We start from the raw sequence: 56255 nt of genomic DNA on the forward strand, positions 1-56255 counted from the left end.
ACCCACCCCCATGAGGCGATCGCCAACCCGCCCAGAACCGCTGCCGCAGCGACGGGCACGCCGAACGCCACGAACAGGACGATCGCGACCCAGGACTCTGCACTGTCGCCGCCGATGGCGGCCAAGACGATAGCGACGACGACGAGCAGCACCACGGAGGCGATGAGCGCGCCAGTCCACGTCGTGATGCGCCGTCGACTCATCCGGTACGGGTTGGCGGTGGACGATTCCCGGTTCGGCATGGCTCCATCCTCGACCATCGGAGACCCCGCCGCCCGCCGGACGACGAGCGCGGCGTCGCGATAGCCTCCCTGCATGGGGGAATCACGAGGCGCCCGCGCGCGCCGGAACGCACAACGGGCGATCGCCGTCGGACTCGGCGCGATCACAACCGCCGTTCTGCTCACCGGATGCGGTTCGAGCGCCGGCGCCGACGCGGCACGAGCGTCGATCATCGAGGCCGTCGAGGGCCTGCCCGATGTGGCGGACGTCACCGGAACGGTCGAAGCGTCGAACGGCGGCGGGCTGGAGACGTATTACAACGCCAGGATCACCGTCGAAATGGACGACGGCGCTCCGCCCGAGTCCTACACCGACGTCGCGACGGCGGCTGCCCGGTCGACCGATGGCAAGGAATCCGGCGAGGTGATCGTGGAGGATGCCGTGGGTGGTTCGGTCACATTCGACACCGGTGCACCGCGGAAGACGATCGACGCGACCGTGACGGCCTGGCGCGACTGGGCGGCCGACCCCGATCCGGTCGCGGTCGATGCGGTCCGGGTCGCATCAGTCGAGGTCGAGCTCATCGCGATCTCCGCCCGCGAGAACCGGCCGGCATCGTCCGAGCTCAAGGTCTTGTTCCTGTACGCCGACCCGCTGACGCCGACGGATGCCGCGCGACTGGTGGGCGGGTTCCAGGCAGAGCTCCCGAAGCCGCTGGCGTCCGCGGACATTTCGCTCGTGTTGACCAACCCCGACCCCGGATCCGCAGGCGTGCACGTCCTGGCATGGGGCCTGCCGGTGCCGACATCCGTGCTGGAGACCATCGCGGCGATCGAGGGGACGACCGCCGCCCTCGGACCCGTCGGGGGCTCGGTGACAGCCATCGATTGGTACGGGCAGCAGCATGATCGCGGCCGCGACCGGCCCGATGAGCTCCGCATCGCGGTCGCGTTCCTCGAGGACGCGCGACTCGGAGGAGCGCCCCTCGCGGAGCTGCAGGCGAGTCCGCAGTGGGCGGCCTACCAGCAGGTGACGACGCTCGCGAACACCTCGGAGACGACCATCTCGTTCACGATGAGCGCTGACAATCCGCGGATCGCCGGCTTCACGGCCCAGCCGTGCGGGAGTGCCGACGACGAGCTGGACGCACCACGCGACCCCAGCGAGGCTGACCGGGCGATCGCAGCCTGGTGGCTGGCCCAGGCGCCAGCCTGCCCGGGTGTCGGTCGGCACGAGTGAGCAGGGCCGGGTCGGCGTGAACCGGGCCGGGGCGCGCCGAACCTCGCTCGATCGACGCCCGGGTGATCAGCGCCCCGCGAGGTCACCGAGGCGGACGCGCATCGCGCGGAGCACGTCGACGAGGAGCGCGTCGTCGGGTCCGGCGAGCCACTGCTCGAGGGAGGCGTCGAAGAGTGCCGAACCGATGGACGCGGCGAGCGCCGCGTCGGCTGACGTGACACCACTCTCCACGAGGGCGTCGCGCATCGCGTCGGTGAGGACCGCCGACTTCAGCCGTTCCCGCTCGCGCAGCTGCGGTTCCGACCGGACGACGGCGCGGCGGGCGGCGATGTCGTCCCGCCAGCGCTGCAGCTCGCCGGCAGCCACGGTCTCGAGGCCGGACATCACCAGCGCGAGCGGGTCGAGTCCTGGTGGCGCAGCAGAGACCAGCCGCCCGACCACGGTCGGGAGCTCGCGCTCGCGGAGGAAGAGCACGTCACGCTTGTCGGCGAAGTGACGGAAGAACGTTCGGGTGGTGAGCCCGGCGGCTTCGGCGACCTCCGGGACCGTCGTCGCCGTGAAGCCCCGCTCGGCGAACAGCGCCATCGCAGCACTCTCGAGTCGGAGAGCCGCGTCGGGTGCCCAGCGTGCCATGCGATCAGGATAGCCGATGACACGTCGTGTCGTCAGGTGTAGAGTGATGGCACATCATGTCGTCATCACGACATCCACCCGCATGCTTCCTGGAGACCCCATGCCGACGAACACCGCAGCCTGGCTGCCAGCACCTCGCGCCGACCTCGTCGTCGGCACCGCCGCGATGCATGAACCCGGCCCGGGCGAACTCCTCATCCGGAACCGTGCGGTCGCGGTGAACCCGCTCGACGACGTCAAGCAGCGGACCGGGAACCTCATGTACCGGTGGCTGCCGGTGCCCGCCGTGCTCGGTGAGGACGTCGCAGGCGAGGTCGTGGCCGTCGGGTCGGACGTCTGTCGCTTCGCCGTGGGCGACCGCGTCGTGGCCTACGCGGTCGGCATGGAGCGCGGTCGGCGCCATGACGCCGAGGGCGGGTTCCAGCAGTTCACCGTCGTGCGGGCGGACCTTGCTGCCCCGATCCCGGACGGTCTGCGAGACGAAGACGCCGTCGTCCTACCGCTCGGGATCTCCACGGCCGCGACCGCCCTCTTCCAGCGCGACCACCTCGCACTCCCCCACCCCTCGGAGCACCCCACACCCACCGGGACGACCGTCGTCATCTGGGGCGGCGCAACAAGCGTCGGGAGCAACGCCATCCAGCTCGCGGTCGCCTCCGGCCACCGGGTCGCGACCACCGCCTCGCCGCACAACCACGACCGGATGCGCGAGCTCGGTGCAGACCTCGTGTTCGACTACCGCAGCCCGACCGTCGTGGCGGATCTGGTCAGCGCCCTCCGCGGCTCCTCCGTCGTCGGCATCCTCGCCGTCGGGACCGGCTCCGCAGAGCCCGCCGTCGCCGTCGCCGCCGCCACCGGCGCGCGCCGCGTCGCACTCGCGAGCCCATCGGTGTCGTTCGGGTCCCTGCCTCGTCGGGCCGGCCCGAGTCTGACGTTCATCCGCACCATGACCCGGCTCGTGGCGGCCAACGTCGCACTCCAGGTGCGTGCCCGTCGGGCGGGGATCTCGGCACGGTACGTGTGGGGCAGCTCGCTCATGACCAACGAGGTCGGGCCGATGCTGTGGGAGGACTACCTGCCGGTCGCGCTCGCCGGCGGACGACACCTCTGCGCGCCCGCTCCCGAGGTGGTCGGCGAAGGCCTCGAGGCGATCCAGCCGGCCCTCGATCGCCTCCACGGCGGCGTCTCAGCCCGCAAGCTCGTCGTGCGGTTGTGAGGCGCGGGACCGTGACGCTCGGCCCTCACACCTCCCAGACCGAGCGGTAGCTCCGCTCGGCGAGGAGCCCCGACAGCTCCGCGTGCACCGTCATCGTCTTGGCGAGCCGCCCGGCACGATCCGTTTTCAGCACGCCGGCCGCCTCCCAGTCCCGCTCCGACAGGTAGGCCGTGTACGGGTTGATGACGCACTTGAAGTCCAGCATGAGCGACTGCCCGAGCGTGGCGGTCGCCATGTAGCTGTGCGGCAGGCCGGCGGCGCAGACGAAAGTCACGACCTTGTCGAACCAGGCGGCGACCCTGCCGTCCTCGCCGGTCGCGCCGGTCGCCTCGATGAGCGATTTCACCGTCGCGGCCGGTGCCCAGTTGTAGACCGGGAAGGCGAGGACGACGCCGTCGGCAGCCGTGATCAATGCATGCAGTCGACGGAACGCAGGGCTCTCGAAGACCCGGTCGTTGTCGAACGGCGGCAGTTCCATCTCGGCCAGATCGATGACGGACGAGTCATGACCTTGCTCGCGCAGGAGCTCGCTGCTCGCCGAAGCGAGGGTCCGGCTCCGACTCGACGGATCGAGGCTGCAGGAGATCACGGGCAGGTTCAGAGAGGCCATCCCTCTACGCTAGCCCGGCAGCCCACACGGCGAGCGTGGCGGGTGTGCGAGGGTGGAACATGCTCTCGCCGCAGTCACTCAGTGAAGCCGACCGCCGTCTCGTCGCCTCGTGGGCCGCCGATTGCGCCGAGCGGGTCCTGCCGCTGTTCGAAGCGGAGGCGGCGGATGACGACCGTCCGCGCGACGCGATCGCCCGCGCCCGGGCGTACGCGAGTGGCGAGCTCGACACCGCCGGTGAGATCCGACGACGCTTCGTCGCCAATCGGGCCGCCCAGGTGGTGTCCTCACCCGCCGCCAAGGCCGCCGCGTGGTCGGCCGGACAGGCAGCGGGTGTCGCGCACATGGGAGCCCATGCGCTCGGCGCCGCCGCCTATGCGGTGAAGGCCGCCGAGCTGCATCAGGCCGGAGCAGGCGCGGCCGAGATCGCCTGGCAGCTCGACCACCTGAGCGACGCGGTCCGGTCGGCGCTCCGCCTCCTGCCGGCACTCGGCACGGACTCCTCAGGTCCGCTCGGCACCGGGCTGCTGGCCTCGGGAGTGCTCGGCGACAACATCCGTGCCATCCAGAGCGGCTTGCGCCGACGCTCCCGCCGCCCGGACGTCACGACGCTCGAGCTGGTCGGAGGCCCCGAGCCGGTCCGGGTCGAGCTGCACGACGCCGACCCGGAGTGGCCCGAACGGTACCGTGAGCACCGGCAGCGGATCATCGAGGCCCTTGGAACGAGCGCGGGCGGGACCGGTGCCGTCGTGATCGAGCACATCGGCTCGACCTCGGTGCCCGGACTCGCGGCGAAGCCGATCGTGGACATCGTGGTCGCCGTGGAGGACATCACGGCGGAGGAGGACTACCTCGACCTTCTGCTGGCCGCAGGCTACGTGCTGCGCGTCCGTGAGCCCCGCCATCGGATGGTGCGGACGCCGGAGCGCGACGTCCACGTGCACCTCTACGAGCAGGGCGCGCCGGAGATCGACGAGTACCTCCTCCTCCGCGACCACCTGCGGTCCGACGCCGACGATCGCGCGCTGTACGAGCGCACCAAGCGGGAGCTGCTCGGGAGGCCCTGGGACGACATGAACGACTACGCCGACGCGAAGACCGAGGTCATCGTCGCGATCAAGGCGCGGGCGAGGGCAGCGCGGAGCCGCTGAGTCGCCCGAATCTGTACGAATTCGGCACCGTTTCGGACCATTCCGGGCGACTCAGGGACGGGCGGTCGCACGCACCGGCGGGATGACGACCCCCGTCAGGACCGCCGCCGTCTTGACGCCGACGCAGAGGCTGATGAAGACCGTCAGCGCCGCCGTGACCGCTGAGCCCTCGAGCGTCGCGAGCGACACGAGTCCCACGGTGCCCGGCACGAGCATGAGGAGGGCCGGCTGGAATGTGACGTTGGACGGCACCGCCGCCGAGTACCGCTCGACGATGCGAGCGACGACGAACACGAGCCCGGCGGTCAGCCCCGTCGCGACCGCGTTCCCCACGAGCGGGGCGAACAGGACGATGCCCGCGTAGGTCAGCGCCATCACGCAGATGGTCAGCAGCGTCAGGGAGCGGCCCGAGCCGAACGCGATCCCGATCCCGGCCGCGAGCATCACGACGCCGATCCACGTGAACCACAGCGGCGGGACCGACTCCCACCCGACCAGGTCCGAGCTCCCACGGACGACCTGACCGACGAGCGCCGTCGATTCGGGGTCGATCGACAGGCCGGTGAGCAGCGCCCCGGCCGAGATCCCGGCCGCCATGAAGGCGAGCACGATGAGCCCGTACATCAGGCGTGCCGAGCCCGTCACGATGTCGGTCGCCGTCAACTCCAGCAGGGCGTTGGTGATGAGCGCACCGGGTACGAGGATCGCGATCGGCGCGCAGACGGCGAACAGCGGCACGGGGCCGAGATCCATCGCCGATGCGAGCGTCCCGACGAGCGTCGTCGACACGAACGCCGTCACGAACGGGGCGATCGCGACCGCTCCCCGCCACCGTGCCAGCAGGGTGATGACCAGGCCGACGAAGGCGCCGACGAGCATCGATGCGACGATCGCCCACCATGGGCAGCGGAACAGCAGCGCGAGCCCTCCCGCGAGCAGCAGGTTCCCGACCACCCAGTGCATCGACGCATGCGGGCGCGGCGTCTCCCGAATCGACTGGATGCGGGCCGGCAGGTCACCGACCGGCCAGTGTCCGAGCTCGAGCTCGCGCATGAGCCGGTTCGCCCGCGCCGCGCCGCGGAACGACAGCTCGCCGTGGGTGTTGCCGGCCGCGAGCACCGCACCGGTGCGCACGTCGTTCACGATGATGAGCTGCGGCAGCACCGAGAAGGCCAGACCCTCGTCGCCCGATGCGACCGTGGCGCGCTCCAGGGAGTCCCGGACGTCGGTGACGGAGGTGCCGGCGTCGAGGAGGAGGCAGCCGAGCGCGCTGTAGGCGTGCGCAGCCGTCCTGCGGTGCTCATCGGTCGCGGCGGCGTCACTCATCCCGCCAACGGTACGCGAGATTCCAGGGACGCCTGGGGCCGCCGCGGACCTCAGCGGCGGTTGCGGAGCGCGACGGCTCCGGCCACACCGAAGTACAGGCCGGCGAGGATCGGGACGACGACGATCCACCAGAAATGGAAGCCGAAGTCGCCGTGGGCGTTCGCGACGGCGACCGGGATGAGTGCCACCCCGAGTACGACTCCGACGATGCCGATGCCGAGCGCGAGTCGGGGTCTTCCCGGGGTGAACGAGGCCATGGGGACACGCTAGACCTGCGGGGCTCGCGGAGCCCGGGGGATATCCCCTTTCCCTCGCGCGACGCAAGCGCTTGTGCGGCCGCCGTCACGCTGGCATCCTCGCTCACACGTCGCTCGCTCGCGGCGTGTGAGCGCCGAGGAGGCAGCATGGCAGACGTACGAGTGGGCGACCGCGTGTCGTGGGGCACCTCGCAGGGGCGGACGCAGGGGAAGGTCGTCGAGCGGAAGACCGCGGACTTCCAGTTCGACGGCCAGCACTTCACGGCGTCGAAGGACGAGCCCGCGTTCATCGTGGAGTCCGAGAAGACCGGCGCGAAGGCCGCCCACAAGGGCTCCGCGCTGCGCGTCCTGAAGTCCTGAGGCCCTGACCGCGGTCGTCCGGATGTCCGGGCGTACGCGGCGCACCCCGGCTGGGCGTAGCGTTGGCGCATGACCGTCGTGATCGCCTTCCTGGCCAACGTCATCGTCGCCATCGCCAAGTCCATCGTCGCCGCGCTCACCGGGTCGGCGTCGATGCTGGCCGAGGCCGCGCACTCGTGGGCCGACGCGGGGAACGAGATCTTCCTCCTCATCGCCGACAAACGGGCCGACAAGCGACGCGACGCCGCACATCCGCTCGGCTATGGCCGTGACGCGTACATCTTCTCGCTGTTCGCCGCCTTCGGGATCTTCACCGTCGGTGCGGTCGTCTCGATCCAGCACGGCATCCAGAGCCTCACTGCACCGGAGGCAATGGAGGACTACGCCCTCAGCTACCTCGTGCTCGGTGTCGCCTTCCTCCTGGAGGGTTTCTCCTTCACCCAGTCGATCCTCGAGGGCCGGCGCACGGCGAGGAAGTACGGCCGCGGCTTCTTCGACTACATCGTGAACGGCTCCAACACGACGCTCCGCTCGGTGTTCTTCGAGGACTCCGCAGCACTGCTCGGCCTCATCATCGCCGGTGCCGGCATCGGCCTCCACCAGGTGACCGGCGACCCGGTGTGGGACGCGATCGGCTCGATCGCGATCGGTGTCCTGCTCGGCGGGGTCGCGCTGCTGCTCATCAACCGCAACCGGCGCTATCTTCTCGGAGCCTCACCGAGCCCCGCGTACCGCGCACAGACCGTCACCGCGCTCCTGTCGCACCCGGAGATCGAGCGGGTCACGGCGCTGTACCTCGAGTTCAGCGGGCCGGAACGCCTCTTCCTCGTCGCGTCGGTCGACCTCGTCGGTGACGACCGCGAGAACGACGTCGCGCGCCAGCTCCGCCGACTCGAGGGCGACCTCGAGCAGGACGACCTCATCGGCAAGGCCGTGCTCACGCTCTCGGTGAGCGACGAGCCGTCGATCACCGTCTGAGCGCGACGCCGAGCCGAGGACTCAGGCGCCGAACAGCCGCTTCGACGCGATCGCAGCGCCCTCGACGAGCGCACCGAGCTTCGCCCACGCGACATCGGTCGCGACGAACTCGTAACTCGCGAAGGTGGAGAGCCCGCAGTCGGTGCCCGCGATGACGCGCGTCGGGTCACCGACCGCTTCGGCGACCTCCACGATGCGGTTCGCGATGACCTGCGGGTGCTCCAGGTAGTTGGTGGTCACGTCGACGACCCCCGGGATGAGGAGCGCGCCCTCGGGGAGCGGATGCTCGCGGAACGCCGGCGCCTCGTGCTGGTGCCGCGGGTTGCCGAGCGGGATGCTGAACGCACCGACCCGTGCCCGGTAGAGGTGCGGGAGGAGCACGTCGACCGGGACGTCGTCCTGGTGTGGGCCCTGCCAGTTGCCCCAGCAGACGTGGAGCCGGACCTGCTCGCGGGGGATGTTCCGGATGGCGTGGTTGAGCGCGTCGACGTGCAGGTCCACGGCCGCGAGGAACTCCTCGAGCGTCGCGTCACCGAACTGGATGACCCGCTCCATGGCGAGGTCCGGGGCGTCGAGCTGCAGGACGTGACCCCGGGCGACGATCGCCTCGTACTCGATCCGCAGTTGCTCGGCGAGCGCGAACACGTACGCCCGGTCGTCGCCGTAGAAGGGGTTCGCGGCGTCGAGCAGCAGCGTCGTCGACACGATCCCCGGCGTCGCCGCGGAGAAGAAGGTGCCGGCAGGTGTGCGCCCTTGGTCCGCCTGCACGGCGAGCTCCCGCTCGAAGCCGTCCAGATCGGCGGTGATGCCGGCCAGCGTGGGGTCGTACACGAGCTGCCCCTGGGCCATCGGCGGATCCCACACCCGTGCGACGTCCGCACCCTCGACGATCTGCTTCGCCTGGAAGGCCGCGTAGTCCGGGAATCGCACGGAGTCGAGCGTCGGCTTGCGGTGCCCTGCCCCGCCGAAGCCCTCGATGCGTTCGAGGACGTAGGTCGAGAACCCGACGCGCGGGACCTCGCCGTCGTTGATGAGATCGAGACCGGTGGCGAGCTGTGCGGCGACCGTCGAGGCCACCGCATCCGCCGTGACCTCCTCCAGCTCGGCCACGTCGAACGGCCGCCGCTGGTCGCGGGCCACGAGCAGCCGGGTCAACTCGGGCGTGCGCGGCAAGCTCCCGGCGTGCGTGGTCAGGATGCGGTCGGTCATGCGTGAGCTCCTCGGTGCGTGGCGCAGGTCGATGTGGACGGCACGCTCACGCCATGCAGGGAGCCCACTCCTGGTTGGAGAGTTCCCGCTGCTCGTTCTCGGTCTGGAGGAGCCAACCGGTCTTCGTCGCGCCTCGGTACTGTCCGCTCACGAGGTCGGCGCACCAGGACCGACCGTCGAAGGCCCACCGGACGAAACTCGCCTCACTCCCCTTGCGCAGGAGCGGGCGTTCGCGTTCTACCTGACTCATGTGTTCCATCTCGACGGTGGCTGACATATCTTCCAACCGTATCGAGGAATGCAGTCGGTGAACAGACTGCGCACGCTCCTTGCGTTTCACGGCCACTTGCCCGAAAATACCCGGTCGCGCCCGGAAGTGGCGTCCTTCGAGATGCTCGGAGAGCGAGCGCAACGATCGTTCAGCCCACGAACACGCGGAGCGCCTCGTTGCTGAGCGCCCGGTCGGCGAACACGAGGCGCACGGCATCGGGATCCGGGTTGCCCGCGTCGGGGCCACGCCAGACGACCTCCAACCCCGCGCGTTCGGCAGCCCGTCGTGATCCCTCGTTGTGCTCCAGGAGGAACGCCACCACGGGCAGATCCGGTGCCGACGCCGATGCCGCGGCTCGCGCGGCCGCGATGAGCTCCTGCGCGTATCCGCGCCCCCAGGCCGCGGGCGCCAGGCGGTAGTACAGGTTCCAGGCGAGCCCTCCCCGCAGACTCGGGCCACCGATGCCGACCAAGGCACCCGTCGTGGTGTCGCGCGCGACCCACACGTCGAGGCCGTTCGCTTCCCAGCCGGCCTGATACCGCTCGATCAGGTCACGGGTCTCGGCGAGCGCCGTGTGTCGGGCGGACGGCAGGTGCGTCCAGACCGCGGGGTCGGCATGGAGCTCGTGGAGCTCCGGCAAGTCGCGCTCGGTGGGGCGGGCGAGCGTCAGTCGCTCCGTCAGGGTCGGCGGCGTCGCGTCGGTCATGCCTTCCATTCTGCTCTCTGGAGCGACACGCTTCGCAGCGCGGCGTCGCCGCGTAGAGTCGTCCCCAGCGCCGACAGAGGAGGGCCATGCGACTGCACGTCGAGGAACACGGTCACGGACCGGTCCGGATCGCCCTCATCCACGGGTTCCTGGCCGACGGGGCCGCCTGGACCGACGTCGTCGCAGCGTCCGACCCGGAGCGGTACACGTTCCTGCTCGTCGACCTGCGCGGTCACGGCTCCAGCCCACGCGCCGATCGCACCCGGGGTGAGCGGTACGACATCGCCTCGCTCGCGGCCGACCTCGTCGAGACGTTGCCGACCGGCCTCGACGCGATCGTCGGCCACTCCCTCGGCGGGCGGCTCCTCATCGACATCGTCGGCCCCCTCCGTCCGGCGCGCGCGATCTACCTCGATCCCGGGTTCGGCCTGAAACTGCCGGGCCGAGGCCTCGGCGCACGACTGTTCTGGAGCATCCCCGGGCTGCCGCGGCTCTTGGCCTGGCTGTACGACCGCACGGATCCCGCGACGGGTCCCGCGAACGTCGCGCTCGCCGAGGCCGCCCATGCCGCGTGGGACCGCTCGATGGTCGCGGAGGTGCTGCAGGACGTCGCAGCGAATCCGGTGACCCCGGCGGCGCCGGCCGTCCCCTCGACGCTGGTGCTGTCGGACGACGCGAAGCTCGTCCTTCCGAGCAGCCACGTCCCTCGCTACGAACAGCTGGGCTGGACCGTCACGCGGTTCCCGGGGATCCGCCACGACATGGCGGCGCTCGACGGGGCACGGACCTTCGAGGTGATCCAGGCCTCGCTCTGAGCGCCAGCGGACAGGAGCACTTGTGCAGAGTGCCGGTTCGAGGATCGAATTCCTGCATCATGCACATTCTGCTGCGGGCGGGCCGTCAGTAACGTTGCCGCCACCCGCACCGCTCCCTCCCCCACTTCTGGAGACCAGCATGGCTCGCATGGCACACGCAGACGACTTCGCCCTGTCCCGCGTCCGTCCCGACGCACAGAAGCCCTGGTTCGGCATCGCCGTCCAGCGCTTCGGACAGGTGTCGGCCCTGTCCCAGTTCCTCCTCGGCGCCACCCTCGGCTACAGCATGACCTTCGGTGAGGCGTTCCTCGCGCTGCTCCTCGGCTCGATCATCCTCGAGGTGATCATGTGCATCGTCGGCATCATCGGCCAGAAGGAGGGCCTCAACACCGCGCTCCTCGCCCGCTGGACCGGCTTCGGAGAGGTCGGCGCCTCCCTCGTCGGACTCGCGATCGGCATCAGCCTCATCGGGTGGTTCGGCATTCAGAGCGCGATCTCCGCCGAATCGCTCGACGCCCTCCTGCCCGGCTTCATGCCGGTCTGGGCCTGGAGCCTCATCTTCGGCCTCGCCGTCACCGCCATCGTCGCCTACGGGTTCAAGGGCATGCAGTGGCTCGCGAACATCACCGTCCCGCTGTTCCTCATCCTCGTCGGCTGGTCGATCATCAGCGAACTCACCCAGCACGACTTCATGGAACTCGTCACCGGCCCGGCACCCGGCCCCACCATGAGCGTCTGGGCCGGCACCGGCATCGTCGCGGGCGGCCTCATCGTCGGCGCCATCATCACCGCCGACATGACCCGCTTCAACCGGTCCCGCGCCGACGTCATCAAGCAGACCGTCGTCGGCGTCTCGCTCGGTGAATTCGTCATCGGCCTCTCGGGCGTCCTGCTCGCCCACGCCGCCGCCTCTGGCAACGTCGTCGCGATCGTGACGTCCTCGGTCGGCCTCATCGGCCTCATCATCGTCATCACCGGGACGCTCAAGATCAACGACTGGAACCTGTACTCGTCGACGCTCGGCCTGGTCAACTTCATCTCGACCGCGTTCGGCAAGAACCTCAACCGCGTGACCACCACCATCGTGCTCGGTGTGGTCGGCTCCATCCTCGCGGCGGTCGGCATCCTCGGGCAGTTCTCCGGCTTCCTCATCATCCTCGGCGTCGCCTTCCCGCCCATCGCCGGCATCATGGTCGCCGAGTACTTCATCGTGAAGCGCTGGCGCGGCGAGCTCGACGAGACGCGCGCCTCCGGCCGCCTCCCCACGACCGCCCCGCGCATCGTCCCGGCGACCATCATCATCTGGGCCATGTCCGCGATCACCGGCTACTTCGTCACCTGGGGCATCCCCGCCGTCCTGTCGCTCATCCTCTCGATGGTGCTGTACATCGCCGCCGGCAAGCTCGGCCTGGTCCGCGGGGTCGGCGTCGCCCACACCTCGCAGATCGAGGCGGATGTGACGACGGACAGCCCCGCCACCGCCTCGAGCTGACCCGGGGGACGTCCGTTCCACCCCGTCAGACCGTTCCACCGCACACCGCTCCACCGCACCAACAGAAAGCGAACCCCTCATATGCACATCGGTATCGATGTCGGCGGCACCAACACCGACGCCGTGCTCATGGACGGCACCACCACCCTGGCGGCCGTCAAGCACGCGACCACCCCGGACGTGACCGACGGGATCGTCCAGGCGATCGGCGAACTGCGGAGCGGCCACCACTTCGACGGTGATCAGATCACCGCGGTGATGATCGGCACGACGCACTTCATCAACGCCCTCGTGCAGGCCAAGCGGCTCGCACCCACCGCGGCACTGCGGCTCGGGCTCCCGGCGACCCGCGCGTTGCCGCCCCTCGTGGACTGGCCGGCCGAGCTCGTCGAGGCGATCAGTGCACGCAGCTACCTCGCGCACGGCGGCTACGAGTTCGACGGACGCCCCATCTCGCCGATCGACCCCGACGAGCTGCGGGCACACGCCGAGGACATGCGTGCGAACGGCATCCGCTCCGTCGCGATCTCCTCCGTCTTCAGCCCCGTCAACCACGACCTCGAGGTCGAGGCGGCGCGGATCGTCGGCGAGGTCCTCGGCCCGGACGTCGCCATCTCGCTCTCGCACGAGATCGGGCGCATCGGCCTCCTGGAACGCGAGAACGCGACGATCATCAACGCAGCCCTGCGCGAGCTCGCCTCGGAGATCGTCGATGGGCTCACCGCCGCCGTCCGGAAGCAGGGCATCGAGGCGCCCATCTTCCTCAGCCAGAACGACGGCACACTCATGGACGAGGACTACGTGCGCCTCTACCCGGTCGCGACCTTCGCCTCAGGCCCCACCAACTCGATGCGCGGGGCGGCACTGACGAGCGGACTCGCGACCTGCGCGGTCGTCGACATCGGCGGCACCACGGCGGACATCGGGCTGCTCATCAACGGCTTCCCCCGCGAGACGGCGAACGAGGTCAAGGTCGCCGGCATCCGCACCAACTTCCGCATGCCCGACGTCCTGTCCATCGGGATCGGCGGCGGCAGCATCGTCGATGAGGAGACCGCCGAGGTCGGGCCGGCGTCCGTCGGGTACAAGCTCATGACCGAGGCCCTCGTCTTCGGCGGCAGCACCCTCACGGCGACGGACATCGCCGTGGCCGCCGGTCGCGCGTCGATCGGTGACGCGTCGAAGGTCGCGCACCTCGACCCGGCCTTCGTGGAGCGCGTCCTCGAGCGGATCGGCGAACGCATCGCCGAGGCCGTCGACCGCATGCGCACGTCCCCAGAGCCGATCCCCGTGGTGGCGGTCGGCGGTGGGTCGATCCTGCTCTCCGACGAACTCCCCATCTTCGGCGCCGTCCACCGGCCCGACAACTACGCCGTGGCGAATGCCATCGGTGCTTCCATCGCGCAGGTCGGGGGCGAGATCGACAAGGTCTACGCCATCGAACCCGGCCGGCGTGAGGAGGCGATCGCCGAGGTCCGTGCCGAGGCGATCGACAAGGCGATCGCGGCCGGCGCCTCCCCCGCGTCGGTCGCGATCGTCGACTTCGACGAGGTCCCGATCCCCTATCTCCCGGGGAACGCCACGCGCATCCGGGTGAAGGCCGTCGGCGACCTCGACATGGGAGGCCTCCGATGAGCTGGACCATCTCGGCCGAGCTCATCCCCGGCCTCGCCCGTGGCGCGGCCGTCCTCGGGACCGGCGGCGGCGGCGACCCGTACATCGGCGCGCTCCTCGCCGCGCAGGCGCTCCGCGAGCACGGCGACGTCACCGTCGTCACCCTCGACGAGGTCCCCGGGGACGCGCTCGTCCTCACCGTCGCGATGATGGGCGCCCCGACCGTCATGGTCGAGAAGCTGCCGAGCCTCACCGAGGTCGTCGCACCGGTCCACGCCCTCAGCGCGTCCCTCGGTCGCCCGGTCACGCACATCGCGTGCGCCGAGGTCGGCGGCGTGAACTCGACCATCCCGATCGCCGCGGCCGCAGCGCTCGGACTCCCCCTCATCGACGCCGACGGGATGGGGCGGGCCTTCCCCGAGCTGCAGATGGTGCTCCCGACCCTGTACGGGATCGACGCCTCCCCGCTCGCGTTCAGCGACGAGAAGGGGAACACGGGCGTCCTCACGACCGTCGACAACAGCTGGACGGAACGCATCGCCCGCGTCGCCTGTGTCGAGATGGGCTGCTCGGTCATGATCTCCGGCTTCCCGATGTCCGGTGCGCAGGCGCGCGAGGCGCTCGTCGCCGATTCGCTGTCGCTGTGCCGCGAAATCGGCGACGGCATCGAAGCGGCCCGAGCCGAGAAGGCCGACCCTGTGGAGCGGACCGTGCGGCTGCTCGGCGGTCGCGAGCTGTTCTCCGGCAAGGTCGTCGACGTCGAGCGCGCGACCACCACCGGGTTCGCCCGCGGTCGAGCCCGCATCGACGGCGTCGACGCGAGCCTGGAACTGTCGTTCCAGAACGAGCACCTCATGGCGGCACTCGACGGCGTCACCCTCGTGACGACGCCCGACCTCATCATGGTGCTCGAGCACGATTCCGGCGAGCCCATCACCACCGAGGGGCTCCGGTACGGGCAGCGCGTCCGCGTGATCTCGGCACCGAGCGACGACCGCTGGCACAGCCCCGAGGCGCTCGCGATGGTCGGGCCGGGGTACTTCGGGTACGAGGTGCCGTCGCACCGCTTCGACGGCACGGCCGAGACGCCTGCGCCTGACTCGCCGGAGGTCGCCGCATGAGCTGGACGCTGACCGCGGACGACCTGCCCGACCTCGCCCGAGGCGCCACGCTCCTCGGGACCGGTGGCGGCGGCGACCCGTACATCGGCATGATGCTCGTGAAACAGGTGCTCGGCGACCGCTCCATCACGATCCTCGACCCCGACGAGCTCGCCGACGACCTCTTCGTCATCCCCACCGCGCAGATGGGCGCTCCGACGGTCATGGTCGAGAAGATCCCGGCCGGCTTCGAACCGACCCTCGCCCTACGGACGCTCGAGGAGCACCTCGGGCGTACCGCCGACGCGACCATGCCGATCGAGTGCGGAGGCATCAACTCGATGATCCCGCTCATCGTGGCCGCCGAGACCGGGCTGCCGGTCGTCGACGCCGATGGCATGGGCCGGGCCTTCCCGGAGCTCTCCATGGAGACCTTCGCGGTCTACGGCGTGCACGGTTCGCCGCTCGCCATCGCCGGGGAACGCGGCGAGCGCGTGATCATCGACACCGGCGACGACGACCGGCAGATGGAGTGGTTGGCGCGCGGTATCGCGATCCGCCTCGGCGGCGTCGCCCACATCGCCGAGTACGCGATGAGCGGGGCGGACGTGCGTCGCACCGCGGTACCGCGGACGATCTCGATGGCGCTGGCCCTCGGCCGGGCGATCCGGATCGCCCGCGAGGAACACCGTTCGCCGTTCGCCGCCATCGCCGACACCCTGTCCACGACGCTCTACTCCCACGTCCGGGAGCTGTTCGTCGGGAAAGTGGCCGACGTCGAGCGCCGCACCACCGAGGGCTTCGCCAAGGGCACGGCCGTCATCTGGTCGGCCGATCCGTCGAGCTCCGAACGCCTCGAGATCTCGTTCCAGAACGAGAACCTCATCGCCCGGTGGAACGGCGAGGTCGTCGCGATCGTGCCGGACCTCATCTGCATCGTCGACCACGAGACCGCCGAGCCGATCACCACAGAGGGCCTCCGCTACGGCCAACGCGTGCGGGTCCTCGGGATCTCGACGCCGGCACTCATGCGCACGCCGGACGCGCTGCGCGCCTTCGGGCCGAGCGCGTTCGGGCTGACGGAGCCGTTCGTCCCGGTCGAGGGCGAGGCGGCGGCTGCGGAAGCCGCGGATGCGTTCGCCGCTGGTCAGGCGGTCCGAGCCTAGGCTGAGGGCATGCCGACCCTCCTCGAGCGCGATCGCCTCCCCGCCCTGGCGACGGGGTTCGCGATCCTGGGCTCGGGAGGTGGCGGCGCGACGACGATGCTCGAGCTGGCGCTCCGCGACGAGCGCGCCTGGCCGTTCGACCTCCACAGCGTCGACGACCTCGATCCGGAGACCCCGTGTCTCGCCGTCGGCTTCGTCGGTTCCACGATGCTGCTCAGCGAGCGCCTCCCCGGCACGGATCCGTTCGGGCGGCTGATCGGAGCTGCGGAACGCTGGCTCGGACACCGCATCCCGGCCATCTGTTCGTTGGAGGGTGGCGGGGTCAACGGGCTCACCCCCTTCGCGTTCGCCGCAGGGCGGACCATCGTCGACGCTGATCTGACCGGACGCGCCGTCCCCTCGCTCGACCAGATGTCGATCCTCGTGGACGAGGTCCCGGGCATCGTCGTCACCTGCGACACCGGTGCCGGCGGGGTCGCCCTCGTCGAGACCGAGCGGGCCCTCGACATCGAACGCGTCGTCCGCGCGGCGATCGTACAGGCCGGTGGGAGCGGCGGCATGGTGTTCGCGGGCTTCACGGTGGGCGACCTCCAAGCGCACGCCATCGTCGGGAACGCCGCCCGGGCGCTCGAGCTGGGCGGAGCGTTCCTCGCGCGGATCGACGGCCCGCTGACCGCCCTGGCCGAGTCGCTGGGTGGACGGCTCCTCGCGGAGGGTCGGGTCAGCAGCATCGAGCCGGACTCCCGGGACCCGCACGTCCTCACCTTCGGGATCGACGGGAGCAGTGGCGCGCTGCACCGTCTCGTCGCCCGTTCCGAGACGCTCGCGTTCATGACGGACGGACGACTCGAAGCCGCCGCGCCGGACCTCATCGTCGTGGTCGACGCGGTCTCCCGGGACATCCTCGAGGTCACGGCGATCTCGATGGCGAGGCACGTCGCCGTCATCCGGGTCGACGGTCCGGAATGGTGGTCCGGCTCCCCGGAGCGACTCCGCCATGTACTCCCGTCCGCCTACGGCCTGAACGAGCTCGACGAGGTCCCGGCATGAGCGATCGCCTGCAGCTGGGCGCACTCCTCGCCCACCCCGACAATGGTGGCGTGCGGCTCGTCGCCGGCCCGGCCGACGCCAATTGGGCCGGCGTGGTGGTCGAGACGAACGAGGCGGCCCTCCCCGAGGACGGCGCCGGTCGACTCGCCGTGGTGACCGGCGTCCCACCCACGAGGCCGTGGCAGCAGGATGCGCTCGTCCGTCGCACCCGGGATCGTGGCTTCCTCGCCCTGGCGATCCCGGAGGCCGACGGCTTCGGCGCGGGGACGCGCGCGCTCGCCGACCGACTCGGCTTCTCGCTCCTGCACGTCGACCGACCGATGCTGCTCGCGAAGGCGTGTTGGCAGCTCGTCGAGGCCCGCGACTCCCTGACCCTCGGGTACGTCCGCAAGGTCGCGCAGTCCATCGAGTACCACGCCGAGGGCCTGGCCGACCTCCTCCGCCACCTTTCGACGAGTATCGGCCACGGGATCGCCCTCATCGACAGCGAGGGGGTCTTGCTCGAGGCCGGCGGGCGGTTGCCGTCCGAGGTGCACGCGGCGATCGACTTCGGCCCCTGGGTCGACCTGACGAAGGCCGGGCGCGGCGCTGCGGCATCGGTCCGGGTGGACAGCCCGAGTCGGGAGGGCCTCCGGGTCGCGTTCTTCGGGGACGGACTCGACGACCGACAACTGAGCGCGCTCGCGGTCGCCGCCGAGGTCGCCATGCCCGCCGTCGCGGCGCGGATCCTCATCGACGAGGTGGCCGAGGTCAGTGACGCGTCCGTGTCGTCCGGCGTCCTGCGGGACTTCGTGGACCTCCGAGGCCGCCCCGATCCCGACGTCGAACGTCGCATGCTCGAGCGGGGCTGGCGGACGACCGGCTACCACCTCGCGTTCCGCATCGTCGGCCGGAGCCGGGTGGACGCCCTGCAACTCCTCCGCTTCGTCACCGGCGCGCTCGGTCGGATCGCCGTGGACTCCCACGCGACGACGAGCGGGCGCGGGGTGAGCGGTTGGCTGACCTTCGCCGAACCGCCGGAGCCGCCGCAGGTCGAGCGGTACATCGCCGCCCTCCGCGACCTGCACGTTGAGGCGCGGCGATCGTTCAACGTCGCGACGGCCGTCGGGTCGCTGGCGAGCGGATCGGCGGGTCTCACCTCATCACTCGGGGAGGCGTCCGACGCGGTGCGCATCGCCGCGAACCGGTCGACGACGGGCTGGTTCGTGCGGGTGGACGGCCTCGGCCTGGAACAGCTGCTGCTCGCGTGGACCGGCAACGACACCTTCGTCCCGGCTGCACGGTCGCTCCTCGCCCCGTTGCAGACCGGCAACGGCGAGCTGCTGACGACGCTGTCCGCCTACCTCGACCACGAGTCCGCGGTCGCGCCGACCGCCGCCGCACTCGGGCTGCACCGCAACACCGTCGCGACGCGGATCACCCGCGCGCAGGAGCTCCTCGGCGTCGACATGGCGGACCCGGAGGTGCGCCTCGCGCTCCACCTCGCCTGCCGCGCCGTGCGGTGAGCGTGGGTCGCTGAGTCGCCCAGAACTGCACAGAGATCGCCCGGCTCCGAACAGATCCAGGCGACTCAGCGGCTCAGACCGCCGTCGCGGTGAACTGCATCCGTGGATTCGCGTAGAACTCCTGCGCCTCCACCAGCTGCAGCTCGCGCTGGCCGGAGCGGTACGTGAGCTCGACGAGGTCGAACACACTCGACGCCGTGCGCTCGAGGGCGAGCTTCGCGTCGCGGGTCTCGCCGTAGTGCGCGGCGAACAGGGCGGCCGTGACGTCGCCGGACCCGTTCGCCTTGAACGGCAGCAGCGGCGTCTGGACGATCCACCGGCCGGCGTCGTCCACGACGAGCATCTCGATCGTCTCCCGGTCGCGGTCGGGACGCTCGACGCTCGTCACCAGGACGACCGACGGGCCCATCGCGCGGGCCAACTCGACCGACGCCAGCGTGGACTCGAGCGAAGCGGGCTCGGTGCCCGTGAGGAAGCCCAGCTCGAACTGGTTCGGCGTGATGATGTCGGCGTTCGGCACGACGCGGTCGCGCAGCAGGTCGGGGATCTCCGGGGCGACGAAGCAGCCGGACTTCGCGTTGCCCATGACCGGATCGCACGCGTACAGCGCGTCGGGGTTCGCCGCCTTGACCCGCTGCACCGCGTCCACGATGACGTCGCCGATGCCGACGCCGCCCTGGTAGCCCGAGAGCACGACGTCGATCTGCGGGAACGCTCCGCGCTCCTCGACACCCGTGATGACCTCGCCGACCTGCTCGGGCGAGATGAGCGGGCCGCGCCACGCGCCGTACCCGGTGTGGTTCGAGAAGTTCACCGTGTTGACCGGGATCACCTCGACGCCGATGCGCTGGAGGGGGAACACGGCCGCGGAGTTGCCGACGTGCCCGTAGGCCACGGCTGACTGGATGGAGAGGATCTTCACGATGTCGCAATCACGATGGGGAGGCCGCCGCGGACACTGCGTTCGTGGCGGGCATGGACGGTGCCTGCAAGGACTCAACGATACTCTTCCGCCGCCTGCAGAACCCACGTGCCACGTCAACCCACGGACCGGATCCCCCTCGCCCCTGCCTCCGCTCCTATGCTGATCGGATGACGACACCTGAGAGCACGACCGCGCCGAGCGACACGACGGCGACCAAGATCGCCGCCGTCATCTACAACCCCGTGAAGGTCGACCTCGACGTGCTCCGCGAATCGGTCGAACGGTCCGCCGCCGATGCGGGCTGGGGCGAGTCGCTCTGGTTCGAGACGTCGGTGGAGGATGTGGGCCAAGGCGTCACCGCCGAGGCGATCGCCGCGAAGGTCGACCTCGTCATCGCGGCCGGCGGCGACGGCACGGTCCGCGCGGTCTCGGAGGCCCTGCGCGGGAGCGACATCCCCCTCGCGTTGCTGCCGTCCGGCACCGGCAACCTGCTCGCGCGCAACCTCGACCTCACCCTCAACGACCTGCCCGGCTCCGTCATCGCGGCGTTCACCGGCGAGGACAAGGCGATCGACCTCGGTGTCATCGACATCGAGCGCGCCGACCACTCACGCGACCGCCACGTGTTCGTCGTCATGGCCGGCATGGGCATCGACGCGAAGATGATCAAGAACACCGACGACGACCTCAAGGCGAAGGCCGGCTGGGCCGCCTACGTCGACGCGATCGTGAAGTCGCTGCGCGATCCGGACGAGCTGCACCTCCGGTTCCGGATCGACGACGAGCCGCAGGTGCGCGCCACCGTGCACACCGTCATCATCGGCAACTGCGGCTCGCTGCCCGCCAACATCCTGCTGCTGCCGGACGCGGTCGTCGACGACGGACTGTTCGACCTCATGTTCATGCGCCCCGGTGGGATCCTCGGCTGGATCCGCATCTGGGCGAAAGTCGCGTGGGTGAACGGTGTCCTGCGACGGACGAAGACCGGCCGGGCGTTGGCCGGCAAGAAGAAGGACGACGACGACCTCCAGTACGGCACGGCGAAGCGGTTCGTCGCCCGCATGTCGAAGCCGGAGGAGATCGAACTCGACGGCGACGGCTTCGGTAAGGCCATTGCGATCAACACCTGGATCGAGCCGGGTGCCCTCACCGTCCGCGTTCCGGCCGCGGCGGAGTAGCTCGCGCGCCCTCAGCTCACCGCTGTGCGTGGGGTGACCCGCCGGGCCCAGAGCAGCACGGGGATGAGCAGCAGGGCGAGCACGCCACCCGCGATCGACAGCGCGCCGTAGCCGACACCCGCCATCACGACGCCGGACATGACGCCGGCTCCGGCACCGGCGAGCGCGATGAGGACGTCGAGCGTGCCCTGGGTGCGTGCCCGGTTGGCGGGCACGGTGTGGTCGACGACGAGCGCGGTGCCCGCGATGAGCCCGAAGTTCCAGCCGAGTCCGAGGAGGGCGAGCGCCAGGATGAGGAGGCCGAGCGAGTCCGCCGGCGCGAGTGCTCCCGTGACACCGGCGAGCAAGAGGGTCACGCCGGCGGCGATCGCCATCGGGGTGCGGCCGATCCTGTCGACCAGGACGCCGGTCACGAGCGAGGGGAGGTACATCGCGGCGATGTGGATCCCGATCACGAGCCCGACCTCGCCGAGGCCGTGGTGGTGGGCCCGCATGTGCACCGGGGTCATGGTCATCACCGCGACCATGGCGATCTGCGTGACCACCATGACCGCGGCGCCGACGTAGGCACCGACGCCGGGACGCGGGCGTGCGGCGGTCGTCGGAGATGCCAGCTTCGACCCCGCCTGCTCCGCGGCGGTCTGCTCCACCTCCAGCTGCGCGAGCTCGGCATCGAGACGGCGGGCGAGGAGGAACGGGTCCGGTCTGAGCAGTTTGAGCAACGCCGTCCCCGCCGCGAGGTAGGCGACCGCAGCGAGCAGGAACGGCCCGGCGAGCGACGGCAGTCCGAGGCCGGTCGCGAACGCCCCCAACGGCTCGACGAGGTTGGGCCCGGCAACGGCGCCGAGTGTCGTCGACACCATCGCGACGCTGACCGCCGAACCACGTCGGGCCGGGGTCGCGAGGTCGGTGCCGGCGTAGCGCGCCTGGAGGTTGGTGGCCGTGCCAGCGCCGTAGACGAAGAGCGACAGGAAGAGCAGCGGCACCAGTGCGGTGGTGGCGGCCACGACCACTCCGATCGCACCGACGCCGCCCGCCGCGAATCCGAGTCCGAGCCCGATGCGCCGGCCGAGCCGCTGGGTGACGCGCCCGACGAGGAAGGCGGTGAGCGCGGAGCCGAGGGTGAGGAGCGCGGCTGCGACGCCCGCGAGGCTCATGCTGCCGAGGACGTCCTGCACGAGGAGCGCCCCGACCGTCACCCCGGCGGCGAGACCGGCGCCGCCGAGGACCTGGCTGATGACGACGACCGTGAGTGTCCGCCGCTGGACGCGGGCTCGCTCGGCGGCGATGGCAGCTCTGGCGTCGGAATCCCGGGAATCGCTCTCTCCGCGCTCGCCCATGCTCCGACCGTCAGCGTCGCGTGGAAATGCGACCGTAGGCGTCGACCGTCACGATGAGCGACTCGACCTTGCGGTTCACGACGCGGATGATCACGACGATGAGCCAGAGCCCGCCGGTGAGGAGCGTCAGGATCAGGTTCCAGAACCAACCGATGCGCTTCTGTCGCTGCAGCACGGCCTGCTGGCCCTGCACCGACGACACCGTCCAACCGCGCGCGGCGTAGCGGGCGACTTCGGCGTTCAGGACGGCGGTGAGCTGCTCCATCGGGAGCGGTGTGGAGGAGGACATACCTCGAATCTACCCGTCGCGGGCGCCAGGCCCGCGAGCCCGACACCGCCGGTGCCTGAGCTCGTCGAAGGGCACCCCGGCTCCCCACGGCCGACCCCCTGAACCCGACATCACCGGTCCCTGAGCCCAACACCACCGGTCCCTGAGCTTGTCGAAGGGCGCTCTACGATCGATGTATGCGCATCCGTCTCGCCGAACCCGCCGACCTGCCTGGCGTCCTCGCCATCCACACCGATGCCGTCGCGAACGGTGTCGCGATCTGGACCGAGGTCACACCCGACCTCGCCGAGCGCGAGGCATGGCTCGCCCGCCACCAGGAGCCGGGCCGGGTCGCGCTCGTCGCCGTCGCCGACGGCCCCGATGACACCCTCCCCGAGGGTGACGTCCTCGCCTACGGAAGTTACGGTCCGTACGCCGCGAAGGACGGGTACCGCCACACCGTCGAGAACTCCGTGTACGTGCACCCGGACGCACAGGGGCGCGGCCTCGGCAAGGCGCTCATGGTCGAGTTGCTGGAACGCGCCACGGCCGACGGCCACCACGTCATGCTCGCCCTCATCGAGGCGGAGAACACCGCATCGATCGCCCTGCACACGAAGCTCGGGTTCGAGCAGGTCGGCCTGCTGCCGGAGGTCGGGACGAAGTTCGGCCGCTGGCTCGACCTCGCCATCCTGCGCCGCACGCTCGCCTGAGCGGGATCTACGAACCCGAACGGGCGATCACGACCCGGGCGACCGCACCCGCAGCAAGGTCCACGGTGTGCGGCTCAGACGCGCCGGTCAGGACGACCCGGACCGGTGCCTCGCAGAGGTTGCCGAGGATGACGACGGTGTCGCCTGCGGCATCGACGGCGGCGATCGCGGTCACACCTGCCGGCGAGACGGGCGACCCGGCACCGAGCGACACCCCGCCGATCTCGACCGCGACGCGCCGTCGGCCGCTGAGCTCGGTGATCCACCCGAGCGCCCGGCCCGCGGCCGTGAGCGTCCCGTCGGCCGCGACGAGCCCACGAGGTCCGGTCGCCTCGAAGTACGACAGCGACTCGACACCGGAGACGGCCAGGGCCGTGACACTGCCGACGACCCAGGCGCCGAGCGCCTCCGCCGACTGCCGCTCGTCCGTGGCGCCGGGCACGTGCTCCGCGCCGAAGCCCGCGCGGAGTTCCGGGTCGCGGGGGTCACCGGCGCTCGCCCGGGTGGTAGCGACCGCGTTGTAGCGGGCGCCGAGCGTGACCGGCCCGACGTGCAGCGGGCGGCCGTCGGCGATCCTGACCGCGTCCGCCACGACGACGGCCTGCATCCCGAGCGACTCGACGAGCTGGTGCCCGCCGCGGTCGTGCATGAACGGCGTGATGCTGAACGCCACGGGGCCCGTCCAGCGCTCGAAGCGCGCGTGGTTGCGGTTGAGCTCCGTGAAGTGCGCGCGCGTGCCGCCGACGAGCTCGGGCTGCGGCGTCGGGACCTCGGCCCACAGGGTTCGCAGGACCTCGCCGAGCGCGGTCAACAGCGTGACCTCCGAGAGGTGGGTCCGGCGATGGAACGCCCCGACGCGCACGACGGGCACGGCCGCGTCGCGGAGCCGCCGCAGCATCGGCTCGGCCTCCTCGCCCGTCCCGAGCACGAGTCGGAGGTCGAGGGGCCCGCCGCCGGCCTGGCGCACGGCGCGATCGAGGATGGCCGGCCAGTCCTGGTTCGTCGGGTCGATCTCCACGAGGATCCCGCTGATCGTGTCCGGGATCTCGGCGCCCGCGCGGCCGCCGTCGGCGTCACTCGACACCGAGGTCCAGATCGTGGGGATGGTGCCGTCGAGTGGTGCGCCGATCCGCCCTTCGACAGGCTCAGGGATCGGGTCCTCTCGTTGCCCCGCGAGCCCTGTCTCGGGCACGACGGTCACGGCGAGCGGCGTCGCCAGTGGGGCGTCGGCTGGCTCGGCAGCGCCGACCCGTGCACAGCTGACCTCGACGGACTGCTCCACGACGTCACCGACCGCCAGTGCGACGGGGAACGGCAGCGAGAGGGGCGTCGAATAGGTCTTGAACGAGGCGTCGGTCCAGTTGCGCTGGTCCTCCATCTCGAAGACGTCACCGCTGAAGCGGACCGTGGTCGCGACGCGGTCGCCGGTCCATGCGAGGGACCCGATGCGGATCGCCGGCTGATGCGGAGCGACGTGCTCCGGGAGGCGCACGGTCGTCGTGGACCCCTCCGGGTGGCCGACGACGAGCTCGGTGCCGGCGAGCGCCGGTGACTGCAGCACGATGAGACCGATGCGCGCGCGCCGGAACGCGGCGGTCACCTCGGCCCGGACGGCGACCCGCAGTGTCGACGCTCCGAGGTCGACCGACAGGGACCAGGCGACGGTCTCGCCATCGTCGCCGACCCGGCCGCGCAGGGCCAGGCCGCTCGTCGTGCGGTCGACCGCGTCGACGATGACGGGCAGTGTCTTCCAGTCCTGGTCGCGGACGACGAAGCGGATGCTGCGCAGCACGGGCTCGCCGTCGAAGGTGATGTCGTCGACCTCCGAGCCGCGGAGCGAGGCAGACCAGGGCCCTCGGCCGACGGTGAGGGCGTCGCGCTCGCGGTCGAGCAGGAGGTCGGATGCGACGCGGAAGGTGGTTCCCGAACGCGAGGTCATGATCGTCGGCTCAGAGGCTCGTCATGCCGCCGTCGACCCGGAAGGTCGCTCCGGTGGCGAAGCTCGACTCGTCGCTGGCGAGGTACACCATGATGCCCTCGACGTCCGAGGCCTGGCCGGGACGACCGAGCGGGATGCGCCCGACGATGGCGGCACGCGACTCCGGGTCGCCAGAGATCGCGGTGACGAGCGGGGTCTCCGTGTAGCCGGGGACGACGGTGTTCACGCGGATGCCCTGATCGGCGTAGGCCGCTGCGACGGTCCGGCCGAGGCCGTGGATCCCGGCCTTCGTGGAGCTGTACGCCGTGAAGTCGGCACCCTCGCCGTTGAGACCGGTCGGGCTGCCCGTGAGGATGATCGAGCCGCCGCGGCCGAGCATGGCGCGGACGGCGTGCTTGGTCGTGAGGAAGGTGCCGGTGAGGTTGATGTCGACCGTGCGCTGCCAGACCTCGAGGTCGAGGTCGGCGATCTTCGCGTCCTGGCCGAAGAGCTGTACGCCGGCGTTCGCGACGACGACGTCCGGGGTCTTGCCGGCGGCGTCCATGACCGCGAAGGCGGCCTCGACGCTCGCTTCGTCGGCGATGTCGAGTCGCACGGCGATGGCGGTCGGGAAGGGTGCCGCCGCATCGCGGGCGGCCTGGATGTCGCGGTCGGAGAAGACGACGGCGGCATCCTCACGAGCGAACCGCTCGGCGACCGAACGTCCGATCCCCGATCCGGCACCCGTCACGAGCGCGGTCTTTCCTGCAAGTCGTCCAGTCATCGTCGCCTGTCTCTCGTGCGGTGTTGCGAGGGTGGTGTCGCGGGTGTCGCAGCGGCTGTCGTGGGTGCGACATCGGGTCGTCTGCAGCCTATCCGGCACAACCGGTTGACCGCATGTGACGTTCGCAATTCAGGACGGCCGCGGCGCGCCGACCCGGATCGGGGGAGGGAGCGGGCCGACGCGCCGGGCACGTCCTGAATTGCGAACAGTTGGGGAAGCGGGTTACCGCTCGATCTTGTCGAGGTGGAGCATGGCGGCGAGGTTCTTGTCGAGCTCGTCGTCCTGGAAGACCTTCTTCCAGTCGTCCTTGATGATCGCGCTGCGGCCGTAGTCCATCGCGATGAGGCACGCGTCGGAGAACGGGTTGTCGCCCTTGAGCGAGTTCGCGAGGGCGACCTGCGTGTGGCCGAGGAGGATCGCACGAGCGGCCGGCTCCGGCACACCCATGGTGTTGACGGCCTCGTCGAGCGACTCCTTGAGGAGCGCACCGATCATGCAGGCGATCGTCTCCACGAGGGTCGGCTCGAGCTGCGCGAGCTGCTTGACCGTGACCCAGTGGACCTCACCGACGGGGGCGAAGATCGCCCGGACGACGGCCTCGACCTGCGCCTGCTTCTCAGCGTCGTCGGACTCGATCGCCGCGATGGCGTCCTGGAGGGCGGCGATGCCACCGAAGGTGTCCGCGTACTCCTCGGGCGTGTGGCGCTCGACGAAGACGGAGGGGTGGCAGGGGTGCGTGACGGCCTGGATGACGTCGTCGCGACGGGTCAGCAGACCCGCGTACGCGGCGGCCGGGTCGAGCGTGAGGAGCACGGCGCCCGACTTCATGAGCGGGACGACGCCGGCGGACACGGCCTTCAGGGCGAGGTCCGGGACGGCGAGGATGACGACGTCGGCGTCGGTGACGGCCGCGTCGGTCTCGGTGAGCTCGCGACCGGCCTCGGTCACACGCTCCTGGCCGGCGGGCGAGACCTCGCTGTAGAAGACCGTGTGGCTGGTCTTCACGAGGTTGTTGGAGACGCGCATGCCCATCTTGCCGCCCGCGCCGATGACGGCGATGGTGGGCTGGTCCGCGACGGTGGTGGTGTCGGTCATGATCTTCCTTCTCTCAGGTACTGCAGGTTGTGTGCGGTCCACGTGCGCTCGAGCTCGATCGTCTCCGTGATGGAGTCGCCGAGCGGGAGCCAGTGTTCGATGATCTGGTTGACGCCGCGCTCGTCCGGTCGGACGACGGCGGTGAGGGCTGGGTAGTCGAGCAGGCCGGTGCCGAGCGGGGCACCCTCGAGGGTGAAGCCGACCCAGCCGCCCCGGCGGGTGAACGCGAAGTCCTTGACGTGGATGTTGCGGACGTGCGGAGCGGTGCGCTCGATGACGTCACTCGGGTGCTCGAGCCGGGCGACGGTGTTGGCGGGGTCGAGGCAGATGCCGAGGTTCGGGTGGTCGACGGCGGTCACGAGGTCGACGAGCTCCTGCGACGACAGCTGCTCGTAGGTCTCGAGTGCGATCGTCACGCCGGCCGCCTCGAACGCCGGGAGCACCGCGCGGAGACGATCGACGGCGTCGGTGTGTGACGGCCGGTCGTCGCCGGAGGTGACCATGCTGCGCAGGAGCTTCGCACCCAGCACGGTGGCGATGTGGAGGAAGCGTTCGAGGTGCGCGACCGCGATCCCCTTCGTCCCGAGTTCGAGGGCGACCCCGCGCTCGCGGGCGACCTCGGCGATCCAGCGCAGCTCATCGTCGGACATCGACTCGATGCGGGCGTCGTCGCAGATCTGGAAGAGCTCGACGCCGGCGTCGGCCGTGCGCTCGATCATGCCGATGACGCTCAAGCGCTCGGGTGCGAGCTCGGAGCCCTCCCAGAAGAAGGTGTAGGTGCCGAAGCCGATCATGCTGTCCTCGGTCCCTGAGCCTGCCGAAGGGTGCCATCCTGAGCCTGTCGAAGGGCCTCGTCGAGCACGGCCTCGAGCGCCGCGACGTCGTGGGCGAAGCGTCCGAGGAACACACCGTCGACGTCGTCTCCGAGCGCGGTCAGCAGACCGGGGCCCGCACTGCCGCCGTAGATGACGGAGCTGCCGACCCGGTCGGCGCGCTCGGCGATCGATCGCTTCAGGATCGCGCCGACGGCTCGCACGTACTCGGCAGACGCGGGTTCAGCCGCACCGATCGCCCACACGGGCTCGTAGGCGACGATCACCGGGCCCGCCACAGCACCGGCGAGCGCGGAGTCCAGCTGACGCATGCACTCCGTCGCAGCCGCCTCGGGCGTCGTGCGCTCGACCTCGCCGATGCAGAGGACCGGTGAGAGTCCGTTGCGGAGGGCCGCGGCGGTCTTCTCGGCGACGACCTCGTCGGTCTCGCCGAAGAGCGAGCGGCGCTCCGCGTGGCCGACCTCGACCACGGCGACGCCGACCTCGGCGAGCTCGGGGCCGCCGACCTCACCGGTGAACGCGCCACGGTCCGCGCTCGCGAGGTCCTGCGCTCCGACCAGCACGCCCGTCCCGGCGAGGGCCGCCACCGACGGCGCGACCGCGAGGTAGCCGGGGATGACGAACAGTCGCACGCGACCATCGACCACGGCCTCGTGCCGACGGGCCAAGGCGCCGACCTGCTCGATCCACTCGAGGGTCTGCGCGTGGCCGAAGTACATCTTCAGGCTCACGCCGACCACGCGGGGCGCGGTCGTCATGGGCACGGCCGACGGGGACGGGGTGGTCATCAGCAGGAGCCCGTCGCCTCGTACTCACCGATGACGGCGACCTTCTCGGCGCTCGCGCTGGTCTCGTCGAAGCGGTAGGTGAGCCACTCGCGGACGAGGCGGCGGGCGAGCTCGATGCCGATGACGCGCTGGCCCATCGTGAGCACCTGCGCGTTGTTGCTGAGGACACCGCGCTCGACGGAGAAGCTGTCGTGTGCCGTGACGGCGCGGATGCCGGCGACCTTGTTGGCGGCGATCGCGACGCCCAGGCCGGTGCCGCAGAAGAGGAGCGCGCGGTCGGCCTGGCCGGACGCGACGAGTTCCGCGGCGGCGATCGCGACGCGCGGGTAGGCGGTGTGGCCATCGGCGTCCACGCCCACGTCGACGAGCGAGGCGACGCCGTCGTGCTGCTCGAGGTCGCGCTTGACGATCTCCTTGTAATCGAACCCGGCGTCATCCGAGCCGATGACGATGCGCAGCTGATCGGTCATGCGTGTACTCCTTCGTTGGTGGTGGTGCTGGTGGAGCCGTCCGGTGCGGTGGTGCCGGCGGCGCGCTCGAGGACGGGGACGATCGCCGTGACGATCAGGCCGAACGAGTAGGCACCGGCGTCGACGGTACCGAGACTCTTCTCGGCGTGCGGACGGGCGCGGCCCATCTTCGGCAGGAGGTCCGCCGTCTCAGCGGCAGCGGTGGAGGCAGCCGCAGCGGCGGTCGTCCAAGCGGCGACGAGGTCGGAACCGTCGGCGACGGCTGCACGCAACGTGGTGGTGAACGGCACGAGCGCGTCGACCATCGTCTTCTGTCCGACTTCGGCCTTGCCGAACGACATGATGCCGTCGACCGCGGCCTGCACGCCGGTCGCGACGTCGGTGCGCCCTGGTGCGGCCTCGTCACCGAGGGCGGTTCCGACCGAGCGGAGCGCGAGGCCCCACAGGGCGCCGGACGTGCCGCCGGCGCGGTCCGCCCAGGCGTCGCCGGCCAGGTGCAGGACGGTGTGGGCACCGGCCCCGGCATCGGCGGCGGCGTGTGCGGCGGTGACGGCGGCACGAGCACCGCGCTGCATGCCGATGCCGTGGTCACCGTCGCCCGCGACGGCGTCGATCCGACCGAGCTCCTCGACGTTCGTGTCGATGACCTGGACGAGCGCATCGAGGGCCTCGACCACGACCGCGGCGGCGGCCCGGGACGCGTCGGAGGCGGCGGGGATCTCGGCAGCCGTCTCGGCGACGAGCTCCGAGGGGTCGAGCTGCTCGGCCGCTGCGACGACGCCCTTGCGGTAGGCGGGGGTGTCGGCACCGGCAGCCCAGAAGCCCTCGAGCTCCTCGTCCAACCAGAAGAGCGTGAGCGAGACGCCGGCCATGTCGAAGCTCGTGACGAGCTCGCCGACCTCGGGGTCGACGATCTCCACCCCTGCGGCCTCGAGCTGCGCGGCGACCGCACGGTAGACGACGAACAGTTCCTCGTACTTCACCGAGCCGAGCCCGTTGAGGATGACGCCGACGCGAGCGCCCGTGGCCTCGGAGACACCCTCGGGCAGTTCCGCGAGCAGCGAGGAGACGAGCAGGGTGGCCAGTTCATCGGCCGTCGGCACGTCGGTCTCGTCGATGCCGGGCTCGCCGTGGATGCCCATGCCGACCGCCATGCGCCCCTCGGGCACGGTGAACAGCGGCTCGATCGCGCCCGGCAGGGTGCAGCCGCTGAACGCGACGCCGAAGGACCGGGTGCGCTCGTTCGCGTGGGTGGCGACGCGGACGACCTCGTCGAGGTCGTAGCCCGCCTCGGCCGCGGCGGCGGCCGACTTGAAGACGGTGAGGTCGCCCGCGATACCGCGACGCTTGTGTTTCTCGGCGAGGGGCGCGCTCGAGATGTCGTCGGTGACGGCGACGCTGCGGGTGGGGATGCCCGCCGCGTTCAGCGCGTCCTGCGCCTGGGTGAAGTGGAGCACGTCGCCCGCGTAGTTGCCGTAGCTGAGGAGGACGCCGCCCCCGCGCTGCGCCGCCTTCGCGACCGACTCGACCTGATGGGCGGACGGCGACGCGAACAGGTTGCCCATCGCCGCACCGTGCGCGAGGCCCTGGCCGACGATGCCGCCGAACGCCGGATAGTGGCCGGAGCCACCGCCGATGACGAGCGCGACCGTGCCCTCGGGCGTCCGGGTGCTCCGGACGACACCACCGGTCACGCGCCGGACCTGGTCACGGTTCGCGGCGACGAAGCCGTCGATCATCTCGTCGGCGAAGTCCGCCGGGTCGTTGAAGAGGCGCGTCATCGGGTCTTGCCCGTGAGGTCGTCGTGCGAGACGCGCAGCTCGCGAGAGCTCCGCTGCTTCGAGAGGATCACCATGAGCGTGGCGGAGATCATCATGAAGCCACCGACGATGAACATCGGGACGACGTACTGCGGGGTGTCGCCGACCTTAGTGAGGTCCGCGACGGCGCCGGTGATGTACGGCGCCGAGAACCCGGCGAGGTTGCCGACCGTGTTGATGAGCGCGATACCAGCGGCCGCTGCCGCACCGGTGAGGAACTGCGTGGGCAGCGTCCAGAAGTTGGGCAGCGCGGCGAAGATCGCCATGGCGGTGACCGCGATGATCGCGATGGTGAGGGCGGGCGAGTTGGCGAAGAGCGCGAGCGGGATGCTCACGGCACCGACGATCGCGGGGATCACGATGTGCCAGGTCTTCAGGCCACGGCGCGTCGCGTCACGGGACCAGAAGTACAGGGCGATGGCGGCCGGCACGTACGGGATCGCCGTGATGAGGCCCTTCTGCATGACGTTGAACTCGGTTCCGAACGTCTCCTGGAAGCCCTCGATGATCGTGGGGAGGAAGAAGCCGAGCGCGTAGAGGCCGTAGATGAAGCCGAAGTAGATGAACGCGAGCATCCAGACGCGACCGCTCGTGAACGCGTGCTTGAGGCTGACGTGGCCCTGCTTCTGCTCGGTGGTGGCCTTCTCGTGTGCGAGCGCCGCGGTGAGCCAGGTCTGCTCCTCGGGGGTGAGCCACTTGGCCTCGGACGGACGGTCCTTCAGGTAGAACCAGGCGATGACACCGATGAGGATGGCCGGGAGTCCGACGCCGAGGAACATGAAGCGCCAGCCCTCGAGACCGAAGAACACGCCGTGCTGACCGATGAGCCACCCGGCGAGGGGTGCGCCGATGACGGTGGTGAGCGGCTGCGCCAAGTAGAAGAGGGCGAGGATCTTGCTGCGGTGCTTGGCCGGGACCCAGAGGCTCAGGAAGAGGATCGCTCCGGGGAAGAAGCCGGCTTCGGCGACACCGAGCACGAAGCGGAGGATCGCGAGCTGCTCGAAGTTGGCGACCCAGGTGAACAGGACCGCGACGATACCCCAGGTGACCATGATGCGGGCGAGCCAGCGGCGGGCACCGAATTTGTTGAGCGCGAGGTTGCTGGGCACCTCGAGCAGGATGTATCCGATGAAGAAGACGCCGGACGCGAAGCCGAATTGGGCGGCGGAGAGCGCGAGGTCCTCGTTCATGCCGTTGGGGGCGGCGAAGCCGATCGCGGTGCGGTCCAGGTAGTTGATGAAGAACATCAGCGCCACGAACGGCACGAGACGGATCGAGACCTTCCGGATGGCTGATCGCTCGACAGCCGGGTTGGCCGCGGGGGCGGTGGTGTCCACTATGACTCCTCGGGTGGGCGGCATCGATGCCGCGGGCAGGGCGTGGTCCGGGCCGGACCGGAATGAACGATACATCAACCGGTTGACCAATTCAAGCGTCGCTGGCCCCCGAGCACCCCTGCCGGTCCCTGAGCTTGTCGAAGGGCCGCGATACAGTGAACCCATGCCTGCGTTCCCGGATCGGCCGACCGACGACATCTCGTCCAGCCTCGGACCGGTCGCCGTGGGATCCGCCGTCTCCGCCGTCGCGAAGCGCCTGCTCGACCACTTCACGAGCGGTGAGATCGCCCCGGGCACCCGCCTCCCACCGGAGCGTCAGCTCGCCGCGTCCCTCGGTATCGGGCGGTCCGCCGTCCGCGAGGCTCTCGCGGCACTCGAGATCCTGGGCGTCGTCGACGTCCGCCCGGGCAGCGGCACCTACCTCCGCGGCAGCGTCTCCGAACTCCTCCCCGAGACGCTCAGCTGGGGCCTCATGCTCGGCGAACCACGGACCCGCGAACTCATCGAGGTGCGCGGGCAGCTCGAGGTCTTCGCCGCCGGCCTCGCCGCGACGCGCATGGACGACATGGCGCGCAACCGACTGCGCAACCATCTCACCGCCATGAGCGAGGCGGGTGCCAACCGCACCAAGTTCATCGAGGCCGACCTCAAGTTCCACCTGGAGCTCGCCTCGGCCACCGGGAACCGCGTGCTGTCCGACCTCCTGCAGAGCATCCGCTCGCTCCTCCGCATCTGGGTGGAGCGCGGCATCCACGAGGACGTCGACGCCCAGCGCGCCTTCGAGGAGCACGAGGCCGTCTACGAGGCGATCATGTCGGGCGACCCCGCGGCGGCCACGGCCGCGATGCAGCACCACATGGACACCGCGACCGAGCGCCTCAACCGCACCCTCACGGCGTAGCACTTCGACAGGCTCAGTGACCGGGCCTGGTCCCTGAGCCGTCGAAGGGCGGTCAGGCGCGGATCGCCTCGACGACCGCGTCCACCGCGGTCTCGACCGCGCGCGTCCGCGCGTCGGCGTCCTCGCCCTCCGAGTCATGGAGGAAGGTCGTCGCGCCGCGGCGAGCGCCGCAGAAGTCGACGATGCCGTGCTCGAGCTGCGTCCGCATCGCCTGCTCGTAGCCGTGGCGGTCGTAGACCCCGGCATCGTCACCAGCGATCGGTACGAGGTGCACGCGCAGGCGGTCGAGCTTCCGGACGATCCCGCCGTCCGCGTCGAGGCCGAACGCCCAGCCATTGACGAACACGCGGTCGAACCAGCCCTTGAGGAGTGCGGGCGCCGACCACCAGTACACCGGGAAGACGAGCACGAGGTCGGTGGCCCGGTCGAGCCGCTCCTGCTCGGCGGCCACGTCCGGGGTGAAGTCCCCGCCGACGCGGTAGGTGTGGCGGTCGGCGAGCGTGTACCGCGGGTCGAAGCCCTCCGCAGCCAGGTCCGCGACCTCGACGCCGGCCGGGTCCGAGGTCGATCGCAGCTCCTGCGCGAGCCGCTGGGCGAGGTGGTGGGTGAGGGAGTCGGGGTCGGGATGAGTGGTCACGATGAGCGTCGGCACACTCCATCATCGCCTGCATCGGACGCGGGATCCGCCGTTCGGCACCCTCTGCAGGATGACCGGGGTCCGTCCGCCGACTGATGCCGACGGCGCGGCGAGCGCCCTACAGTTGTCGGAATGAGCGGATGGACATGGCAGGCGTGGGTCGGACTCGTCGGCGGCACGGTGATCTTCTTCGCCGTCCTCGGTCCGATCCTGCTCGTGCAGCTCCGTCGCTACGGCCAGATGTCGCTCCCCCGGGTGATCGGTGCTGCGGCGGTCAGCGTCTACGCGGTGGCCCTCGTGGCGTACACCCTGCTGCCGCTGCCGGACGAGCGCGCCAACTGCAGCACGGCCCACGGCGCGCTCGAGCTGATCCCCGGGCACTCGATCGGGGACATCGCACGGGAGACCGCCGGGCTCTCGGTGCTGAGCACCCTGACGAGCCACGCGTTCCTCCAGGTCGTCCTGAACGTGATCCTCTTCATCCCGTTCGGCGCCATCGCGCGGCGGTACTGGAACCGCGGACTCGGTGTCTCCATCCTGCTCGGGGCGCTCGTCTCCCTGCTGATCGAGTCGACGCAGTACACGGGCATCTGGGGTTTGTACGAATGCGCCTACCGGGTGGCCGACGTCGACGACGTGATCACGAACACGGCCGGGGCCGCGATCGGAGCACTCATCGCCCCGATCGTCCTCGGGTGGATGCCGAGCGCGCGAGCCCTGCGCGCCACCCGCGACCGGGCGCGACCCATCACCGTCTGGCGACGCTGGTTCGGCATGGTGCTCGACGCGTTCGCCGTGAACCTGTCGATCATGGTGCTGTCGCTCGTGTTCGTCGTCCCACGCGTCCTGCTCACGGGTGCGACCGGGACCGCCAACGACCCGACGCTGCCCGAGGTGCTCAGCATCGGTGCGGGCACGGTCGTCCTCGTGATCGTGCTGCCGGCGCTCATCGGGAGCGGCGCGTCGCTCGGGCAACGCCTCGTCTGGCTCGCTCCGCAGTGGCCGGACGGACGCGGATCGGCGGCGCGGCGCCTCTACCGCGGGTCCGTCGTGGCCCTGCCGTACATCGCCACGACGACCGCCGCGCAGATACCCGACGCCACGAGCGGCCTCACGCAGACGATCGTCGGGATCATCGGGATCCTCAGCTTCGTCATCGTCGCCACGGCCGTCGTCTCCGTACCGTTCACCCGGCACCGCCGCGGCGTCTCGTACGTCTCCGTCGGCGCGGACCTGCGCGACGCACGGGCGACGACGCCGTAGCGCGACAGCAGGAGATCAGCGCCGCAGCAGGACGCACTCGCTCGAAGGCTCCTGCCCAGGGGCGGACCTCCTGGTGCCGCGCCGGCCGCTCGGCGCCTAGAGCTCGGTACCGAGGAGCCCCGACAGGAAGGCGTGGAGCTCGTCCGCCATATCGACCGATTCCGGTGCGAGCAGCCACTGCACCTGCAGGCCGTCCATGAGCGCGAGGGTCATGAAGGCCGCGCTGGTGGTGGGGAAGCCGGCCCGCACGCGTCCTGCGGAGACGAGCAACCCGAAGGTGCGCTCGAGCCGCGCGCGCGTGCCCTCGTAGCGCTCGACGAAGTAGTCGTGCGCCGGGTGGTCGGGCGAGGTCGCCTCCGCCGAGAGCGTGCAGTAGAGCGCGACCACGCCGGGCACGGAAGCGTTGTACCGGGCGAGTGCGACCAGCCCCCGGAGCGTCTCGATCGGGTCGTCGCCGTCCATCGGGACGAGCGTCGCCGAGAGGTCGTCGCGGTGGGACAGCACGGCGGCGAGCAGCGCGCTCTTGTTCGGGAAGTGGTGCAGGAGTCCTGCCTCGCTCATCCCCACCTGCGCGGCCACCTCCCGAAGCGAACCCGCGCGATATCCCCCGTTGGCGAAGACGGCGAGCGCGGCGTCGAGGATCGCGACGCGCTTCATACCGGTTTTCGCATATGCACCGCGGGGCTTCCCCTGCGGCTTGTTCCCGGTCTTGACCGATGTCATCGGACGACCTCCCCCTTCGGACGGCTTCACGATAGCGCGTTCCCCGTCGAACGCCGCGGCCTGGTCGTGATCCAACTGTGACATGGTCGAAAACAAAAAGCTAGTGACCACTCGGCTTTCGTGCTAGCGTCCTCAATCACCAGCGATCCGATGAGGGATTGCTCACAGCGAATGGACAAAGATGTTCCGATGGAAGACGACCGCAGCCGTCGCGGTCACCGCTGCTGCACTCGTGCTCACCGGATGCTCCGGTAGCACCTCCGGCTCTGACAGCGGCTCCGGTGGCACCCTGATCCTGGGTGCGATCACTCCCCCCACCACGTTCGACCCGGCCGGCTCCGAATGGGGCAACCGCTCGCCCTTCTACCAGGCCGTCTTCGACACCCTGCTCGTCGCCACCGCCGACGGCGAGATCGTCCCGTCGCTCGCGACCTCCTACGAGTACAACGACGACAACACCGTCCTGACGCTCAAGATCCGCGACGACGTCACCTTCACCGACAAGTCGAAGCTCACCGCCGACGTCGTCAAGCAGAACCTCGAGCGCTTCAAGACCGGCACGTCCCCCGACGCCGGCTACTTCGCGGGTGTCGCCTCCGTCGAGGCGCCCGACGACACCACCGTGGTCATCACCCTGAGTGCACCCGACCCGGCCATGCTCAACTACCTCACCCGCGACCCCGGCCTGATCGCCAGCGCGGAGTCGTTCGACAGCCCCGACCTCGCCACCAACCCGGTCGGCTCCGGACCGTACGTGCTCGACACGGCCGCGACCGTCACCGGCACGAGCTACAGCTACACCGCGAACCCCGACTACTGGAACAAGGACTGGCAGCACTACGACAAGCTGACCATCAACGTCCTCCAAGACGCGACCGCCGGCCTGAACGCCGTCAAGTCGGGCGAGGTCAACGGCATCAAGCTCGCGAACAACGACAACCTCGCCGAGGTCGAGGGTGCCGGCTGGACCGTCAACGCCAACGAGCTCGACTTCCAGGGCATGCTGCTCCTCGACCGCGCCGGCACCATGAACCCGGCGATCGCCGACGTCCGCGTCCGCCAGGCCATCAACTACGCGTTCGACCGCCCGGCCCTGCTCAAGGCGCTGCAGAACGACAACGGCACGGTCACGGGTCAGGTCTTCCCGGAGAACTCCCCCGCCTTCGACAAGTCGCTCGACGACCGCTACGGCTACGACCCCGAGAAGGCCAAGGAGCTGCTCGCCGAGGCGGGTTACGCCGACGGTCTGACGCTCTCGATGCCGTCCTCCACGGTGCTCGGCGCCACCACCTACACGCTGATCTCGCAGCAGCTGGCCGACGTCGGGATCACCGCCGAGTACACGGACCCGGGCAACAACTTCATCGCCGACCTCCTGGCCCCGAAGTTCCCCGTCTCCTTCATGGCGCTGGAGCAGAACCCGGACTGGCAGCTCATCCAGTTCATGATCGCCCCGAACGCCGTCTTCAACCCCTTCAAGTACGACGACCCGAAGGTCGACGAGTACATCAAGCAGATCCAGTACGGCGATGAGGCGACGCAGGGCAAGGTCGCCAAGGAACTCAACGCCTACATCGTCGAGCAGGCCTGGTTCGCCCCGTTCTACCGGGTGCAGGGCAGCTTCGCGACGGACGCCAACACGACCGTCAAGATGATCCCGACGAACGCGTACCCGTCCATCTACGACATCCAGCCGAAGTAGTCCGCTGGTCCTGAGCCTGTCGAGGGTCCGCCCTTCGACAGGCTCAGGGACCGGAACCGGAACCCGTCACAGGCCCGCCCGTCGACAGGCTCCGGGACCGGGACCGACCGGTCGCACGTGTCGTATCGACCCCGGCCCGCCAGAGTGTCCAGCGCTCGGGCGGGCCGGCCCCAACACCCCTCACTCACCCACTTCCTGGAGTGACCCATGCTCGGATTCATCCTCAGACGCCTGGTGTCCGGCGTCGTCCTCATCTTCGTGATCTCCGTGATCGCGTACTCCCTCCTCTACCTCGGCGGCGGCGACATCGCCCGCCGGATCCTCGGCCAGAGCGCCACCACCGAGACCGTCGCGAAGAAGGCCGCCGAACTCGGCCTCGACCGCCCGTTGCCGGTGCAGTACCTCGACTGGATCGCCTCCGCCTTCCAGGGCGACCTCGGCCGCTCGTGGTTCACCGGCCAGCTCGTGTCCTCGGGCGTCACCGGCCGCCTCGCCGTCACCCTCTCGATCGTGCTCGGCGCGACCATCATCGCCGCGATCGTGTCCGTCATCCTCGGTGTCCTCGCCGCCCGTCGCGGTGGATGGATCGACAACGTCGTCCAGTTCATCTCCGTCATCGGCTTCGCGATCCCCAGCTTCCTCATCGCGCTCGTGCTCGTCATCACCTTCGCGATCAACCTCCGCCTGTTCAAAGCCACCGGGTACATCCCGATCACCACGTCCTTCTCCGGCTGGGTCGCCTCGGTGACATTGCCGATCATCGCCCTCGCGATCGGCGCCATCGCGACGGTCTCGCAGCAGGTGCGCGGTTCCGTCGTCGACGCGATGTCGAAGGACTACGTCCGGACGCTCCGCAGCCGCGGGCTCGGTACGGGCCGCGTCATCTACAAGCACGTGCTGCGGAACGCCGGCGGCCCCGCCCTCGCCGTCCTCGCCGTGCAGTTCATCGGCCTCCTCGGCGGCGCCGTCATCATCGAGCAGATCTTCGCCCTCCCGGGCATCGGTCAACTCGCCGTGCAGGCCACGACCCAGGGCGACATCCCCATCGTCATGGGGGTCGTCATCGCGACGGCCATCATCGTCGTCGTCGTCAACCTGCTCATCGACCTCGCGCAGGCTGCGCTCAACCCGAAGGTGCGACTGTCATGACCGCCATCGAAACCCCGCTCACCGTCCCGACCCCGCAGGTCCGCGTCAACCTCCTGCGCCGGCTCCTCAAGCGCCCGATCGGCGCCGCGTCCCTCGTGTTCCTCGTACTCATCGGGGTCGTCGCGATCTTCGGACCGCTCATCGCCCCGCAGGATCCGAACCTCGCGTCCCTGCAGCAGGTCCTGGCGCCACCGAGTGCCGACCACCTCCTCGGAGCGGACAGCGCCGGGCGCGACGTGTTCTCCCGCCTGCTCGCCGCCACCCAGATCAGCGTCGCCGCAGCACTCCTCGCCCTCGTCGTCGCGATCGTCATCGGGGTCGTCGCCGGGCTGATCGCCGGGTACTACCAGGGGTGGTTCGACTCCGTGTCCTCGTGGTTCACGGGCCTCATCATGGCGCTGCCCGGCATCGTCGTCCTGCTGGCCGCCCGCGCCGTCCTCGGCCCGTCGGTCTGGATCTCGATGGCGATCTTCGGCATCCTGCTCTCGCCCTCCTACTTCCGCCTCGTCTACGCGGCCGTCACGGCCGTCCGCTCGGAGCTCTACGTGGACGCCGCCCGGGTCTCGGGACTCAGCGACCCGCGCATCATCGGCAGGCACATCCTCTCGGTCGTCCGCGCACCGATCATCATCCAGTCGGCGATCATCGCGGGCATCGCCATCGCGATCCAGTCCGGCCTCGAGTTCCTCGGTCTCGGCGACCTGTCGGTGCCGACCTGGGGCTCGATGCTCAACGACGGCTTCACGAACATCTACAAGGCACCGATCCTCATGGTGTGGCCGTCGCTCGCGATCGCGCTCACCTGCATCGCGCTCACCCTGCTCGCCAACGCGATGCGTGACGAGCTCGAGCGCACCGTGTCCGTCCGCCGGCGCCGTCGCAAGATCGTGACGACGTCGAAGACGGGCTCGAACACGATCGTCACCCAGTCGATCAGCACTTCCGGGATCAGCGAGGACGAGATCGTCGGTGTCCCGCCCATCCGCCACGACGACGACGCCCGCGCCGCCGTCCGTGCCGAGGAGCTCGTCCTCAGCGTCCGCGACCTCCGCGTCGGCTACGACCAGGAGGGCGGCCGAGTCACCGAGGTCGTCCACGGCGTCGACCTCGACATCCGCAAGGGCGAGGTCCACGGCCTCATCGGCGAGTCCGGCTCGGGCAAGACCCAGACCGCATGGGGTGTCCTCGGGCTCCTGCCGCGCGGCGGTCGGGTCACCGACGGGACGATCCGATACGAGGGCACCCGGCTCGACACCCTCGGGGAGCGCGAGTACACGGCCATACGCGGCAAGCGCATCGGCTACATCCCGCAGGAGCCGATGTCGAACCTCGACCCGGCGTTCACGATCGGCAGCCAGCTCGTCGAACCCCTGCGCGTCACCCTCGGCCTCAGCAAGAAGGAGGCGACGGACAAGGCACTCGCCCTGCTCGAGCGGGTCGGCATCCCGAACCCCAAGCGCACCTTCGCCGCATTCCCGCACGAGGTCTCGGGCGGTATGGCGCAGCGTGTGCTCATCGCCGGCGCCGTCTCGACGGACCCGGACATCATCATCGCCGACGAGCCCACCACCGCGCTCGATGTGACCGTGCAAGCCGAGGTCCTCGACCTGCTGCGCGACCTCCAGGCGGAACGCCACATGGCGATGCTCCTCGTGACGCACAACTTCGGTGTGGTCGCCGACCTCTGCGACCGCGTCTCGGTCATGCAGAACGGCCTCATCGTGGAGACCGGGCCGGTGCGCTCGATCTTCAACCACGCGCAGCACCCGTACACGCAGTCGCTGCTCGGCGCGATCCTCGACGAGGGTCCCGCCCGACCGGCACTCGCGACGAACCTGACAGGAGAGACCCGATGACGTCGTCACTGCTCGAGGTGAAGGACCTCGAAGTCGAGTACCCGGGCAAGGGGTTCCGCGCCCAGTCGTTCAAGGCGCTCAAGGGCGTGTCGATCGACATCAAGCCCGGTGAGACCGTCGGCCTCGTCGGCGAGTCCGGCTCCGGCAAGACCACGCTCGGTCGCGCCGTGCTGGGCCTCGCCCCGGTCACCGGCGGCAGCATCCGCTACCGCGACCAGGAGATCGGGCACCTGAAGCGCAAGGAGCGCCGGGCGCTGAGCTCGGAGATCCAGGTCGTGTTCCAGGACCCGTACTCCTCGCTCAACCCCTCGCTCACGATCGAGCAGATCCTCACCGAGCCGCTCACCGTCCGCGGCGTCTCCGGTGCTGACGCCCGCAAGCGCGTCGGATCCCTGCTCGACCAGGTGCAGCTGCCGACCGGCGCGGCCTCACGGCTCCCCCGCGAGTTCTCGGGCGGGCAGCGGCAGCGCATCGCGATCGCCCGGGCGCTCGCCCTCGATCCGAAGCTCATCGTGTGCGACGAGCCCGTGTCGGCCCTCGACCTGTCGACGCAGGCGCGGGTCCTCGACCTCTTCATCGACATCCAGGAACAGACGGGCGTCGCCTACCTGTTCATCTCGCACGACCTCGCGGTCGTCCGGCACATCAGCCACCGCGTGGCGGTCATGTACCACGGGGAGATCGTCGAGTCCGGCGACGGCGACCAGGTGACGGCGCACCCGGCCCACCCCTACACGCAGCGCCTGTTCATGGCGGCACCGATCCCCGACCCGGACCGCCAGGAGGACCGCCGGGTGGAGCGCCGCCGCCTCATCGACGAGCAGCGTGCGGCGGAGTCCGCCGCCTGACCGTCGCTTCGACCGCCCGGTCGGCCGGGGCCAGGAACCTGGCCGGCCGGGCGCAGCACCCACACCATCCGGTCCCTGAGACCCACCATCCGGTCCCTGAGCTTGTCGAAGGGCCACCCCAGAACGGACCAACACCGCATGACCATCACCACTCCCCGGCACGCCGCCGTCACGAAGCCCGTCGACACCGCGGCGATCGACGCCCTCGTCGCCCGGCTCGACCTCGAGGAGAAGGTCGCACTCGTCTCCGGCGCCGACTTCTGGACCACGGTCCCGCTCGAGAAGATCGGCCTGCGCGCCATGGTCCTGTCCGACGGCCCGGCCGGCGTCCGCGGTCCGCTGTGGGACGAGCGCTCGCCGTCGATCAACCTCCCGTCGGCGACCGCGCTGGCGTCCTCCTGGGACCCGTCGCTCGCCTACCGATACGGCGCCGTCGCGGCGGCCGAGGCCCGCCGCAAAGGCGTCGACGTCGTCCTCGGCCCGACCATCAACCTCCACCGCTCACCGCTCGGCGGGCGGCACTTCGAGGCGTTCAGCGAGGACCCGGAACTGACCGGCTCGCTCGCGGCCGCCTACGTCAGCGGCCTGCAGGACAACGGCGTCGCCGCGACCCCGAAGCACTACGTCGCCAACGACTCCGAGACCGACCGCTTCACGGTCGACGTGCACGCGAGCGAGCGCGCCCTCCGCGAGCTCTACCTCGCGCCGTTCGAGCGCACGGTGACCGAGGCCGGCACCTGGGCGATCATGAGCGCCTACAACTCCGTCGACGGCGTCACGATGAGCGAGAACGACCTGCTGGAGACGCCGCTCAACTCGGAGTGGGGCTTCGACGGCGTCGTCGTCAGCGACTGGACCGGCGTCCGCAGCCTCGGCTCGGCGCCGGCGTCGCAGGACCTCGCCATGCCCGGTCCCGCTCCCGCATGGAGCGCGGCACTCGTCGAGGCCGTCCGCGACGGACGCGTCGCCGAAGCCGACGTCGACCGCAAGGTCGCCCGGCTCCTCGCCCTCGCGGTCCGCGTCGGCGCACTCGGTGACGAGGCGCTGGCACCGGCCCCGGTCGACGGGGTCGCCTTCTCCCGCGAGGCCGAGACCGAGGGCGTCGTGCTACTCGACAACGACGGCACCCTGCCCCTCGACGCGGCCACGCTCACCCGCGTCGCCGTCATCGGGCACAATGCCCGCGACTCCCGCACCCAGGGCGGTGGCAGTGCGACGGTCCTCCCCGAGCACACCGTCAGCCCCCTCGAGGGACTGCGACTCGCGCTCCCCGACGCGACGATCGACTACGCCGTCGGCGCGATCGTGCAGGAGGGTGTCGCCGAACTCCCGCTCGAGCGCCTCACCAACCCGCGCACGGGTGACCCCGGTCTCGTCGCCACGTTCCTCGACGCCGACGGTGCAGAGCTCTTCACCGAGGACCGCCGATCCACCGCGCTCGTCTGGTTCGGCGGCGACGCCCCGGTCACCACGGCGTCGCAGCTCGTGCTCACCACCACGTACACGCCCGACGCCACCGAGCAGCTGCGCCTCGGCTTCGCCACGGGGCTCCACGGTCGGCTCTTCGTCGACGGCGTCCTCCTCGTCGACGAGCAGCCCGTGGTCGTCGGGAACGATCTCGGCGCGGCGCTGCTCGCCCCGCCGTCGGCGACGGGTGCGTTCGCCGCCCTGGCCGACGTCGCCGTCGAACTCCGTGCGGAGTTCGACCTCTCCCCGAGCGAGAACGGTCTCGGCGCGATCAGCGTCACCGTCGGTCGCGCTCCCGACGACTCCGACCCCGACGCCCTCATCGCCCAGGCGGTCGAGGCGGCCCACGCGGCCGATGTCGCCGTCGTGGTCGTCGGCACGAACTCGAAGGTCGAGTCGGAGGGCTGGGACCGCAGCGACCTCACACTCCCCGGCCGTCAGGACGAGCTCGTCCGGGCCGTCGCCGCCGTGAACCCACGCACCGTCGTGATCGTCAACTCCGGCGCCCCGGTCCTGCTCCCCTGGAGCGACGAGGTCGCCGCCGTGCTCCTCGGTTGGTTCGGCGGACAGGAGATGGGCAACGCCCTGGCCGACGTGCTCCTCGGTGTCGCCGAACCCGGTGGTCGCCTGAGCACCACCTGGGCTGCAGCGCTCGACGACGTCCCGGTGCTCGACGTCACCCCGGTGGACGGCGTGCTCCGCTACGAGGAGGGCATCCACATCGGCTACCGCGCATGGCTCCGCTCGGGTGCCACGCCCGCCTACTGGTTCGGGCACGGGCTCGGGTACACGAGCTGGTCCATCGACGGTGGCGAGGTCTCGGGTGACGTCGCCTCCGGTGACGCCCGCGTCTCCGGGACCGCGACGAACACCGGTGACCGCGCCGGCAAGCACGTCGTGCAGGTGTACGCGGAGCGACCGGACTCCTCGGTCGACCGCCCCGTACGCTGGCTCGTCGGATCGGCCGTCGTCCGCGCGGGCGCCGGCGAATCGGTCGCCTGGGAGGTCGCGCTGCCGGCCCGGGTCTTCGCCCACTGGGCGGACGGCTGGCAGGTCGAGCCAGGCGACGTCACCTTCCGGATCGGATCGTCCGTCGTCGACCTCGTGCTCGAGCACGTCGTCACCATCGCGGCAGGGACGTCCCGATGACCGCGCACGTGGCGCGGATCGGTCGGCTGCGGGCGGAGACCCGTGACGACAGTCCCGCGGTCGCGACACCGACGCCACGGTTGAGCTGGACCGTCGAGACCGCTGGCTCCGGCTGGGTGCAGGCCTGGGCCGAGCTCCGGGACGGCAGTGGCGCCACGGCGCGTGTCGAGGGCCGCGACTCCGTTCTCGTCTCCTGGCCGTTCCCACCACTCGCGCCGGACGAGGTGCGCACCGTCGAGGTCCGTGCCGCGTCGACCGCCGGTGAGGAGACACCCTGGAGCGAGCCGATCGACGTCGAAGCCGCGTTCCTCGCCGACGGAGCCTGGGCCGCCAGCTTCATCGGTCTCGCGGCGCGCGGGCGTCCGGCGCAACCGATCCGGGTGCGCCGCACGTTCACGGTCGCCCAGCCCGTCCGTCGCGCCCGGCTGTTCTGGACCGCGCTCGGTGCCGCCGAACCACAGCTCAACGGGGTTCCCGCCTCGGAGGACGTCCTCTCCCCCGGCTGGACCGCCTACGGCGACCGCCTCGTGCACGAGACCGTCGACGTCACCGCGCTCGTCGAGCCGGGCGAGAACGTCCTCGCCGCGACCGTCGCCGGTGCCTGGTACACCGAGCGCTACGGGTTCTTCCAGTTCGCCGAGCGGATCTACGGCGACCAGCCACGCTTCGCCGCCCAGCTGCAGCTCGACTACCTCGACGGGACGACGGAGACGCTCGTCACCGATGCGAGCTGGTCGGCGGCCGACGGTGCCGAGCTCGTCGACAGCGGCATCTACGCCGGTGAGGCGATCGACACCACCCTGGCCGAACCCGGCTGGTCGACGACGGCGTCCGACGCGTCCACCTGGGCCCCGGCCCTCGTCGACGACGCTGCGCACCCGGTGCCGGAGGCCCGCATCGCCGCGCCCGTCCGTCGCATCGAGGAGCGCGCGGTGGCGGAGGTGCTCACCTCGCCGTCGGGCGCGACCATCCTCGACTTCGGCCAGAACCTCGTCGGCCGCCTCCGGCTCACCGTCGCCGGCCCGCGGGGCACGACGCTCACGCTCCGGCACGCCGAGGTCCTCGACGAGGGCGAACTCGCCCTGCGTCCGCTCCGCAACGCCGCGGCCACCGACCACGTCACGCTCTCGGGCGACGGCGAGCAGACGATCGAGCCGCGCTTCACCTTCCACGGCTTCCGTTACGCGCAGATCGACGGCTGGCCGGGCACGTTCGACCCGGCGTCGGTCACCGCCGTCGTCCTCCACAGCGACCTCACGCGGACGGGTTGGTTCTCCTCCTCGCACGAGCTGCTCGACCGCCTCCACGAGAACGTCGTCTGGGGCATGCGCGGCAACTTCCTGAGCATCCCGACCGACTGCCCGCAGCGCGACGAACGACTCGGCTGGACGGGTGACCTGCAGGTCTTCGCCCCGACCGCGAGCTTCCTCTACGACAGCTCCGCCTTCCTCGACTCCTGGCTGCGCGACCTCGCGCTCGAACAGGGACACCAGGACGGTGTCGTCCCGATGGTGGTCCCGGCCGCGCTGTCCGGCTTCGCCGGTGGCGGTCCGACCGCGGCCTGGGGCGACGCGGCGACCGTCGTGCCGTGGGTGCTCCACGAGCGCTACGGCGACCTCGGGATCCTGCGCGAGCAGTACCCGTCGATGCGCTCCTGGGTGGAGGCCGTCCTCCGGGTGAGCACCGACGGTCTCTGGTCGAACACCTTCCAGCTCGGCGACTGGCTCGACCCGAGCGCGCCGCCGGACCAGCCGGCGAAGGCCAGGGTCGACTCGGACATCGTCGCGAGCGCCTATCACGCGCGGTCCCTCCGGATCCTCGCCGACACCGCCGGGCTCCTCGGGGAGACGGCGGACGCCGAGCGGTACGGCGACCTGGCCGAGCGGAGTCGGGCGGCCTTCACCGCCGAGTACGTGACGCCCGCCGGCCGGATGATGTCCGACGCGCCGACCGCGTACGCCCTCGCCCTGCGGTTCGACCTCGTCGACGATCCCACCGTGCGACAGCGCCTCGCGGACCGCCTCGCCGACCTCGTCCGCGCCGACGGCTACCGTATCGGCACCGGTTTCGTGGGGACGCCGCTCATCACCGACGCACTCGCCGACGGCGGACACCTCCGCGCGGCCGGCCGCCTCATGCTCCAGACCGAGAACCCGTCCTGGCTCTCGCCCGTCACCAAGGGCGCGACCACGATCTGGGAGCGCTGGGACAGCCTGCTCGAGGACGGCTCGGTCAACCCGGGCGAAATGACCTCGTTCAACCACTACGCGCTCGGTGCCGTCGCCGACTGGCTGCACCGCACCGTGGCCGGCCTCGCGCCCGCGGCTCCCGGCTACCGTGAACTCCGGATCGCGCCGCGGCCGATCGATGGACTCGACCACGCCGAAGCCCGACATGTCACGCCCTACGGCGAGGCGTCGGTGGCGTGGCGACGCGACGGGTCCTCACTCCGCGTGTCGGCGGTCGTGCCGCCGAACACGACGGCGACGGTCGCGTTGCCGGGTGCCCCCGAGGAGACGATCGGGTCCGGTCGTCACGACTGGACGGTCGAGGTCACGGACGCCGGCTCGACTCCCGACGACATCACGCTCGGCCTCGACTCGCCGCTCTCCGAGATCATCGACCGACCGGCTGCGTACGACGCCCTCCTGCGCTCGGTGGGTGCCCACGATCAGGCCAAGGCCGACGACATCCGCCGCGGCACCCAGTGGAGTCGCGGTCGGACCGTCCGTCAGCTCCTCATGTTCACGCCGCCGTCGATGCTCGACGAGGTGGACGCGGCGCTGGCTGCAGCCACTCCGGCACCAGGAGTTGCGCGATAACCCCCACTCGACCGTTCCACGTGCAACACTCGCACCGCCTGCACCAGTAGCACCCCGCCGCCGACCCGCTCGGCCGATCACAGGAGATCCATGTTCGACCGCAGTTCCGCCTTCGGAGACGTCATCGAGAGCCCGGCGGGTCGCACCGTCCTCGAGCAGTTCCTGCCCGGCATCGCCGCATCGCCGATGGCCAAGCAGTTCCGGAGCATCCGGCTCGGGCAGCTGTCGGCGATCGTGCCCGAGCTCCAGGACGACGCGGCGAAGGATCGTCTCTGGGCGGCGCTCGCACAGGTCGACGACGGTCCCGAGGCCCGCGCACCCTACGGCGCCGCGATCGAGCCCGCTCTCGACTACGAGGGCGAGGACGTCCAGCGCGGCTCGGCGACCCTGACGGTCCCCGGCGACGTCCCGCAGTACGGCGTCGTGGAGATCCGGCTGGACGGGCCGTCGCACGGCAACCCGTTCGTCGACGTCGAACTCGGCGCGACGTTCACGAACGGTGCACGCGAGCTCACCGTCGGCGGGTTCTACGACGGCGACGGACGGTACCTGGTACGGCTGCTCGCCGAGGAGCAGGGCGAGTGGTCGTTCACCACGAGCTCGACCGCCCGCTCGCTCGACGGCGTCGCCGGCACGTTCACCGTGTCGGCCGCGGCGACAGGCAACCACGGACCGGTGCGCGTCGACGGCTTCCACTTCGCCCACGCGGACGGCACCCGCCATCGCCCGCTCGGCACGACCGCCTACGCCTGGACGCACCAGCCCGAGGAACTGCAGGAGCAGACGCTACGCGCCCTGGAGGCCGCACCGTTCACGAAGATCCGCATGTGCGTGTTCCCGAAGTCGTACCTCTACAACGCGAACGAGCCGGAGACGTTCCCCTTCGTCGGCTCGCTCGCCGACGGGTTCGACCACGAGCGGTTCGACCCGGCCTACTGGGCGAACCTCGAGCGCCGCATCACCCAGCTCGGCGCGCTCGGCATCGAGGCGGACCTCATCCTCTTCCACGCCTACGACCGCTGGGGCTTCGCGGACCTCGGTCCGGCCGTCGACGAACGGTACCTCCGCTACGCCGTCCGCCGGCTCGCCGCGTTCGCGAACGTGTGGTGGTCGATGGCGAACGAGTACGACCTGCTCTGGGCGAAGACGAACGACGACTGGGAGCGGCTCGCGACGGTCGTCGGCGCGGAGGACCCGCACGGCCACCTCAACTCCATCCACAACTGCCAGGGGTTCTACGACTACACCAAGCCGTGGATCACGCACTGCAGCGTGCAGCGCGTCGACGTCTACCGGACCGCGGAGAACACCGACGCCTGGCGCGAGCAGTGGGGCAAGCCGATCGTCATCGACGAGTGTGCCTACGAGGGCGACATCGACCAGGGCTGGGGCAACATCACCGGCGAGGAGATGGTGCGACGGTTCTGGGAGGGTGCGATCCGCGGCGGCTACGTCGGCCACGGCGAGACCTACCTCAACGACCGGGAGGAGCTGTTCTGGTCGAAGGGCGGGCCGCTCATCGGTTCGAGTCCCGACCGCGTCGCGTTCCTGGAGCGCATCTCGGCGGAGTCCCCGACGGGCGTCCTCGACCCGCTGCCCGGCGACTGGGACGTGCCGTGGGGCGGGGTGGCCGGCCGCTACGTCATCGGCTACTTCGGCTTCAACCGGCCGCGGTTCCGCAACGTCTTCCTCCCCGAGGGCGAGTTCCACGTCGACGTGCTCGACACCTGGAACATGACGGTCGAGACCCTCCCCGGCACCCACACCGGTACCGTCCGGGTCGACCTGCCCGGTCGGCAGTTCATGGCGGTCCGCCTCCGCCTCGTGGAGTAGGCGCCCCGACCGCGGAGCCGAAGCCCTCCCCCGGTCACCAAGTTACTTCCCCCGGTCACTGAGCCACACTCCCCCGGTCGCTGAGCCTGTCGAAGTGCCGAGCAACCCGCCCCGCCACACCGTCTCCACACCGTTGACACGTTTGTTCGGCCCCTTTACAGTTGTCGGGCATTGACGCAACCCCCGTTGCAACATGCGCAATCGCCCGACGACTGGAGAGCGGCCCATGGATCACGGCACCTGCACCATCCTGCTCGACGGCGTCCTCCGCGGCACCGCTCTCACCGCCCTGCTGCCCACCTGGGTGACCGGCGGTGGCGGCGACGCCGTCATCGACCGCCTCCGTGACGACGCCGTCGTCGACGAACTCGAACGGGCCTTCGCCGAGCCGCCGTTCGACGAGCGCGTCGACTGGTCCGCTGTGCGCATCGCGCAGGTGTCGCACCCCGACCTCCGCGAGCTCGTCGGCCGTAGCATCGCCGAGCTCGCCGCCGAGGCCGGTCAGTCACCGCTCACCGTCGTCTCGGATACGCTGATCGCCGACCGCCTCACCACCCTCGTCGACCGTCCGTCCTGACCTCCACCATCCGGGACCGTTCTCAGGAGTCCTCCGGCGTGTCACCGGGTTCCCGGCCAGCCGCGCCGCGGATGTCCTGAGAACGGCCCATCAGCACTCGAGGAGAGAACCACCGATGCTTCCACTGCCCGTGTCCATCCAGCAGCACGACGGCGCCTTCACGCTGAGCGAGACGACCGGGCTCGGCGGTGACCGCCGCTTCACGGCCGCGACCCGCTGGTTGCGCGGGGTGCTGCAGACATCGACCGGGTTCGACCTCGACGCACGGATCGACATGCGGACCGACAGCATCGCGTTCATCCACGACGACACCGTCGCGGCCGGCGGCTACCGGCTCGTGGTCGACGCGGACGGTGTGCGCATCGTCGCCGCCGACGCCTCCGGTGCGTTCTCCGGTGCGGTGACCCTGACCCAGCTCCTCCCACCGGCGGTCAACCGCCGTGCGCTCGTCCCCGGCGTCGACTGGACCGTCCCGGCGACGACCATCGACGACGCCCCGCGCTTCGGCTGGCGCGGCGTCATGCTCGACGTGGCACGGCACTTCCTCCCCACGTCCGACGTGCTGCGGTTCATCGACCTCGCCGCGCGCCACAAGCTCAACGTCCTCCACTTCCACCTCACCGACGACCAGGGCTGGCGGATCCAGATCGACGCCTTCCCGAAACTGACCAAGGTCGGCGGGTGGCGGACCGAGAGCCAGCACGGTGCAGCGCGGCACGCTCCCGGCGACGGCCGCCCGCACGGCGGCTTCTACACGAAGGACGACCTGCGCGAGATCGTCGCCTACGCCGCTGAGCGGTCCATCACGGTCGTCCCCGAGATCGACCTGCCCGGCCATGCGCGAGCGATCATCGCCGCGTACCCCGAGCTGGGCGTGCCGGACGTCGCGCAAGACGCGGACGAGCCGTCGGTCTGGACGAGGTGGGGGATCAACGAGGCGATCCTCGACATGGGCGAGGAGACGGTCGCGTTCTTCCGCACCGTGTTCGACGAGGTCATGGAGCTGTTCCCGTCGACCTTCATCGGCGTCGGTGGCGACGAGGCGAAGAAGACCCGCTGGGCGGCGAGCGCTCGGACGCAGGCCCTCATGGCCGAGCGTGGGCTGGACACCGTCGAAGCGCTGCAGGCGTGGTTCATCCGCCAGCTCGAGGCGCACCTGTCAGCCGCGGGCCGGCGCCTGTACGGCTGGGACGAGATCCTCGAGGGCGGCGGATTGCCGAAGGACGCGACTGTCGCCTCATGGCGCGGCGAGTTCGGTGCGGTCGCCGCCGCACGACAGGGCTACGACGTCATCGCCTGCCCGGACGACCGCGTCTACCTCGACTACCGCGAGTCGGAGCTCCCGGGTGAACCGATCCCGGTCGGGCCGCCACTGACGGTCTCGGAGGTGTACACCTTCGAGCCCGTGCCGGCGGAGCTGACGGAGGCGCAGGCCGAGCACATCATCGGGGTGCAGGCGAACATCTGGACCGAGCACATGGACTCCGCCCGCGTCATCGACTACCAGGCGTATCCGCGACTGTGCGCCCTCGCCGAGGTCGCCTGGGTCGGCCGCGAGCGCGACCTCGCGGGCTTCGAGGGACGGCTGCAGCAGCACCTCGCCCGCCTCGACGCCCTCGGGGTCGAGTACCGCCGCGCCACTGGACCGTTCCCGTGGCAGGAGCGTCCCGACGCCGAAGGTCGGCCGTCCACCCGCGAGCAGCGGGCCGCTCTCGTCGCCGAACTCACGAAGGACATCCGCGCCTGACGCAATCGGTCCCGGGCACTGAGCCTCACCCCGGTCCCTGAGCCCCCATCCCGGTTCCTGAGCCTGTCGAAGGGCAGCCCCACAAGACCCCCGTGGGCACTTCGACAAGCTCAGAGACCGGAACAGGTCCGACCTCGCGCGTGCCGGTCCCTGAGCCTGTCGAAGGGCGGCTGACTCAGGTGACGAGCGCGTACTCGGTCCCCGAGCGCGTGCGCTCGACGAGCTGTGCGTCCACGAGGTACCGCCGAAGTACCGCGACGTCGTCGTGGAACGCGGACAACCGCTCGTTGATCTCAGCTTCGTCGACCACCTCGTCCGGCTGGAGCGCTGATGCCGCGACCCGCTGCAAGAGCGCCTGCCGCTCGTCCGGATTCGACGGGTACTGCGCGATCCGTCCGTCAACGAGGAAACGGTCGACCCCTTCGCGCTTCGGCGGTGCGGCGGCTGCGAGCAGGTCTCGGAACACCTCGCCCGAGACGCGCCCGCCGTCGTCCAGCAGGCCCGCCCGAGACAACGTCTGGACGCTCTGCTCGGCCCGTCGCACAGCACGCTGGGTGGCGCCGAGGTCGGGCTCCTGCCCGAGGGCGAGTTGTGCGTACACCGTCCGGGTGTCGTCGTTCGCGAGGGCGGCGGCCACTGCGCGCCAGTCGGTCGTCGTCTGTTCCTCGTCCGGCATGGCCCCTCCTCCTGCGGTCTACGACATCGTCCTCAACGGTACCCGCGCGGACCGGATCAGCCGGTCCCCGTCCTGTCGCCGCGAGACCGGAACGATGACGACGCTGCAGAGGTGGGTGCCCACCACCGACCATCGGCCGGCGAAGGTGCGCGGCGTGGTCGGGCCGGCCGGCGCGACGACCCGCGCATCGAACGAGCCCCGATCCGGGTGGATCACGACCTCACATGCCGTGTAGTCGACCCATCGCCCGGTGAGCGGGTACCACGCCTTGAAGACGCTCTCCTTGACGCTCCACAGCACGGCGCCCCACGCGACGGCCGGATGGCTCGAGGCGAGTCGCGCGAGCATGGACGCCTCACTCCCGCAGACGATCGTCGCCGCGACGGCGGGACGGATGGGCCGGTGCACCTCGACGTCGATCCCGATGGCGCTCGCGACGCCGACGCGACCGACGGCTGCGATCGTGAAACCGGGGCAGTGCGAGAGACTCCCGACGAAGCCGGCCGGCCAGACCGGTTGCCCGCCCTCCCCCGTCGGGATGTCCGTGGAGCGCTGGCCGAGCATCGCGAGTGCCGCCCTGGCGCAGTCGCGCGCCGAGCGGGATTCGGCGCTGCGACCAGCCGAGGTCGGACGGGCCCGGAACGGCCCGGATGCGGTGCCGACGGACGCCGAGACGACGACGCCCGGCGGCACCTGCATCCGGAGAGCGTCGACCACCGCGGCTGCGGATTCAGCCACCCGAGCGACGCGGGGACGCCACGCGCGCCGTGGGATCGGAGGCGGGGATGCCGACTCGGAACCAGGCGACGAGCTGCTCGTCCCGGGCGACGTTCCAGCGTTCGTCGAGCACGGCCCGGGTCTCCGGACAGTCGAGCGGCGCGCTCTGCGGGTGCACGTACAGGCCGTGGCGCTGGAAGCCGAGCCAGAGCCGGGTGAGCAGTCGCCCCGCGGCGAGTTCATGCCGGGCCCCGGTGGGTCCAACGACACCGAGGACGGCGCCGGAGCCCTGGGTCGCGGAGGCCGACATCCTCGCCAACAACCCGGGCAGCCCGACGCCGCGAAGCGCGCGGAACACCCGCGGGCTGATCAGCGTCCGCAGGCCGGCTCGTTCGACCGTCGACAGCACGAGCATCGCGTCGTTGAGGCCGTCCTCGTCGTACCGCGGATGTCTTGGTGAGAGCCTGGTCCACTGATCGAGCTCGGCGACGATCGCCCGCTCGCCGAAGAACCACCGGTTGGCTCGCACGAGGATCGGGCGCGCGTCCCGGGTCGGCATGGAGACGAGCCGGAAACCCCTGCGCTCCGCCTCCACCGCGGCCTCCTGGAGGAGGTCCGGTCCGGGAGCGCCGTCCCGCCATCGCCCTCGCCAGACGCGTCGTCCACGGACGTCCGCCGAGGAGAACCTCGTCCGGTAGCCCTCCGGGTGGCGCGAGAACCGGCCGACCTCATCGGTCTCCGCGTCACCGCCGGTTGCAGCCTCGAAGCGCAGTCCGACACCGGCGGAGGCCGCACAGATGAGGAGTGACTCGACGAACGCCCCGAACGACAACATCGTGTCGCGTCCTCGCGGATCGCTCGCGCCGAGGGTGCGGGTGCCATCCCGGCGGAGGACGAGTTCGTCGCCCTGAGGGTCCACGACCCACGGCTGCGTGTTGTGGGCGTTCGCCGCGCGAGCCGCCTCGGACACGAGCGCCGAGAGGTCGTCATCGGCCGACAGGCCGCTGAACCGCGAGTCCATTCAGTCCTCCGTGATCCCGATGCGGCGATGGATCGCCGCGAGCCACCGCGGCGCCCACCAGTTGTATCGCCCGGCGACGCGCATGAAGACCGGGACGAGCACGCCGCGGATCAGGATGGCGTCGATGAGGATCGCGATACCGGTTCCGATGCCGAGCATCTTGATGATCGACACTCCGGAGGTCGCCATGGCGAAGAACGACACCGCGAGGATCGCCGCTGCGGCCGTGATGATCGGACCGCTCGCGCCGAGTCCGCTCCGCACCGCCTCCGCGAGATCGCCCGTGGCACGGAACCGTTCCTGGATCCGAGCGAGGAGGAACACCTCGTAGTCCATCGAGAGCCCGAAGGCGATGCAGAACAGCAGGATCGGGATCGAGATGGCGATGGGCGACGGGGTGAAGCCGAGCACGTCCGACAGGTTGCCGTCCTGGAAGAGGAACACGATGACGCCCAGGATGCCGACCAGACCGACCACGTTCAGCACCAGCGCCTTGATCGGGAGCAGCACGCTCCCCGTGAACAGGAAGAGGATGATCAGCGTCATGAGCGCGATGGCCGCGGCGGCGAACGGCAGACGCGCCGAGATGGAGTCACCGATGTCGATCATCTGCGCCGCGAGGCCACCGACCAGGACGGTCGAGGCGGCTCCAGGGTCCACCGCACGGACGTCGCGGACGAGCTCCGAGCCCTCGGGCGAGTACGGGACGACGTCGGTCGCGACCTGCAGCCAGAGCGCCGAACCGTCGCGGAAGTGCTGCTCCGTCCGCGCGTCGGCCGGGGCCACGAGGCGTCCGTCGACGAAGCTGCCGAGGGACGTCGTGACGGCCTCGACGCCCGTGATCGAGGAGAGTTCGGCGGCGTACTCGTCGAGCTCGCGGTCCGTCCCCGCCCAGTCCTCGGTGACGACGGAGACGGCGTCCGCCTCGGCGACGTCGAAGTCGGACCGCATGATGTCCGCCACGACACGACTCTCGGCGCCGGCGGGGAGCACTCGTTCGTCGGGCACCCCGAACTCCGCGTGCGCGAACGGCGCGGCCATGGCGATGAGCAGCGCGATCACGGGCACCGCCAACCACGGACGGCGATACGTGTGGTCGCCCACCCGGTACCAGAACCGGCCCTCGGCCCCGGCCGGGCGGCGGGAGCGCAGACGGCCCCAGTCGATCCGGCGACCCAGGAGGGTGAGGGCGGCGGGCAGCAGGACGACCGCGCCCACCACGGAGCAGGCCACGATGACGAGTCCCGCGATGGCGAACGAGCGCAGGAAGTACTGGTCGAACAGCATCAGGGTGGCGAGCGCCGCGGCGACGACGACGCCGCTGAACACGATGGTCCGGCCGGTCGTCCGCCGAGCGATCCGCAACGCCTCCTCGTCGGTGGCTCCGCCCGAGCGTTCGTCCCGATAGCGGGTGAGGAACAGCAGGCAGTAGTCGATGGCGAGTCCGAGGCCCAATGCGGTGACGAGGTTGACCGCGAACAGGGAGACCGAGGTGAGCTGCGCGACCACGTTCAGCAGGCCGAGGGAACCGAGGATCGTGACGCCCGCGACGCCGACGGGCAGCAGCGCGGCCACCACTCCACGGAACGCGAAGAACAGCAGCACGAGGGTGATCGGGATGGCGATCGTCTCCGCGACGATGATGTCCGTCTTGACCTGCGCGTTCAGGTCGTCGTTGATCCCCGCGATGCCGCCGAACCGGACCGTGGCCGACGTCACCTCGTCGGTGATCGTCCCGCGGAGCGCGGTGGTCGCGCGTTGCACGGTGTCCTCGTCTCCGGCGAGCGCCACGAGCACGACGCCGCGGTCGGTGCCGCTCCGCAGCTGCTCCGAGTCGGCGTAGGAACCGGTGACGCTGGCGCCGTCCACCTCGTCCACAGCGCCGACGATGTCGTCGAGCGCCTCCCTGCCGGCGGCGCTGTCGAGTCCGTCGGAGACGTCCACGACGAGGACGAGTTTCGGGTCGCTGCCCGGAAACCGGTCGGCGAGCACGTCCGCTGCGGCCACGGAGTCGGACTGCGGGTCGTCGAACCCGCCCGTTTTGAGGTTGTCGAGGACGTCGGCCCCCGCGATGCCCGCCACGATCGCGAACACCAGGCCGATCAGGAGCGTGATCACCGCCCGTCGTCTGGGTGTCGTTCTGGAGTGGTTCGTCATGCGGATACCTTCATGTCGTGGGTGATGCGGTTGAGTTCGGATGCCGTGATGTCCACGACCCGCTGGATCTGCTCGGTGGTGTGCTCCGCGGTGATGAAGAAGCGGAGCCGCGCCTGGTCGTCCGGCACGGCCGGGTACAGGATCGGGTTGACGCTGAAGCCGTGGTCGAAGAGCGCCGTCGCCAGGGCGAGTGCCCGTTCCGAGCTGCCGACGATGCACGGCACGACGGGCGAGTCGGCGCTGTCGCCGATGTCGATGCCGGCGGCCCGGGCCGTCTCGCGGAAGCGGTCGGCGTTCTGCCGCAGGCGGCTGAGGCGCTCGGGCTCGTCGCGCATGAGCCGGAGGGCGGCGAGTGACGCGGCCGCGTTCGCCGGGGTGATGCCGACGCTGTACACGAACCCGGGCACGGAGTACTTGAGGTAGTCGATCGCGGCGGCGGTGCCACCGACGTAGCCGCCGCATCCGGCGAGCGACTTCGACATCGTGCCGGACCAGAGGTCGATGTCCGAGCGGTCGACGCCGAAGAACTCGCCGACCCCGCCCCCGTTGGCGCCCACCGTTCCGATGCTGTGCGCCTCATCGACGAGCACCAGTGCGCCGTGCCGCCGCTTCAGCTCGATGAGC

51 protein-coding genes (1 of these 51 running past the window's edge) are annotated in these 56255 nt (G+C 70.5%); 25 read left to right on the forward strand and 26 right to left on the reverse strand.

What is annotated here, in order from left to right; all coding sequences use genetic code 11:
* Nucleotides 1-242 (reverse strand): hypothetical protein (locus tag A4X17_RS09215; RefSeq protein WP_157583423.1); only part of this gene is annotated, 242 nt, incomplete at its 3' end.
* A gap of 73 nt (nt 243-315) precedes the next feature.
* Between A4X17_RS09215 and A4X17_RS09220 the strand changes: the two genes are divergently transcribed.
* The gene (locus tag A4X17_RS09220; protein WP_064295380.1) at nt 316-1461 is read left to right on the forward strand and encodes a hypothetical protein; all 1146 of its coding nucleotides are present in this window, start codon (nt 316-318) and stop codon (nt 1459-1461) included.
* 66 nt (nt 1462-1527) lie between these two features.
* Here A4X17_RS09220 and A4X17_RS09225 read toward each other — a convergent pair whose 3' ends face one another.
* Complete coding sequence (locus A4X17_RS09225) at nt 1528-2094, reverse strand: TetR family transcriptional regulator (RefSeq protein ID WP_064295381.1); 567 nt, start codon at nt 2092-2094, stop codon at nt 1528-1530.
* A gap of 100 nt (nt 2095-2194) precedes the next feature.
* On the opposite strand from A4X17_RS09225, the gene A4X17_RS09230 reads away from it, so the two are divergent.
* Entirely contained in the window at nt 2195-3310 is a 1116-nt protein-coding gene (locus tag A4X17_RS09230) for a zinc-binding alcohol dehydrogenase family protein (RefSeq protein WP_064295382.1), read from the forward strand.
* Nucleotides 3311-3335: 25 nt separating this feature from the next.
* Here the strand turns inward: A4X17_RS09230 and A4X17_RS09235 are convergent, their stop codons facing one another.
* The gene (locus tag A4X17_RS09235; RefSeq protein WP_082916058.1) at nt 3336-3920 is read right to left on the reverse strand and encodes an NADPH-dependent FMN reductase; all 585 of its coding nucleotides are present in this window, start codon (nt 3918-3920) and stop codon (nt 3336-3338) included.
* A 59-nt stretch (nt 3921-3979) separates the two neighbouring features.
* On the opposite strand from A4X17_RS09235, the gene A4X17_RS19820 reads away from it, so the two are divergent.
* Nucleotides 3980-5068 carry a GrpB family protein gene (locus A4X17_RS19820; protein WP_082916059.1) on the forward strand — a complete coding sequence of 363 codons (1089 nt, stop codon included), beginning with the start codon at nt 3980-3982 and terminating at the stop codon, nt 5066-5068.
* 51 nt (nt 5069-5119) lie between these two features.
* Here the strand turns inward: A4X17_RS19820 and A4X17_RS09250 are convergent, their stop codons facing one another.
* On the reverse strand, nt 5120-6394 hold the full coding sequence (locus A4X17_RS09250; RefSeq protein WP_064295383.1) for a threonine/serine exporter family protein: 1275 nt from the start codon (nt 6392-6394) through the stop codon (nt 5120-5122).
* Nucleotides 6395-6444: 50 nt separating this feature from the next.
* A complete protein-coding gene (locus A4X17_RS09255) occupies nt 6445-6651 on the reverse strand; it encodes a hypothetical protein (protein ID WP_064295384.1) in 207 nt (68 codons plus the stop codon).
* A gap of 147 nt (nt 6652-6798) precedes the next feature.
* On the opposite strand from A4X17_RS09255, the gene A4X17_RS09260 reads away from it, so the two are divergent.
* A complete protein-coding gene (locus tag A4X17_RS09260; RefSeq protein WP_064295385.1) occupies nt 6799-7011 on the forward strand; it encodes a DUF2945 domain-containing protein in 213 nt (70 codons plus the stop codon).
* Nucleotides 7012-7080: 69 nt separating this feature from the next.
* Nucleotides 7081-7989 (forward strand): cation diffusion facilitator family transporter, encoded by a 909-nt coding sequence (locus tag A4X17_RS09265; protein WP_064295386.1) that lies wholly within the window; start codon nt 7081-7083, stop codon nt 7987-7989.
* A 21-nt stretch (nt 7990-8010) separates the two neighbouring features.
* On the opposite strand, the gene A4X17_RS09270 is transcribed toward A4X17_RS09265, so the two are convergent.
* The 3 genes from A4X17_RS09270 to A4X17_RS09280 all read right to left on the reverse strand — a co-directional run bounded on the left by A4X17_RS09270 (nt 8011) and on the right by A4X17_RS09280 (nt 10175).
* Nucleotides 8011-9198, reverse strand: a complete 1188-nt coding sequence (locus tag A4X17_RS09270; RefSeq protein ID WP_064295387.1) for a cobalamin-independent methionine synthase II family protein — start codon at nt 9196-9198, stop codon at nt 8011-8013.
* 46 nt (nt 9199-9244) lie between these two features.
* Nucleotides 9245-9448 carry a hypothetical protein gene (locus A4X17_RS09275; protein ID WP_124768057.1) on the reverse strand — a complete coding sequence of 68 codons (204 nt, stop codon included), beginning with the start codon at nt 9446-9448 and terminating at the stop codon, nt 9245-9247.
* A 169-nt stretch (nt 9449-9617) separates the two neighbouring features.
* On the reverse strand, nt 9618-10175 hold the full coding sequence (locus A4X17_RS09280; RefSeq protein WP_064295389.1) for a GNAT family N-acetyltransferase: 558 nt from the start codon (nt 10173-10175) through the stop codon (nt 9618-9620).
* Nucleotides 10176-10261: 86 nt separating this feature from the next.
* Here A4X17_RS09280 and A4X17_RS09285 point away from each other — a divergent pair, with 86 nt between their 5' ends.
* From A4X17_RS09285 to A4X17_RS09315, 7 genes are all read left to right on the forward strand, one after another.
* A complete protein-coding gene (locus tag A4X17_RS09285) occupies nt 10262-10990 on the forward strand; it encodes an alpha/beta hydrolase (protein WP_064295390.1) in 729 nt (242 codons plus the stop codon).
* A 139-nt stretch (nt 10991-11129) separates the two neighbouring features.
* Nucleotides 11130-12482, forward strand: a complete 1353-nt coding sequence (locus A4X17_RS09290) for a cytosine permease (RefSeq protein ID WP_064295391.1) — start codon at nt 11130-11132, stop codon at nt 12480-12482.
* An 81-nt stretch (nt 12483-12563) separates the two neighbouring features.
* Entirely contained in the window at nt 12564-14117 is a 1554-nt protein-coding gene (locus tag A4X17_RS09295; RefSeq protein ID WP_064295392.1) for a hydantoinase/oxoprolinase N-terminal domain-containing protein, read from the forward strand.
* Nucleotides 14114-15217: a DUF917 domain-containing protein gene (locus A4X17_RS09300; protein ID WP_064295393.1), complete on the forward strand. Its 1104-nt coding sequence runs from the start codon at nt 14114-14116 to the stop codon at nt 15215-15217. The genes A4X17_RS09295 and A4X17_RS09300 overlap by 4 nt, the downstream gene beginning before the upstream one ends.
* A complete protein-coding gene (locus A4X17_RS09305; RefSeq protein WP_064295394.1) occupies nt 15214-16362 on the forward strand; it encodes a DUF917 domain-containing protein in 1149 nt (382 codons plus the stop codon). The genes A4X17_RS09300 and A4X17_RS09305 overlap by 4 nt, the downstream gene beginning before the upstream one ends.
* A gap of 9 nt (nt 16363-16371) precedes the next feature.
* A complete protein-coding gene (locus A4X17_RS09310) occupies nt 16372-17412 on the forward strand; it encodes a DUF917 domain-containing protein (RefSeq protein WP_064295395.1) in 1041 nt (346 codons plus the stop codon).
* The gene (locus A4X17_RS09315; protein WP_064295396.1) at nt 17409-18917 is read left to right on the forward strand and encodes a CdaR family transcriptional regulator; all 1509 of its coding nucleotides are present in this window, start codon (nt 17409-17411) and stop codon (nt 18915-18917) included. The genes A4X17_RS09310 and A4X17_RS09315 overlap by 4 nt, the downstream gene beginning before the upstream one ends.
* Before the next feature lie 73 nt (nt 18918-18990).
* On the opposite strand, the gene pdxY is transcribed toward A4X17_RS09315, so the two are convergent.
* Entirely contained in the window at nt 18991-19839 is an 849-nt protein-coding gene (gene pdxY, locus A4X17_RS09320; RefSeq protein ID WP_064295397.1) for a pyridoxal kinase PdxY, read from the reverse strand.
* A gap of 170 nt (nt 19840-20009) precedes the next feature.
* On the opposite strand from pdxY, the gene A4X17_RS09325 reads away from it, so the two are divergent.
* Nucleotides 20010-21020 (forward strand): diacylglycerol kinase family protein, encoded by a 1011-nt coding sequence (locus A4X17_RS09325; protein WP_064295398.1) that lies wholly within the window; start codon nt 20010-20012, stop codon nt 21018-21020.
* 11 nt (nt 21021-21031) lie between these two features.
* Here the strand turns inward: A4X17_RS09325 and A4X17_RS09330 are convergent, their stop codons facing one another.
* Nucleotides 21032-22360 carry an MFS transporter gene (locus A4X17_RS09330; RefSeq protein ID WP_064295399.1) on the reverse strand — a complete coding sequence of 443 codons (1329 nt, stop codon included), beginning with the start codon at nt 22358-22360 and terminating at the stop codon, nt 21032-21034.
* 10 nt (nt 22361-22370) lie between these two features.
* Complete coding sequence (locus tag A4X17_RS09335; RefSeq protein WP_064295400.1) at nt 22371-22649, reverse strand: hypothetical protein; 279 nt, start codon at nt 22647-22649, stop codon at nt 22371-22373.
* Nucleotides 22650-22825: 176 nt separating this feature from the next.
* Between A4X17_RS09335 and A4X17_RS09340 the strand changes: the two genes are divergently transcribed.
* Entirely contained in the window at nt 22826-23341 is a 516-nt protein-coding gene (locus A4X17_RS09340) for a GNAT family N-acetyltransferase (protein ID WP_064295401.1), read from the forward strand.
* Nucleotides 23342-23348: 7 nt separating this feature from the next.
* Here the strand turns inward: A4X17_RS09340 and A4X17_RS09345 are convergent, their stop codons facing one another.
* From A4X17_RS09345 to A4X17_RS09380, 8 genes are all read right to left on the reverse strand, one after another.
* Nucleotides 23349-25280 carry a hypothetical protein gene (locus A4X17_RS09345; RefSeq protein WP_064295402.1) on the reverse strand — a complete coding sequence of 644 codons (1932 nt, stop codon included), beginning with the start codon at nt 25278-25280 and terminating at the stop codon, nt 23349-23351.
* 10 nt (nt 25281-25290) lie between these two features.
* A complete protein-coding gene (locus tag A4X17_RS09350; protein ID WP_064295403.1) occupies nt 25291-26043 on the reverse strand; it encodes an SDR family NAD(P)-dependent oxidoreductase in 753 nt (250 codons plus the stop codon).
* Nucleotides 26044-26265: 222 nt separating this feature from the next.
* Nucleotides 26266-27138, reverse strand: a complete 873-nt coding sequence (locus A4X17_RS09355) for a phosphogluconate dehydrogenase C-terminal domain-containing protein (protein WP_082916060.1) — start codon at nt 27136-27138, stop codon at nt 26266-26268.
* The gene (locus tag A4X17_RS09360; protein ID WP_064295404.1) at nt 27135-27932 is read right to left on the reverse strand and encodes a sugar phosphate isomerase/epimerase; all 798 of its coding nucleotides are present in this window, start codon (nt 27930-27932) and stop codon (nt 27135-27137) included. Before A4X17_RS09360 ends, A4X17_RS09355 begins: the two co-directional genes overlap by 4 nt.
* On the reverse strand, nt 27929-28759 hold the full coding sequence (locus tag A4X17_RS09365; RefSeq protein WP_157583425.1) for a triose-phosphate isomerase family protein: 831 nt from the start codon (nt 28757-28759) through the stop codon (nt 27929-27931). Before A4X17_RS09365 ends, A4X17_RS09360 begins: the two co-directional genes overlap by 4 nt.
* The gene (locus A4X17_RS09370; RefSeq protein ID WP_064295405.1) at nt 28759-29229 is read right to left on the reverse strand and encodes a ribose-5-phosphate isomerase; all 471 of its coding nucleotides are present in this window, start codon (nt 29227-29229) and stop codon (nt 28759-28761) included. Before A4X17_RS09370 ends, A4X17_RS09365 begins: the two co-directional genes overlap by 1 nt.
* Complete coding sequence (locus A4X17_RS09375; RefSeq protein ID WP_064295406.1) at nt 29226-31010, reverse strand: dihydroxyacetone kinase family protein; 1785 nt, start codon at nt 31008-31010, stop codon at nt 29226-29228. Before A4X17_RS09375 ends, A4X17_RS09370 begins: the two co-directional genes overlap by 4 nt.
* Nucleotides 31007-32386 (reverse strand): MFS transporter, encoded by a 1380-nt coding sequence (locus A4X17_RS09380; protein WP_231884344.1) that lies wholly within the window; start codon nt 32384-32386, stop codon nt 31007-31009. The genes A4X17_RS09375 and A4X17_RS09380 overlap by 4 nt, the downstream gene beginning before the upstream one ends.
* A 163-nt stretch (nt 32387-32549) precedes the next feature.
* On the opposite strand from A4X17_RS09380, the gene A4X17_RS09385 reads away from it, so the two are divergent.
* Nucleotides 32550-33287, forward strand: coding sequence for a FadR/GntR family transcriptional regulator (locus tag A4X17_RS09385; RefSeq protein ID WP_064295407.1), 738 nt, complete (start codon nt 32550-32552; stop codon nt 33285-33287).
* A gap of 52 nt (nt 33288-33339) precedes the next feature.
* On the opposite strand, the gene A4X17_RS09390 is transcribed toward A4X17_RS09385, so the two are convergent.
* Nucleotides 33340-33939, reverse strand: a complete 600-nt coding sequence (locus A4X17_RS09390; protein ID WP_064295408.1) for an NAD(P)H-dependent oxidoreductase — start codon at nt 33937-33939, stop codon at nt 33340-33342.
* Nucleotides 33940-34056: 117 nt separating this feature from the next.
* Between A4X17_RS09390 and A4X17_RS09395 the strand changes: the two genes are divergently transcribed.
* Nucleotides 34057-35187, forward strand: a complete 1131-nt coding sequence (locus A4X17_RS09395) for a VanZ family protein (RefSeq protein ID WP_064295409.1) — start codon at nt 34057-34059, stop codon at nt 35185-35187.
* Between the two features lie 96 nt (nt 35188-35283).
* Here A4X17_RS09395 and A4X17_RS09400 read toward each other — a convergent pair whose 3' ends face one another.
* The gene (locus A4X17_RS09400) at nt 35284-35844 is read right to left on the reverse strand and encodes a TetR/AcrR family transcriptional regulator (RefSeq protein ID WP_231884345.1); all 561 of its coding nucleotides are present in this window, start codon (nt 35842-35844) and stop codon (nt 35284-35286) included.
* A gap of 247 nt (nt 35845-36091) precedes the next feature.
* Here A4X17_RS09400 and A4X17_RS09405 point away from each other — a divergent pair, with 247 nt between their 5' ends.
* The 9 genes from A4X17_RS09405 (at nt 36092) to A4X17_RS09445 (ending at nt 51060) form a co-directional block, all read left to right on the forward strand.
* Nucleotides 36092-37612: an ABC transporter substrate-binding protein gene (locus A4X17_RS09405; RefSeq protein WP_064295410.1), complete on the forward strand. Its 1521-nt coding sequence runs from the start codon at nt 36092-36094 to the stop codon at nt 37610-37612.
* 207 nt (nt 37613-37819) lie between these two features.
* The gene (locus tag A4X17_RS09410) at nt 37820-38761 is read left to right on the forward strand and encodes an ABC transporter permease (RefSeq protein WP_064295411.1); all 942 of its coding nucleotides are present in this window, start codon (nt 37820-37822) and stop codon (nt 38759-38761) included.
* On the forward strand, nt 38758-40617 hold the full coding sequence (locus A4X17_RS09415; protein ID WP_064295412.1) for a dipeptide/oligopeptide/nickel ABC transporter permease/ATP-binding protein: 1860 nt from the start codon (nt 38758-38760) through the stop codon (nt 40615-40617). The genes A4X17_RS09410 and A4X17_RS09415 overlap by 4 nt, the downstream gene beginning before the upstream one ends.
* Nucleotides 40614-41465 carry an ATP-binding cassette domain-containing protein gene (locus tag A4X17_RS09420; RefSeq protein ID WP_064295413.1) on the forward strand — a complete coding sequence of 284 codons (852 nt, stop codon included), beginning with the start codon at nt 40614-40616 and terminating at the stop codon, nt 41463-41465. The genes A4X17_RS09415 and A4X17_RS09420 overlap by 4 nt, the downstream gene beginning before the upstream one ends.
* Before the next feature lie 138 nt (nt 41466-41603).
* Complete coding sequence (locus A4X17_RS09425; protein ID WP_064295414.1) at nt 41604-44081, forward strand: beta-glucosidase; 2478 nt, start codon at nt 41604-41606, stop codon at nt 44079-44081.
* The gene (locus A4X17_RS09430) at nt 44078-46903 is read left to right on the forward strand and encodes a family 78 glycoside hydrolase catalytic domain (RefSeq protein ID WP_064295415.1); all 2826 of its coding nucleotides are present in this window, start codon (nt 44078-44080) and stop codon (nt 46901-46903) included. The genes A4X17_RS09425 and A4X17_RS09430 overlap by 4 nt, the downstream gene beginning before the upstream one ends.
* A gap of 90 nt (nt 46904-46993) precedes the next feature.
* Nucleotides 46994-48736 (forward strand): DUF5605 domain-containing protein, encoded by a 1743-nt coding sequence (locus tag A4X17_RS09435; RefSeq protein ID WP_064295416.1) that lies wholly within the window; start codon nt 46994-46996, stop codon nt 48734-48736.
* Between the two features lie 226 nt (nt 48737-48962).
* Nucleotides 48963-49313, forward strand: a complete 351-nt coding sequence (locus tag A4X17_RS09440) for a hypothetical protein (RefSeq protein ID WP_064295417.1) — start codon at nt 48963-48965, stop codon at nt 49311-49313.
* A gap of 115 nt (nt 49314-49428) precedes the next feature.
* The gene (locus A4X17_RS09445) at nt 49429-51060 is read left to right on the forward strand and encodes a beta-N-acetylhexosaminidase (protein ID WP_064295418.1); all 1632 of its coding nucleotides are present in this window, start codon (nt 49429-49431) and stop codon (nt 51058-51060) included.
* A 175-nt stretch (nt 51061-51235) separates the two neighbouring features.
* Here A4X17_RS09445 and A4X17_RS09450 read toward each other — a convergent pair whose 3' ends face one another.
* The 5 genes in view from A4X17_RS09450 to A4X17_RS09470 are tightly spaced (at most 18 nt apart) and all read right to left on the reverse strand, a layout consistent with a single transcriptional unit that may run on beyond the window.
* Nucleotides 51236-51736 carry a DUF2087 domain-containing protein gene (locus A4X17_RS09450; protein ID WP_064295419.1) on the reverse strand — a complete coding sequence of 167 codons (501 nt, stop codon included), beginning with the start codon at nt 51734-51736 and terminating at the stop codon, nt 51236-51238.
* An 18-nt stretch (nt 51737-51754) separates the two neighbouring features.
* The gene (locus A4X17_RS09455) at nt 51755-52474 is read right to left on the reverse strand and encodes a 4'-phosphopantetheinyl transferase (RefSeq protein WP_064295420.1); all 720 of its coding nucleotides are present in this window, start codon (nt 52472-52474) and stop codon (nt 51755-51757) included.
* Nucleotides 52467-53474, reverse strand: coding sequence for a hypothetical protein (locus tag A4X17_RS19455; RefSeq protein ID WP_064295421.1), 1008 nt, complete (start codon nt 53472-53474; stop codon nt 52467-52469). The genes A4X17_RS09455 and A4X17_RS19455 overlap by 8 nt, the downstream gene beginning before the upstream one ends.
* Nucleotides 53475-55631: an MMPL family transporter gene (locus A4X17_RS09465; RefSeq protein WP_082916062.1), complete on the reverse strand. Its 2157-nt coding sequence runs from the start codon at nt 55629-55631 to the stop codon at nt 53475-53477.
* Nucleotides 55628-56255: the 3' portion of a type I polyketide synthase gene (locus tag A4X17_RS09470; protein WP_197479049.1), read on the reverse strand. The gene runs 4076 nt beyond the window's last position; only the last 628 of its 4704 coding nucleotides appear in the window; its start codon lies off the right edge, out of view; it ends in the stop codon at nt 55628-55630. The genes A4X17_RS09465 and A4X17_RS09470 overlap by 4 nt, the downstream gene beginning before the upstream one ends.

The sequence above is a fragment of the Plantibacter sp. H53 genome, assembly GCF_001650455.1.
Taxonomy (GTDB): Bacteria; Actinomycetota; Actinomycetes; order Actinomycetales; family Microbacteriaceae; genus Plantibacter; species Plantibacter flavus_A.

What these genes read in the sequence shown, in the direction of transcription:
- A4X17_RS09280 (WP_064295389.1), bottom strand. Translation starts at nt 10,175, where the DNA reads ATGACCGACGCGACGCCGCCGACCCTGACGGAGCGACTGACGCTCGCC.
- A4X17_RS09230 (WP_064295382.1), top strand. Translation starts at nt 2,195, where the DNA reads ATGCCGACGAACACCGCAGCCTGGCTGCCAGCACCTCGCGCCGACCTC.
- A4X17_RS09260 (WP_064295385.1), top strand. Translation starts at nt 6,799, where the DNA reads ATGGCAGACGTACGAGTGGGCGACCGCGTGTCGTGGGGCACCTCGCAG.
- A4X17_RS09300 (WP_064295393.1), top strand. Translation starts at nt 14,114, where the DNA reads ATGAGCTGGACCATCTCGGCCGAGCTCATCCCCGGCCTCGCCCGTGGC.
- A4X17_RS09360 (WP_064295404.1), bottom strand. Translation starts at nt 27,932, where the DNA reads ATGATCGGCTTCGGCACCTACACCTTCTTCTGGGAGGGCTCCGAGCTC.
- A4X17_RS09385 (WP_064295407.1), top strand. Translation starts at nt 32,550, where the DNA reads ATGCCTGCGTTCCCGGATCGGCCGACCGACGACATCTCGTCCAGCCTC.
- A4X17_RS09425 (WP_064295414.1), top strand. Translation starts at nt 41,604, where the DNA reads ATGACCATCACCACTCCCCGGCACGCCGCCGTCACGAAGCCCGTCGAC.
- A4X17_RS09235 (WP_082916058.1), bottom strand. Translation starts at nt 3,920, where the DNA reads ATGGCCTCTCTGAACCTGCCCGTGATCTCCTGCAGCCTCGATCCGTCG.
- A4X17_RS09310 (WP_064295395.1), top strand. Translation starts at nt 16,372, where the DNA reads ATGCCGACCCTCCTCGAGCGCGATCGCCTCCCCGCCCTGGCGACGGGG.
- A4X17_RS09440 (WP_064295417.1), top strand. Translation starts at nt 48,963, where the DNA reads ATGGATCACGGCACCTGCACCATCCTGCTCGACGGCGTCCTCCGCGGC.
- A4X17_RS09270 (WP_064295387.1), bottom strand. Translation starts at nt 9,198, where the DNA reads ATGACCGACCGCATCCTGACCACGCACGCCGGGAGCTTGCCGCGCACG.
- A4X17_RS09375 (WP_064295406.1), bottom strand. Translation starts at nt 31,010, where the DNA reads ATGACGCGCCTCTTCAACGACCCGGCGGACTTCGCCGACGAGATGATC.
- A4X17_RS09305 (WP_064295394.1), top strand. Translation starts at nt 15,214, where the DNA reads ATGAGCTGGACGCTGACCGCGGACGACCTGCCCGACCTCGCCCGAGGC.
- A4X17_RS09430 (WP_064295415.1), top strand. Translation starts at nt 44,078, where the DNA reads ATGACCGCGCACGTGGCGCGGATCGGTCGGCTGCGGGCGGAGACCCGT.
- A4X17_RS09445 (WP_064295418.1), top strand. Translation starts at nt 49,429, where the DNA reads ATGCTTCCACTGCCCGTGTCCATCCAGCAGCACGACGGCGCCTTCACG.
- A4X17_RS09290 (WP_064295391.1), top strand. Translation starts at nt 11,130, where the DNA reads ATGGCTCGCATGGCACACGCAGACGACTTCGCCCTGTCCCGCGTCCGT.
- A4X17_RS09410 (WP_064295411.1), top strand. Translation starts at nt 37,820, where the DNA reads ATGCTCGGATTCATCCTCAGACGCCTGGTGTCCGGCGTCGTCCTCATC.
- A4X17_RS09295 (WP_064295392.1), top strand. Translation starts at nt 12,564, where the DNA reads ATGCACATCGGTATCGATGTCGGCGGCACCAACACCGACGCCGTGCTC.
- A4X17_RS09365 (WP_157583425.1), bottom strand. Translation starts at nt 28,759, where the DNA reads ATGACCACCCCGTCCCCGTCGGCCGTGCCCATGACGACCGCGCCCCGC.
- A4X17_RS09340 (WP_064295401.1), top strand. Translation starts at nt 22,826, where the DNA reads ATGCGCATCCGTCTCGCCGAACCCGCCGACCTGCCTGGCGTCCTCGCC.
- A4X17_RS09395 (WP_064295409.1), top strand. Translation starts at nt 34,057, where the DNA reads ATGAGCGGATGGACATGGCAGGCGTGGGTCGGACTCGTCGGCGGCACG.
- A4X17_RS09225 (WP_064295381.1), bottom strand. Translation starts at nt 2,094, where the DNA reads ATGGCACGCTGGGCACCCGACGCGGCTCTCCGACTCGAGAGTGCTGCG.
- A4X17_RS09350 (WP_064295403.1), bottom strand. Translation starts at nt 26,043, where the DNA reads ATGACTGGACGACTTGCAGGAAAGACCGCGCTCGTGACGGGTGCCGGA.
- A4X17_RS09330 (WP_064295399.1), bottom strand. Translation starts at nt 22,360, where the DNA reads ATGGGCGAGCGCGGAGAGAGCGATTCCCGGGATTCCGACGCCAGAGCT.
- A4X17_RS09220 (WP_064295380.1), top strand. Translation starts at nt 316, where the DNA reads ATGGGGGAATCACGAGGCGCCCGCGCGCGCCGGAACGCACAACGGGCG.
- A4X17_RS09435 (WP_064295416.1), top strand. Translation starts at nt 46,994, where the DNA reads ATGTTCGACCGCAGTTCCGCCTTCGGAGACGTCATCGAGAGCCCGGCG.
- A4X17_RS09275 (WP_124768057.1), bottom strand. Translation starts at nt 9,448, where the DNA reads ATGAGTCAGGTAGAACGCGAACGCCCGCTCCTGCGCAAGGGGAGTGAG.
- A4X17_RS09465 (WP_082916062.1), bottom strand. Translation starts at nt 55,631, where the DNA reads ATGACGAACCACTCCAGAACGACACCCAGACGACGGGCGGTGATCACG.
- A4X17_RS09370 (WP_064295405.1), bottom strand. Translation starts at nt 29,229, where the DNA reads ATGACCGATCAGCTGCGCATCGTCATCGGCTCGGATGACGCCGGGTTC.
- A4X17_RS09315 (WP_064295396.1), top strand. Translation starts at nt 17,409, where the DNA reads ATGAGCGATCGCCTGCAGCTGGGCGCACTCCTCGCCCACCCCGACAAT.
- A4X17_RS09285 (WP_064295390.1), top strand. Translation starts at nt 10,262, where the DNA reads ATGCGACTGCACGTCGAGGAACACGGTCACGGACCGGTCCGGATCGCC.
- A4X17_RS19455 (WP_064295421.1), bottom strand. Translation starts at nt 53,474, where the DNA reads ATGGACTCGCGGTTCAGCGGCCTGTCGGCCGATGACGACCTCTCGGCG.
- A4X17_RS09335 (WP_064295400.1), bottom strand. Translation starts at nt 22,649, where the DNA reads ATGTCCTCCTCCACACCGCTCCCGATGGAGCAGCTCACCGCCGTCCTG.
- A4X17_RS09265 (WP_064295386.1), top strand. Translation starts at nt 7,081, where the DNA reads ATGACCGTCGTGATCGCCTTCCTGGCCAACGTCATCGTCGCCATCGCC.
- A4X17_RS09400 (WP_231884345.1), bottom strand. Translation starts at nt 35,844, where the DNA reads ATGAAGCGCGTCGCGATCCTCGACGCCGCGCTCGCCGTCTTCGCCAAC.
- A4X17_RS09355 (WP_082916060.1), bottom strand. Translation starts at nt 27,138, where the DNA reads ATGACCGACACCACCACCGTCGCGGACCAGCCCACCATCGCCGTCATC.
- A4X17_RS09420 (WP_064295413.1), top strand. Translation starts at nt 40,614, where the DNA reads ATGACGTCGTCACTGCTCGAGGTGAAGGACCTCGAAGTCGAGTACCCG.
- A4X17_RS09325 (WP_064295398.1), top strand. Translation starts at nt 20,010, where the DNA reads ATGACGACACCTGAGAGCACGACCGCGCCGAGCGACACGACGGCGACC.
- A4X17_RS19820 (WP_082916059.1), top strand. Translation starts at nt 3,980, where the DNA reads ATGCTCTCGCCGCAGTCACTCAGTGAAGCCGACCGCCGTCTCGTCGCC.
- A4X17_RS09250 (WP_064295383.1), bottom strand. Translation starts at nt 6,394, where the DNA reads ATGAGTGACGCCGCCGCGACCGATGAGCACCGCAGGACGGCTGCGCAC.
- A4X17_RS09255 (WP_064295384.1), bottom strand. Translation starts at nt 6,651, where the DNA reads ATGGCCTCGTTCACCCCGGGAAGACCCCGACTCGCGCTCGGCATCGGC.
- A4X17_RS09415 (WP_064295412.1), top strand. Translation starts at nt 38,758, where the DNA reads ATGACCGCCATCGAAACCCCGCTCACCGTCCCGACCCCGCAGGTCCGC.
- A4X17_RS09450 (WP_064295419.1), bottom strand. Translation starts at nt 51,736, where the DNA reads ATGCCGGACGAGGAACAGACGACGACCGACTGGCGCGCAGTGGCCGCC.
- A4X17_RS09405 (WP_064295410.1), top strand. Translation starts at nt 36,092, where the DNA reads ATGTTCCGATGGAAGACGACCGCAGCCGTCGCGGTCACCGCTGCTGCA.
- A4X17_RS09345 (WP_064295402.1), bottom strand. Translation starts at nt 25,280, where the DNA reads ATGACCTCGCGTTCGGGAACCACCTTCCGCGTCGCATCCGACCTCCTG.